Origin of the sequence: Proteus appendicitidis, from assembly GCF_030271835.1 — a bacterium.
GTDB classification, from domain to species: Bacteria; Pseudomonadota; Gammaproteobacteria; order Enterobacterales; family Enterobacteriaceae; genus Proteus; species Proteus appendicitidis.
Genome location: NZ_CP127389.1, coordinates 1,038,089 through 1,087,500, shown reverse-complemented (window position 1 = coordinate 1,087,500; position 49,412 = coordinate 1,038,089). Strand labels below are relative to the sequence as shown.

The following is a 49,412-nucleotide window of genomic DNA, read 5'->3' as shown; positions in this document are numbered from 1 at the left end:
TTTGGTCCGTAGACGTCATGCGGTATTAGCTACCGTTTCCAGTAGTTATCCCCCTCTATCGGGCAGATCCCCATACATTACTCACCCGTCCGCCGCTCGTCAGCAAGAAAGCAAGCTTTCTCCTGTTACCGCTCGACTTGCATGTGTTAGGCCTGCCGCCAGCGTTCAATCTGAGCCATGATCAAACTCTTCAATTAAAAGTGTTTGATGCTCAAAGAAATCGAAAACTTAGCTATTCATAAATGAATTTACTTTTGTTGTTCACTCTTCAAGACTTGATACATCTAATATTTTAGAAGATATCGTCTCTGCGAGTGCCCACACAGATTGTCTGATAATTTGTTAAAGAGCAGTGCAACTTTTGCTGCCGTTTCCGGTCTTCTGCGTTGTTGCGAGGAGGCGTATATTACGTTATTCCTCTGAAGAGTCAAGAATTTTTTTCAAACTTTTTTTCTTTTCTCTTCGTTCTCTCGGCTAACTCACTTAGCGTGGTTTGCCGTGACAACGAGGGCGCATTATAGGGAGTTTTCTGAATGTGACAAGTATTATTTTAAAAAAAACTTCCAACAGCGCACTTAATAATCAAACCAGCTTTTTCGGTGTAAATAATAGACCATTTCTGTATAAAAAAGTTTCAAATACAAAAAACGTTATTTGTTGATCCTCTTAATTCAGCCCAACTAAAACACAAACCATAAAAAAAGAGGCTTATATAAGCCTCTTTTTCAGTTTCACAACATCTCTTCTTTATCATAATAAATAGAGACGATGCTCTATTACTGTTTTGCAATTATCTTATTGTCATCTAAATCTAAGATAATCTCTTTGCCCGGTAATAATTTGCCAGACAAGATGTCTTGAGCTAATGGATTTTCAACCTCTTGCTGAATAGCCCGTTTTAATGGACGAGCGCCATAAACTGGGTCGAATCCGTCTTCACTCAATTTCTCTAATGCAGCTCCAGTGATAGTAACGTGATAACCACGCTCTTCTAAACGCTGGTATAAACGACGCAATTGAATTTGTGCAATCGCTGCAATGTTTTCTTTACCTAATGGGTGGAATACCACAACTTCATCAATACGGTTGATAAACTCTGGTCTGAAATGATGGCCAACAACGTCCATCACAATATTTTTCATTTCAGGATAATCAATTGTCCCGAAACGTTCTTGAATTAAATCAGACCCTAAGTTCGACGTCATAATCACAACGGTATTACGAAAATCGACTGTTCTACCTTGCCCATCGGTTAAACGACCATCATCCAATACTTGTAATAAGATATTGAATACGTCTGGGTGCGCTTTTTCAACTTCATCTAATAAAATGACTGAATAAGGACGACGGCGAACTGCTTCTGTTAAATATCCACCTTCTTCGTAACCAACATATCCTGGAGGTGCGCCCACTAAACGAGAAACGGAGTGTTTTTCCATAAACTCGGACATATCGATACGAACCATTGCATCATCACTATCAAACAAGAAGTTTGCTAATGCTTTACACAACTCAGTCTTACCCACCCCTGTAGGTCCTAAGAATAAGAACGAACCAATTGGGCGATTAGGATCAGATAATCCAGCACGGCTACGACGGATAGCATTAGATACTGCACTCACAGCCTCAGCCTGACCAATAACACGTCTATGTAGCTCTTGTTCCATTCTTAGCAGTTTTTCACGTTCCCCTTCTAGCATTCTAGATACAGGAATACCTGTCCAACGCGCTAAGATTTCAGCAATTTCAGCATCAGTAACTTTATTACGTAACAGCTTCATATGCTTATCTTCAGCTTTATTAGCTTCAGCAAGCTGTTTTTCTAACGTCGGTATTTGTCCATATTGGATCTCTGACATTTTCGCCAAATCACCACTACGGCGAGCTTGCTCTAATGCGATACGAGCCTGCTCTAATTCAGATTTAATATGTTGAGTGCCAGTAAGCTCTGCTTTTTCTGCTTTCCACTCTTCTTCTAAAGCAGAATACTCTTTTTCTTTTTCAGCAAGTTCTTCATTTAGCATCTCTAAACGTTTTTTACTTGCATCATCAGACTCTTTTTGCAGTGCTTGTTGTTCAAGTTTAAGCTGAATAATACGTCTATCAAGTCTATCTAATGCTTCAGGTTTTGAATCCATCTGCATACGTAGGCTTGCACCCGCTTCATCAATTAAATCAATTGCTTTATCTGGCAACATACGGTCAGAAATATAGCGATGAGATAAAGTTGCCGCGGCAACAATCGCAGGATCTGTAATTTGAACATGATGATGAAGTTCATAACGTTCTTTCAGACCACGTAAAATAGCGATAGTGTCTTCAACAGTTGGCTCCGCTACATACACTTTTTGGAAACGACGCTCTAATGCCGCATCTTTTTCAATATATTGACGATATTCGTCAAGTGTTGTTGCACCCACACAATGTAATTCACCACGAGCTAATGCAGGCTTTAACATATTTCCCGCATCCATAGCACCGTCAGCTTTACCTGCGCCAACCATCGTATGTAATTCATCAATAAACAGAATGACACTACCTTCCTGCTTAGATAAATCATTTAAAACAGCTTTTAAACGTTCTTCAAATTCACCACGATATTTAGCACCAGCTAATAACGAGCCCATATCTAAAGAAAGCACACGCTTATTCTTTAAACCTTCAGGGACTTCACCATTAACAATACGTTGAGCCAAACCTTCAACAATAGCCGTTTTACCTACACCCGGTTCACCAATCAGCACTGGGTTGTTTTTAGTACGACGTTGTAGAACTTGAATGGTTCTTCTTATTTCTTCATCACGACCAATAACAGGATCGAGTTTGCCTTGTTCTGCTCTTTCCGTTAAATCCACAGTATATTTTTTCAATGCCTGACGTTGGTCTTCTGCATTTTGATCGTTCACTGTTTCTCCACCACGTATTTTTTCAATCGCTATCTCAAGACTTGCTTTATTCGCTCCGGCTGCTTTTAGCATGTCAGCAACCTGACCACCTGTTTCCATAGCAGCTAAAAGAAATAGCTCTGACGAAATAAATTCGTCACCTTTTTTCTGTGCTAATTTATCGCACAAATTAAGGTGCTTAATTAAATCATTTGAGGGATGAACCTCTCCACCAGCACCTTCGACTTTAGGTAATCGAGACAAAGCATCGCTAATTCGCTCATTAAATTGGGATGCATTAACACCTACAGATGTTAATAAAGGGCGAATTGAGCCACCTTGTTGATTAAATAACGCACTCAGCAAATGTATGGGTTCTATAAATTGATTATCGTTCCCAAGTGCCAATGACTGGGCGTCTGCGAGAGCTTGCTGGAATTTGTTGGTTAATTTATCCAGACGCATAACACCTCCAAGTAAAATTTAAAGCAAAATTCGTAACTGGAGAATAGATGAGGTCATTTTGACAATATTCAAGCTCAAAATAAAAAATTTTGAGCAAAAATATTCATCAATATTTGAGATAAGCGAGAAAAACGTTGAGAGGAAGTTTATTTAATCCAGATTAATGATGCCATTCGCCCTGTTACGCGCTCTCGTCTATAAGAAAAGAAGCGCGATGGATCAGTTACAGTACAAAAATCACCACCATAAATCTGAGTTATTCCACTTTCCTGTAAGATTATTCTCGCTAACATATAAATATTAGCTAAATATTTACCATTATGGGGAATAAATGCAGATTCAAAGGCAATATTTTTTTCTATAAACGCCAAACGGACTTCTGCACCCACCTCAAAAGCGGTTGGACCAATTGCAGGCCCTAACCATGCCATAATTTGATCTTTAGGTGCTTTAAACTGTGCAAGTGTATTTTGTAATACACCATGGCAAAGCCCTCGCCATCCACCATGCGCTGCGCCAACTTCTGTTCCATCAACAGTTGTAAAAAGGACAGGCAAGCAATCTGCCGTCATAATTGCGCAAACTTTTTTCACGGTAGAGGTGTAAAGGGCATCACCTTGTATTTCATTATTTTTCTCAGTATTTAGCGTAACAACATGAGTGCCATGAACTTGTTCAAGCCATAGTGGCATTTCGGGCAGTAGAGCTTGCTGACAAAGTCTGCGTCTATTTTCTTCGACATCAGACAATTTATCACCAACATGAGTACCTAAATTGAAGCTGTCATAAGGCGGTAGACTAATTCCCCCTTCTCTCAAGGTACTGCAAGACCCAATATTTTCAGGTTGTGGCCAATCTGGAAAAATCAATGAAGTCATTTACCAATCCATTTCATCTTTAAACTGTTCAACGTCAGCTTTTAGCACATCGATAAGCTTAACCATATCATCAGGTAATGGTGCATGCCATTCCATTTCAATGCCTGTTATTGGATGATAAAGACGTAGCATCGTTGCGTGTAGCGCTTGTCTATCAAATAAACGTAACGTTTCACGTAATTCATCTGAAGCCCCTTTTAAAGGACGAGGTCTTCCTGCATAAAGCTGATCGCCAATTAAAGCATGGTGAATATGAGCCATATGAACACGAATTTGGTGAGTACGACCAGTTTCTAAACGTAAACGCAAACGTGTATGAGCACGAAAATGCTCCATAACACGATAATGTGTTACTGCTGGTTTACCCATTGGATGCACAGCCATATGTGTACGTTTAGTTGGATGTCGAGAAATAGGTTCATTCACTAATCCTCCCGCAGTCATTCTTCCTGTTGCAACCGCTTCATACTCACGCGTGATTTCACGACGTTGTAAAGCTTCGACTAAATGCGTTTGAGCAGGAACTGTTTTTGCAACAACCATTAAACCTGTTGTATCTTTATCCAATCGATGGACAATACCTGCACGAGGTACATTAGCAATTTCTGGATAGCGATAAAGTAATGCGTTTAATACGGTGCCATCAGGATTACCCGCACCAGGATGTACAACAAGATCTCTTGGCTTATTGATAACTAAAATATCATCATCTTCATAGACGATATTTAACGGAATATTCTGAGGCTCCCAGCGCACATCTTCTTCAATTAAGGCATCGACTTCAATTTTTTCACCGCCAAGCATTTTTTCTTTTGGCTTATTGATGATTTTATCGTTAACCTGCACTCTATTGTCTAAGATCCACTCTTTTATACGAGATCTTGAATAATCAGGGAACATTTCGGCCAAAGCCTGATCTAAGCGTTGACCCAGCTGTGAATCTGCGACTGTAGCATTAAGTCGTATTTGTTGAGACATAAATAATTTTCTATTAATTAAGTTAGTGTTTTGACGGCACAGCCGTTTCATTTAAAATGAGTTATAGTGTAACCGATTTCAGGGGAGCTTCACGGAGAGACTCCCCAAACCTATTCAGAGGATAATCAATACGTGATGAGACGCATTAAATACCTGGTGGCAGCGGCCACTGTAAGCCTGTTACTTGCTGGCTGTTCGAGTTCAGACAAAGACGCTACTGCTGATATGTCGCCTTCTGAGCTTTACTCAACCAGTCAGGAAAAATTGCTAGATGGCAATTATGGAGCGGCTATCAAACAATTAGAGTCTCTCGATAATCGCTATCCTTTTGGCCCTTACTCGCAACAAGTTCAACTCGATCTGATTTATGCTTATTATAAATCAGCGGAACTACCAATGGCGATTTCTGCAATCGACCGTTTTATCCGATTAAACCCAACCCATCCTAATATCGACTATGTTCTTTATATGCGTGGCTTAACAGCTCAAGCATTAGATGATAGTGCATTACAAGGATTCTTTGGTATTGATCGTTCAGACCGTGATCCTCAACATGCAATCGTGGCATTTAAAGATTTTAGTCAATTAGTTCGTTACTATCCAGACAGCCTTTATGTCGCTGATGCAACCAAACGCCTAGTCTTTCTTAAAAACCGTTTAGCGAAGTATGAGCTTTCTGTTGCGAAATTCTATACTAAACGAGGGGCTTATGTCGCGGTTATTAATAGAGTAGAGCAAATGATGCGCGATTATCCTGACACACAAGCTACTCGTGACGCACTTGTTTATATGGAAAACGCTTATAAAGAATTAGGTCTGACACAAGAAGCAGAAAAAGTAGCTTCTCTGATTGCAGCTAATCCAGCCTAACGAAAACATCACCATCAAAAACAGCAGCTTATCGCTGCTGTTTTTTTATTCTTTTCTAGCTAAATTGTCTTTACTTTTCATCAGCCCAACCTTCCTAATATGACTGAATAAATGCAACTTAACAAGCGGTCTTTTTCAGCTATTTATCATTTGTCACGTTTCTATTACTAGTTACACATACATCTAACAAAAAGTGATTTTGATCATGTTTTAAATTGTGTATCAAGATATTCTGAAGTTATCGAAGACGGAGTAATAAAGAGGTAACTATATGATTATAAATATTACTAGCAAACAAATGGAAATTACCCCAGCACTACGTGAACACATTGAAAGCCGTCTAACTAAACTCAATAAATGGCAGGTGAATTTAATCAATCCTCATATTATTCTTACGAAAGATCCGAAAGGCTTTAGTGTTGATGCCAGCATTCATACGCCAAATGGGCAATTGGTCGCTAATGCGCAACATACCGATATGTATGTAGCAATTAATGACCTACTCGCAAAACTTGAGCGTCAATTAAACAAAGTTCAGCATAAAAACGAATCTCGTCGGGCTGATAACAGCCTGAAAGAAGAGAATTTACTTGTCGATGAAATGTAAATAGTAAAGCAAGATTAAAAATTAGAATAAATCACTGACTCAAAACGCCTCTGCGCATCCTCGTGATGCGCTTTTTATTGTATTTTTCTTGACTCCATTCACATCATCATGTTTGATAGCAATACATCAAATAATTTACCAATCAATATAATGAAAAAACATTCACATTTGCCTTTCTTCTTTTTCTTTTTACTCTTTCATTAAGAGGCTTTGTCATTTTAGAAAGAAAAGTAAGAACGACAATAGCCTCCAAAATTGGAGGCTTTTTTATTTATGATGGCATGACATAACGGTATAGGGCTTAAACATGGAAAAACTCGATTTATCAGCAATCAGAGATAAGATCACAATGTTAGATTCAGAATTACTAACATTGTTAGCAAACAGACGCCAATTATCTGCTGATGTTGCTCAATTTAAATTGAATACACATCGCCCTATTAGAGATAAAAATCGTGAGCGTGAATTACTTGATTTATTAATTGAGAAAGGAAAAAACGTTGGACTAGATGGTTTTTATATTAGCCGTATTTTTCAAATGATCATCGAAGACTCTGTCTTAACGCAACAAGCCATTCTACAACAACATCTTAATGCAACGCCTAATGAATCAGCCAGAATTGCTTATTTAGGACCTAAAGGCTCTTATTCACATATTGCTGCTCGTCAATATGCTGCCCGCCATTTTGATAGCTTCGTTGATTGCACTTGCCAGAAATTTGACGACATTTTTACACTTGTTGATACTGGTCAAGCTGATTACGGTTTGCTACCCATTGAAAATACCAGTTCGGGGGCAATTAATGATGTTTACGATTTACTACAAACAACATCAATCTCTATTGTTGGAGAAATTCGCATCCCTATTAATCATGCGCTTTTAACAAGTGTTGATAGCAGCCCAGAAGAGTTACAAACTATTTATAGTCATCCTCAACCCTTCCAACAATGTAGCCATTATTTAAATCAGTATCCAAACTGGAAAATTAAATATTGTGAAAGTACAGCGGCTGCAATGGAAAAAGTGGCTCTTGCACAATCACCATTTGTTGCGGCAATTGGTAGTGAAGCCGGTGGCTCTCTTTATGGTTTAAAACCTCTAGCTAATAATTTAGCAAACCAACAAATAAACGTAACACGCTTTATTGTTATTGCACGAAAAGCTATTGATGTTTCAGAGCAAGTGCCCGCTAAAACAACTTTCTTAATGGCAACGGGGCAACAAGCGGGTGCATTAGTCGATGCATTAATGATTTTAAAAAAATACGACATTATTATGACGAAACTCGAATCTCGTCCTATTAATGGTACACCTTGGGAAGAGATGTTTTATATTGATGTTCAAGCCAATTTACGTGATATCAATATGCAAAAAGCCTTACACGATTTATCACAAACAACACGTTCATTAAAAATACTAGGCTGTTACCCTTCAGAAAATGTTGTTCCTGTTGAAGTGAAATAACCTAGCTCCCAAAAAAGCCAAATAGCATATAGCTATCTGGCTTTTCTTTTTGGTTCTTATTTTAAGATTAATTATAAGAAACCATACATCGCAGCGAATACCCAACCAAAGATACAGGAAACAGTTACACCAATTAATCCCGGTAGAATAAAGCTGTGATTTATAACAAAACGCCCAATTCGAGTTGTGCCAGAACGGTCAAATTGAATTGCCGCTAAGTCACTAGGATAAGTTGGCAGAATATAATAACCATAACAAGCAGGTGCCGATGCAATAATATAAGCAGGATCAACACCAATACCCAATGCTAAAGGAACAATTGCGGCTAAAGCGGCTGCTTGAGAGTTAACAAACTTAGATACCAATAATAAGACAACGGCATAAGCCCAAGGGTATTCTCGTACTAATTGCCCCAGTGCTGCTTCTATTTCTTTCATATGTGCAGAGAACATTGTCTCTGCCATCCAAGCAATACCATATACGGCAACAATTGCTATCATCCCTGAACGAAATACTTCATTTTTAGAAATAAGAGAAGGGTTGGTTTTACAGATAATAATAATTGATGCGCCAGCTAATAACATAAACATCTGAATAACGAGCACCATAGATAATGGTTTACCATTAAATACAGGGCGTATTTCAGAGAAAGCACCTAATATTGCCACAACAGCAATTGCACCTAAGAAAATCCACATTGCTACCCAATTTTTCATAGGGAGCTTTTTATCTAGAAGTGTTGCTGTATCACCATAAACATAATCATGGTTTTCAGGAACTGAAACAAATTCTTGGAAACGTTGGTCTTTATCTAAATCTTTTCCTCTAAACCAGCTAAAAATACCAATAGCTAAAATACCGATAAAAGTAGACGGAATAGTAATTGCTAATAAATCTAAAAACTCTAGATGTTTGCCATTAAAAGTCACATCACCGAGCATTGCGACTAATGTAACAACGGCAACGGATACAGGACTGGCAATAATCCCCATTTGGGAGCCAATTGTACTTGCTGCCATTGGTCTTTCTGGGCGAATATTATTTTTAATCGACACATCATAGATAATTGGCAATATGGTATAAACGACGTGTCCAGTACCACATAATATTGTAAGAGTACAAGTTACGAGTGGTGCAACAATAGAAATATATTTTGGATTTTTACGTAATAATTTTTCTGCTATTTGCAACATAACATCTAATCCACCAGATGCTTGTAATGTTGCTGATGCAGAAACAACGGCAATAATAACTAACATAACATCAACAGGTGGTTTTCCCGGAGGGAGATTAAAAATAAAAACTAAAATAACCAGACCTACACCACCTAATAGACCTAATGCAATTCCTCCCTTCCTAGCCCCATAAAATAGACATACTAATATAATGGCGAGTTGTATTAAAAAATCCATAAATTACCCCTTGAAAAACACGTCGGAATATAAATAATACAATTTAATTTTTAGCACTTATTGCAAAAAAAAGAGTTTATAAAATATAATTTACGATAATTGTTATAGGCATTTTTTTGATCATTGTTATAATTTTAATAATACCTTTTAATTTCATTCAGTTTTAAGATCTCATCAACAAATAACTTTTAATAAAAAGACAATATTGAACATTAATTATTATTAAATTAAACTCAGCGATAACAATTAAATAACAACAAATACAAGATGTATTACTCTATTAATAAAAACAGATATTTATCTCCTTGTTTTTAAATGTATATTTATATTTATCTACTTTTATTTTCTGAATAAAAACAGGTGATTCTTATCTATTATTAAATTTTCAAATGGCGGGAAAAGAATATGAATACTTTTATCATATTGATTTTAAGTCTATTTTTTACCAATAACGTAGATGAAATTAAATTAAAAGAGGGTTATCACACTTACTCACTAACGTCTCAAACGGATTTGAAACGTTGCACAGTAAGTCCATGTCCAGATCCTAAAGACTATTAACTTTTAAGCATTTTGTTTTAAAAGGAGTGATTATGAATAAATTATATATTTTAATATGTTTATTTTTATTCGCTAGTTATACGAGTGCTTATTTTGATGATAAAGCAGAAAAAAATATAACATCGAAAATTGAATATTCTCAAAATAATAGCAATATCTCTGCTTTTAGTCGTTGTGTTTGGCCACCTTGTGATGATGACTGGTGATAAGCTAAACATGAAATAATTAATAAAATAAAAAGGCCGAACAATTTATTTTATTGCTCGACCTTTTATATAACAAATAATTTAACTAGATTCGGCTATCGTTAGCCTTTTGTAATAATACACCACTCTCTTTCATAAATTGAGTAGCATAATCGCCAAACCAATCACTCACGTTATTAAATGAACGAACAAACTCACTCTTTGCATTTATATCTAATAAATCGATAGCTTGTCCCAGAGAATGATGATATCTACGAATGAGTTCAATATTCTCTTGTGATGATAAAATAATGTCAGCATAAAGTTGAGGATCTTGAGCAAACAGTCGTCCTATCATTGCCAATTCTAAGCGATAAATAGGAGATGACAGTCGCAGTAAACTGGCTAAGTCCACTTTTTCTTTTGCTAAATGCTGACCGTAAGCGAAGGTAGTAAAATGTCGAAGTGCTTGAATAAAACTCATGTTTTTATCATGCTCTTCTGGCGTAATCGCCTCAATTCTAGCGCCCCATACCATTAATTGCTCTAGCAACCATTCAAATTCTTGATGGTTTCGTCCTTCACAATAAGCCACAACCTGTTTTGCCAAACTAGGCACATCAGGGCCAAACATTGGATGAAGACCTAAAACAGGTCCACTATGTGCCTTTAACATCGCCTCTAAAGGGGCTTTTTTGATAGAGGCTAAATCGACTAATAAGCAATCTTTAGGCAATGGGGGTAATTGTTCAATAACCTCAACGGTTAAATGGATAGGCACACTAATTATGACCATTCCTGCATTATCAAAAATAGCAGGTGATTTAGTTTGCCATTCATCAGCTTCTAAGCTTTCAACTTGATAGCCAGAGAGAGTAAATAAACGAGAAAATAGTTTACCCATTTTCCCATTTCCTCCCACAATAACGATTTTACCAAGTTGAGGGTTAAGCGTTTTAAATCCCTTGTCATTCTCTTTAGTATAGGATTCTCGCATTACTCGGCGTAACACATCTTCAATCAAATCTGGGGAAATCCCCATCATTTGTGCATCATTACGACGAGAAGCAAGCATGGAGGCTTCTCTATCAGGTGCATAAATCGGTAAGCCATGACGGTTTTTAACTTCTCCCACTTCAGCTACCAGCTGCATTCTTTTTGCGAGTAAAGAAAGCAGTGATTTATCTACCTGATCAATTTGCTCACGCAAACCTTGTAATTCTTCAGCCATCTATGCTTGCCTCTTTTTTCTTTATGATTAACTAACTTTTTTTAACTGAGCTTCACGCTGAACTAAAATCGGGGAAAGTTGAGCATGTAAATTTCTTAACACTGACTCCGTTGTTTCCCAACTAATACACGCATCTGTTACCGAGACACCGTATTTCATTTCACTACGAGATTGCTCTGACGATTGATTGCCTTCATTAATATGACTTTCTAACATAATGCCAGTGATAGATTCATTACCTTTAGTGATTTGCTCAATCACAGAATCCACCACTTCCGTTTGACGACGGAAATCTTTATTAGAATTACCATGGCTGCAATCAATCATTAATGATGGTTTTAATCCTGCTTTTACCATTTGAGCTTCACATTGAGCAACATCTTCTTCATGGTAGTTCGGTGTTTTACCACCACGTAAAATGACATGGCCATCAGGATTACCTTGTGTTTGCAATAAACAAACCTGCCCTGATTGGTTAATTCCCATAAACCGATGTGGCATAGAAGCCGCTTTCATCGCGTTAATCGCAGTATCTAAATTACCATCTGTTCCGTTTTTAAATCCAACTGGCATTGAAAGCCCTGATGCCATTTCACGGTGAGTTTGAGATTCGGTTGTTCTAGCTCCAATTGCAGACCAACTGAATAAATCACCTAAGTATTGTGGATTGTTAGGATCTAACGCTTCCGTTGCCAGAGGCAAACCTAATTGCACAAGTTCAGTCAATAGCTTACGGGCAATATGTAATCCTTTTTCCATCTCAAAGCTACCATCCATAAATGGATCGCTAATTAAACCTTTCCAACCAACAGTTGTACGAGGTTTTTCAAAGTAGACACGCATCACAATATACAGACTATCACTTAATTCAGACGCTAAGACTTTCAGGCGTTTTGCGTAATCTAACGCAACATCGACATCATGAATGGAACAAGGTCCACATACCACGAGTAAGCGAGGATCACGACGTTGGACAATTTCAGAAATTGTTTGACGTGATTTAGCAATGGCATGCAGATCATTGCGACTCAATGGGTATTTTTGTTTTAACTCTTCTGGAGTAATTAAAACCAGCTCTTCGCTGATATTCACATTATTGAGTGCGTCTTTTTGCATGATCATAATCTTTACCTTTTTATATCTGTCATTGTGATTTTTGTGTGTCTGAAAGATAAGATAACATGCAATGTAAAGAAATCAATCCATATTTTTAATATTTTTGACATATATGTAATCATAACTTTACAGTTAATAATTTTATTATAGATAAACAATAAATAACAACTAGTTATAAAAAATAAAGGAAGCAGAAATAATGTGATGGAGATTGAATTAAAACATTAATTCGTAAAAATATATTTACAGTTTATCTTTTAATGAATCTCGACATATGAAGAATAGATAAGATAGGAATATAGAAGTAAAAGAGATAAAAAACGAATAAACAATATTTTCAACAAGGGGAGATATAAAAAAAGGTCAGCAAATGCTGACCTTTTAACAATAACTTTCGGATGTGCGAAAGCGTATTATTTAGCGTTAAGACGCTCTTTGATACGAGCAGCCTTACCTGAACGCTCACGCAGGTAGTACAGTTTAGCTTGACGAACCGCACCACGACGTTTCACAGTGATGCTATCTACGACTGGAGAGTGAGTTTGGAATACACGCTCAACACCTTCGCCATTAGAAATTTTACGAACAGTGAATGCAGAGTGCAGACCGCGGTTACGAATAGCGATAACCACGCCCTCGAATGCCTGCAGACGTTTTTTAGAACCTTCAACAACCCATACTTTAACTTCTAAAGTGTCACCAGGACGGAATGAAGGAACATCTTGCTTCATCTGTTCTTGTTCGATTTGTTTAATAATATTGCTCATAATAACTCTCTTACCCTAGGTAAACTGATATTAATGACATCTTGTGTCAGACTTACTCTGCTGTTCCTGACAGATGTTCCCGTTGGAACTCTGTTAACAGCACTCTTTGCTCGTCAGTCAGAGCTAGGCTTTCCAGAAGCTCAGGTCTTCTTAGCCAGGTTCGACCCAGTGATTGTTTCATGCGCCAGCGATTAATATGAGCATGATTGCCTGACAGTAAAACTGCCGGAACTTCCATGCCATCTAAAACCTCTGGGCGAGTATAGTGAGGATGATCCAGTAAACCTTCAGCAAAAGAATCTTCTTTCGCAGAGGCTGCGTGTCCGAGAACACCCGGTACAAAGCGCGCTACTGCATCTATCATTATCATGGCAGGTAATTCCCCACCACTTAATACGTAATCACCCACAGACCACTCTTCATCGATTTCAGTCTGAATGACACGCTCGTCTATACCTTCATACCGACCACAAACCAGAATTAACTTCTCATTTGTTGCCAGTTCACAAACTCCTTGTTGATCGAGTTTGCGTCCCTGAGGTGATAAGTAAATCACCTTTGCTCCATCACCTGCCGCAGCTTTTGCTTGATGAATGGCTTCCCTTAAAGGTTGAACCATCATCAACATACCGGGACCACCGCCATAAGGACGATCATCAACGGTATTGTGTCTGTCGTATGTAAAATCTCGGGGATTCCAACATTCTACATTGAGCAGACCATGCTTCACTGCCCGACCAGTCACCCCGTACTCGGTTATAGAGCGGAACATTTCTGGAAATAGGCTAATTACCCCAATCCACATTTTTGTGTCCCACTATTGAGAACCGTTAACCGGATAATCTAAAAACCAGGATCCCAATCAACGATAATTTTTTTCGCTGAGAGATCGACTTTCTTGATAACCTGCCCATCAAGAAACGGAACTAACCGTTCCCCGATACCGAACGCATCTTTCAGATTCGCTTTAATCACCATGACATCATTTGAGCCAGTTTCCATCATGTCTGTAACGACACCCAGATCATAGCCTTTATCCGTTTCTACATGGCAACCCATCAGATCTTTCCAGTAATATTCACCTTCAAGTTCTGGAAGTTGCGAAGCATTCACGACAATTTCAAAATTAGTCAGGAAATTGGCCGCATCTCTGTCATCAATACCTTTTAGCTTGACGATAATATCTTGGTTGTGATGTTTCCAACTTTCAATTTCAATGGTTTCCCACTGTCCATGACGCTGAATAAACCACGGTTGATATTCAAAAATGTTTTCGGCGTGTTCGGTGGAGGAAAAAACTCTGAGCCAACCACGGATCCCGTAAGGTGAGCCCAACTTACCCATAACAATAGGTTCTACAGGCTCTTTTAAGGTTTTTTGTTCGCTCATTGTTACCACCGCGACAGATTAAGCGCTTTTCTTCGCTGATTTGATCAGGCCAGCAACACGTTCTGAAACTGTTGCGCCTTGAGCAACCCAGTGTTCAACACGGTCTACGTCTAAACGTAATTCTTCTGCATTACCGGTTGCCAGTGGGTTATAAAAACCTACACGTTCAATGAAACGACCATCACGCGCATTGCGGCTATCGGTTACTACTACTTGGTAAAACGGACGCTTTTTTGCGCCGCCACGAGCTAAACGAATTGTTACCATAACATCCTCATTAGTTAATAAAACAACCAGACGCCATCGAGGAACGGAGTCCGGTTGTCATATAAAAAGCCCGAAAAGTTTACTCACTTTGGCGAAAAAAGCAATCCAAAGCACGTTTTTTTTCAGGCTTTTTGATTTTATCGGCCTGGAAATCCAGGTGGCATCATACCTTTCATGCTACGCATCATCTTAGCCATGCCACCTTTTTTCATCTTTTTCATCATACGTTGCATATCATCAAACTGTTTTAATAAACGGTTGACGTCTTGCACTTGTGTTCCTGAACCCGCTGCAATACGGCGTTTTCTAGAACCTTTGATGATTTCTGGTTTTTGACGTTCTTTTTTAGTCATGGAATTAATAATCGCTTCCATTTTCACTAAAATTGAATCATCCATTTGTGATTTTACTGCATCTGGCACCTGAGACATACCCGGCATTTTGCTTAACATACTCGCCATGCCGCCCATGTTCTTCATCTGCTTTAATTGATCTAAGAAATCATTTAGATCAAAGCCATCACCTTTTTTAAGTTTTGTTGCCAGCTTTTCAGCTTGCGCTCTATCAACTTTGCTTTCAATGTCTTCAATTAAAGACAGAACATCACCCATGCCTAAAATACGAGAGGCAATACGATCTGGGTGGAAAGGTTCTAAGGCTTCTGTTTTTTCCCCAACACCGAGGAATTTAATTGGCTTACCGGTGATATGGCGAATGGATAATGCCGCACCACCACGCGCATCACCATCAACTTTGGTTAATACAACCCCCGTTAATGGCAATGCTTCATTAAATGCTTTTGCTGTATTTGCCGCATCTTGACCCGTCATGGCGTCAACAACAAACAGGGTTTCAACGGGATTAATGGCTTTATGGAGAAGTTGGATCTCTTCCATCATCCCTTCATCTACGTGTAAACGACCTGCTGTATCCACCAGCAATACATCATAGAATTGAAGTTGCGCATGTTTTAATGCATTACTTGCAATAGTGACTGGATTTTCTTGAACTGTCGAAGGGAAGAAATCAATGCCAACCGTTTCGGCTAACGTTTCAAGCTGTTTAATCGCTGCTGGGCGATAAACGTCAGCAGAAACAACAAGAACTTTTTTCTTCTTTTTCTCTTTTAAGAATTTACCTAATTTTGCGACACTGGTTGTTTTACCGGCACCTTGTAAACCTGCCATTAACACAACAGCTGGCGGTTGTGCTGATAGATCAAGGTCGGTATTCACTTCCCCCATCGCATTGACGAGTTCATTTTGAACAATCTTCACAAACTCCTGACCCGGAGTCAGGCTTTTGTTAACTTCATGCCCTACTGCGCTCTCTTTGACGCGCGCAATAAAATCACGAACCACAGGTAAAGCAACGTCAGCTTCTAATAAAGCCATACGCACTTCACGCAGTGTCTCTTTAATGTTTTCTTCGGTCAGTCTTCCTCGACCGCTTATATTGCGCAATGTGCGCGATAGTCTGTCACTTAAATTCTCAAACATTATCTTAGCTCAGTGTTAAAGTTGGGCTTATCGGTCATGTATGCCACCGATTATATCACGATGACTCGCGGATCTCTGCATAGAGATTTAAGCTTAATGACTTCAATAGTTGGAGCCGTATGCTCCTAGCGCTATACTAGGAAGTTATTCAAACAATATATGTAAGCGAAACTATGCCCGTTATATCAATCTCTATCGTCGCTGTCTGCGCTTATTTACTCAGTCTGGTGCTGTTTTTGCCCGGTCTGTTACGAAAAGAGCAGAATGGATACCGCGGATTAGCTCTACTATTTGCGGTAATTGCACTTATTGCACATGCCATTTCATTAAAATTTTTAATTTTCCGCCCCCACAGCGGACAGAATCTTTCACTCACCAATCTAGGTGCGATTGTGAGCCTGATGGTCTGCGTTATCATGACGATTGTGGCTTCTCGTGGCCGTGCATGGTTCTTACTGCCTATCGTTTATTGTTTCGCAATAGTCAATCTTATTATTGCCGCGCTGATGCCGGGTGAATTTGTTACACATCTTGAAAGCAGCACATCGCTCTTTATTCATATTGGGCTGGCTTTATTAAGCTATGCCACACTGTTAATTGCCGCTTTATATGCATTACAAGTTAGTTGGCTCGACTATCAACTAAAAAATAAGAAGCTAAAATTCTCACCACAAATGCCACCATTAATGTCAATTGAGCGTAAAATGTTTCATATCACACAAGTGGGTGTGGTATTGCTGACACTGACCTTATGTACAGGGTTGGTTTATATGGATAATATTTTTGGTAAAGAAAATATTCACAAATCTATTTTCTCTATCATAGCTTGGTTTGTTTACGTCATTTTATTATGGGGACATTACCGAGAAGGATGGAGAGGAAAGAAAGTCATTATCTTTAATTTAATTGGCGCTATTATTTTAACATTAGCTTTTTTTGGTAATCGTTTATTACAAGAGTTAGTGCTTAATTAATTTTCTATTTTAGGGTAGCAAAAGGATCTCAATTTTGGAGCATGTGTCAACATCTACGCTCATTATCATACTTATATGTATGATTATTGCCTCGGCTTATTTCTCAGGTACTGAAACGAGTATGATGACGATTAATCGTTATCGTCTTCGCCACGCATCGAAGCAAGGAAATAAAGCGGCAAAACGTGTAGAAAAATTACTGCAACGTCCTGATAGGCTTATCAGTTTAGTATTAATTGGTAATAATTTGATTAATATTGTGGCATCTGCCTTAGCAACCATCGTCGGTATGCGTTTGTATGGTAACGCGGGTGTCGCTATTGCGACAGGTGTATTGACCTTTATTATTCTAATTTTTGCTGAAGTACTCCCAAAATCTATTGCTGCACTTTATCCTGAGCGTATCGCTTATCCAAGTAGCATTCTTTTACTACCTTTGCAAATACTGATGCTCCCTGTTGTCTGGTTTTTTAATAAAATAACCCTCATATTGATGCGTGTTTTTGGTATAAAATCGCCGGTAATACAAGGGAATGCGGTCTCAAAAGAAGAATTAAGAACTATCGTTAATGAATCTAAATCAAAGCTTTCGCAAAGAAATCAGAATATGTTGCTGTCGATTTTAGATTTAGAAAAAGTGACGATTGGCGATATTATGGTGCCAAGAAATGAGATTTTTGGTATCGATGTCAATGATGAATGGAAATCTATCGTAAGACAATTAACGCATTCTCCACACGGTCGCATAGTGCTTTATCGTGATACTCTCGACGATGCAATTGGTATGTTGCGAGTACGAGAAGCTTACCGCTTAATGACAGAGAAAAAAGAATTCACCAAGCAAATTCTGATGAAAGCTGCTGATAAAATCTACTTTATTCCAGAAAGCACCCCATTAAACCTACAACTCGTCAACTTCCAACGGAATAATGAAAAAGCGGGTGTTGTAGTTGATGAATATGGTGAAATTCAAGGTTTAGTGACCGTTGAAGATATTCTTGAAGAGATTGTTGGTGACTTTACTACCTCGATGTCCCCATCTTTAGCTGAAGAAGTTATTCCTCAAAAAGACGGTTCATTATTAGTCGATGGCACAACAAATATTCGAGATATCAATAAAGCTTTTGGTTGGCATTTACCTGAAGATGAGGCTCGAACAATCAACGGTGTCATTATTGAAGAGTTGGGAGACTTACCTGTTGTAGGTCATAAAATAAAAGTGAGTGACTACGAATTTGAAATACTTGAAGTTCAGGATAATGTTATTAAAAAGGCGTTAATTCGCCACCTTTCAATCCCACATCATTAGTGAATACAAAATAAGCGCCTTCTAAGGCGTTTATTTTTTGCTGTTTATCCTAGTTCAAATCGTAATTTGCTATTACGAAAATCAAACTCTCTGGCGGGTTTCATATAGAAAGGTTCTACCGCTTGCTCTTGTATTAATTTTGCAGGCTTTAATTGTTGATAATCAGAATAGAAACCATGATTTTTAACCCACATAACTAAGTTTAATGCGGGCTGATAAGAATAATCAGCACCATATTCTTCACGCCGACAAATAAAACACGCAGTTTCTCCTTTATTTAAAGTAAGAGAAAGTGACTTGCGTGGAAAATTAGTAATAAGCGCCTCCTCACCGTTTATGGCTTCAATATTAAAATGGTGAGGCGCTAAGCTACGAATATTTTCATATTTTAACTGTGAATTATCGCCGCTATAACTGTTTGTTTTAATTTCATCTTGTTGAAAATACCAACGATATTGCTCTTCTTCTTTTTCTTTATAAAGATAATCACCACTTATTTTCATTATGGTGTTGGTTTGTGGCTTGGTGATTTTGGCAAATAATTCAGTATTGAGTTCAGACGATAGCAATAATAAATCAGGCTTGATAATAAGCTCTGGTTCGCACTGAGTGCGTTTAACATACTTTTTGTGGACTCGTTCCAAGTAACGATGTTCAAGTGCTTTAGAACGTCCTTGATAGAAAAAGGCATCTTTAGGAAATTGGGTACGTAATGTGCCTTTACCTACAAAATAAAATTCTCGAACAAAAAACTCTAACACTAATTTAGGTGATGAGAATTTGCGATTTTCCATAACAGAAGTGTACTCCGTGTATTAAGCATAAATTTAATCCATTACTGTGCTAACAATATAAGAAGATAAGAAAATAAAACAATGGAGTAGAGAAAAGAAAAATAATAAAGGAGATAAGAATAAAAAAGAGACAATAAATCAGGATGCGAATTTCCTGATCTATTATCCCCTAATGTTACAAATTAGCTGTAGTCTAAATATAGCTTAGATATGCAGCTCTTTTAAAGTCTCTTCAGGCAGGGCTAATTCATCGTTATGATTAATGCCAATGCTATGAGATAAAATATCTCGTGCGATATCTTGTGCTTCTGTCAGTGAATGCATTTCATAGGTACCACATTGGTACACATTCAGCTCAGGGATATGATTTTGATCTTTTACTTTCAAAACATCTTCCATTGCCGCTTTCCATGCATTAGCAACACGTTGCTCTTCAGGTTGCCCAATTAAGCTCATGTAGAAGCCTGTACGGCATCCCATTGGGGAAATATCAATTATCTCAACACCATGACCATTAAGATGGTTACGCATAAATCCAGCAAACAGATGCTCTAGAGTATGGATCCCTTTCTCAGGCATGGCTTTTTTATTTGGCACAGTAAAACGTAAATCGAATACCGTGATGGTATCACCTGATGGCGTTTTCATTGTTTTAGCAACGCGTACAGCAGGGGCTGACATACGTGTATGGTCAACAGTAAAGCTATCCAATAAAGGCATAAAAAACCTCCTAAGAAAAATTTAAATATTTTTAAGAAAAAATGAAACTTTCTGCAAGTAGCTCGGTCTTAGTAATGAATACGCGCAAATTGTTATCATCCCTATTTCTCTATAGAATTTTTTAGCCACACAAATCTTAGTGTGGCTTTTTTCTATCTAAGTTTAGGAAGCCACGTTATCGGTGTTTGTCCCCGCATGGATCTTCAAATACTCATCAAAAGAAATGGTATCACTCTTTTCTAACTCTTCTTGACGTTTTATGGATGAAATTCTCTCATGTTCAAAAGCTTCATCGGTTAACGTTTCATAAGGTGTTTTAATTAATTCTTGGTAATATTCTTCCGCCAAAGACAAGCCGAAACCACCAATACCTTGCGTTTTAATTTTGTCTAATAGTCTGCCAGAGAAGGTTAATTCAGGATTATCGAACATTTCCTCTAACTTAACGCAAACTTCCATATATTTAGTGCCTGAACAGCAATCAAGAACATTAGCAACACGTTCTAAATCAGCAAATAAGGCTTTACCAACTTGCGCTAGTGGCTCTTTTCTTTCGCCACAACCCATTCCAATAACTTGACCTGGCTTACGCCCTTCTAGAATAACGTTATTCCAATTTGAACGACAGCACGCTAATTCAGAGGCACTCATTTCTGGAGCATCCGCTAATACACACCAGATCAGGAATAAATCAAGGAAGCGAATTTGAGTTTCATCAACACCAATTGGCGTAAATGGATTGATATCAAGTGAACGAACTTCAATATATTCAATACCACCACGTAATAACGCATCAGAAGGTGATTCATCCCCTTTAACCACACGTTTAGGACGAATAGGTGCATAAAGTTCATTTTCAATCTGCAACACATTGGTGTTTAACTGAATATACTTACCGTCTTTCTTAACGCCTAATTTAGCAAACTCTTCAGAAGGCTTATGAATCGCTTTTTTCAGCCCTTTGACATAAGTTTCAAGATGATTAAAGGTGATATCTAAATCGCTTTGAGATTTATTGGTATACCCTAAATCACTTAAACGCAATGAAGTTGCATAAGGTAAATATTTCGCCCCTTTAGCTGTGCTTTCAAAGGGGAGGTTTGTTTCTCTTCCTTTTAAGAAAGATCCACAAATTGCCGGTGATGCACCAAAGAAGAATGGAATGATCCAGCCAAAGCGATAATAGTTACGAATAAGACGTAAGTAACCGTCAGAAATCGCCTCTTTCCCACTCTCTTCATCTTTTACATTTGCCCATGCTTGCCAAAATTCGATAGGCAATGAAAAGTTGTAATGCACACCTGAAATGGTTTGCATTAACGCACCATAACGATTTTTAAGCCCTTCACGATAGAGTGTTTTAAAACGCCCAACATTAGATGTGCCAAATTGAGCCAGCGTAATCTTATCTTCCGCTTCAATAAAGCAAGGCATACTCATAGGCCACATACGTTCATTATCTAAGTGACGTGCTGTATAGCGATGTAAATCACCTAAAAAATGCAAGGTATGTGCAATGTTGTCATCAACAGGTGTAATAAACTCTAATAGAGACTCAGCAAAGTCCGTTGTGATCCATTTATGAGTTAATGATTTACCTAATGAGATAGGATGCTCTGTTGATGCTAAATTGCCTTCTGGCGTAACTCTTAAAGTTTCACGCTCTATACCACGGTGGATGCCACATAAAACTTTAGGGTGTGCTTCCAACCAAGAAAGCGCTTTTGATACGTCCGGGATCAAAGGTGACCTCCCGCGTTGATTGATGTTAGTAAATAGATAGGAGTTACTTTATCGCAAAGTCACTAAATTGTCGCTGATTAGATGATGTTAGCATTGTTAGTTGGTGCTAAAAAAAGACGTTATATGATGAAAAATAATAGAATGGTAGAAAGCAAAAAGCCCCGCAATAAGCGAGGCTTTTAAGATGGTGCATCCTGGAGGATTCGAACCTCCGACCGCTCGGTTCGTAGCCGAGTACTCTATCCAGCTGAGCTAAGGATGCGGGTCTGACGTTTTTGCTAGAAATAATTAAATAAACGAAAAACATCTAATAAAAGATGGTGCATCCTGGAGGATTCGAACCTCCGACCGCTCGGTTCGTAGCCGAGTACTCTATCCAGCTGAGCTAAGGATGCATCGTAGTTACTTTTTCTAGCTGCTCATATTGCAATTGGCAATCTGAGTAATGAGATGGTGCATCCTGGAGGATTCGAACCTCCGACCGCTCGGTTCGTAGCCGAGTACTCTATCCAGCTGAGCTAAGGATGCGCCGTTTTAATACTTTACGCTTTTAATGCAAATTATTCACCATTTGCACCAAAATAAAAACCCCATACATTAATCATGGGGTTGGAATATGGTGCATCCTGGAGGATTCGAACCTCCGACCGCTCGGTTCGTAGCCGAGTACTCTATCCAGCTGAGCTAAGGATGCAAATCTAAATGGCGGTGAGAGAGGGATTCGAACCCTCGATGCAGCTTTTGACCGCATACTCCCTTAGCAGGGGAGCGCCTTCAGCCTCTCGGCCATCTCACCATATTTAGAACCACTCGAAGAAGTTCTTACTGAACATCTCGTCTCTGTGTGGCGCACATATTACTTTCTCAGCCTAAGAAGTCAAACAATTTTTCTCAACTTTTTACGAATATACGTTTGTTTGAACACTTCACAAACAAACTGATGCGTTTATCATCAAGATTGGCTAAAAAAGTTCTAAACACAATGATATCGCTGATGAAAAATCATTCAAGTATTTTATTCTTTTAGCAAATAAATTCATTCACTCATCAAATAATTGTGAAGCGAATGATTAGAGGTAAAAAGACTTTCAATTCTGTCAATCAGAATAAACGGATAGTGCAATAATAAATACAGTTCAAGGAGAACGAAGATAGGAACAAAGAAGGGAGTCAAAAGTCTTATAAAGAGAAAAGCGCCCAAACCCGGCAAAAGTGTGGACGCTTACGAATGAATTGTGACTGACTAAAAAATGGGAATTGATTTAGTAGTTATCAGTAGGCTGAGTTTTCTCGGCCTGAATTCGTTGATAGATCTCTTCACGATGGACTGATACTTCTTTGGGTGCGTTTACGCCAATCCGTACCTGATTACCTTTAACCCCTAAAACGGTTACGGTCACATCATCGCCTATCATAAGCGTTTCACCAACTCGACGAGTTAGAATAAGCATTCTTTGCTCCTTGAAAATTTACAAGAGTCGGGTCTCTAGAATTTCCCGGCCATTATCCATCATACATTGTCAATTCGTATAATCATTATTTATCACAAGTGACTCATACTTCATAACAAAATATAAATTTAGTGATTGATTATTTAACGGATTATCAATATCTCTATAAGGCGTTATCCCTATACAACAGGGATAGCGCCTTTTTTCAGGTTGCTATCGCTTACAGATGCGATTCAACCCACTCGTCAACACTTGCCAAAGCTGCAGGTAAGGCTTCAACGTCAGTACCACCAGCTTGAGCCATATCAGGGCGACCGCCACCTTTACCGCCAATTTGCTGTGCTACAAAACTAATTAGCTCCCCTGCTTTAACTTTAGCAGTTAAATCTTTAGTGACCCCAACAATTAAGCTCACTTTACCATCAGAAATAGTAGAAAGCACAATAATTGCAGAACCTAATTGATTTTTTAAATCATCAACCATTGTTCTTAACATTTTTGGCTCCACACCATTAAGCTCACGAACTAAAAGTTTGATACCTTTCACGTTTTTAGCTTGGCTACCTAAAGAAGAACTCTCTTGGGCAGCTTGCTGATCTTTTAGTTGTTGAAGTTCTTTTTCTAATAAACGATGTTTTTCTTGGACGGTTTTGATTCTTTCGACCAAGTTTGTACCATCACTTTTTAGAATTTGTGCAACAAGAGAGATAAGGTCTGATTGTTCATGAATACTCTCAATTGCTGCAATACCCGTAATCGCCTCAATACGACGAATACCAGCTGCAGTGCCTGACTCACTGACAATGCGGAATAAACCAATGTCACCCGTTCTAGAAGCGTGAGTACCACCGCAAAGCTCAGTAGAGAAGTCACCCATTGTTAAAACACGAACTCGTTCATCGTATTTTTCACCAAAGAGTGCCATCGCACCTTTTTCTTTCGCATCTTCAAGATCCATTAACTCAGTAACAACAGGTGAGTTAAGACGGATTTGCGCATTTACAATATCTTCAATTTCTCGTAATTGTTCTGGTTTAACAGCTTCAAAATGAGAAAAGTCAAAACGCAGATATTTATCGTTAACTAAAGAACCTTTTTGCGTGACATGCATGCCCAGAACTTGGCGCAATGCAGCGTGCAATAAGTGCGTCGCAGAGTGATTTAAACGAATAGCGTCACGACGAGCAGTATCGATAGCGGCATTGATTTTATGGTTAACAATAAATGACCCTACGTTAACTTTACCAATATGACCAATCGCTTTACCGTATTTTTGCGTATCTGTGACTTCAAACAGGCTATCTTTACCTGTTAGCACACCTTTATCACCAACTTGACCACCAGATTCTGCATAAAATGCGGTTTTATTTAAGAAGATAATACCTTCTTCGCCCGCTTTTAATTCAGTGACCGATTGTCCGTTATGGAAAATAGCGGTAATTGTGCCCTGCTGTTCATCTTGCTCATAACCAGAGAATTCACTGCGGCTATCTACTTTGATTAGACTATTATAGTCAGTACCGAAACCGCTGGATTCACGAGCGCGTTTACGTTGCTCTTCCATCGCGGCTTCAAAACCTTTTTCATCAACTTTGATATTTCTTTCACGACAAACATCGGCAGTTAAATCAAGAGGGAAACCATAAGTATCATAAAGACGGAAAGCGGTTTCACCCGGAAGAACGTCATCTGTTAATTGAGCAAGCTCTTCATCTAATAATTGCAGACCACGTTCTAACGTGCGAGCAAACTGCTCTTCTTCTGTTTTTAATACGTTTTCAACCATAGTCTGTTGACGTTTTAACTCGTCACCAGCTTCTGCCATTACTTCAATTAATGGTGCAACCAATTTATAGAAGAAGGTATTTTTTGCGCCAAGCATATAACCATGACGTACTGCACGACGAATAATACGACGCAGAACATAGCCACGTCCTTCATTAGAAGGAATAACGCCATCGCAAATAAGGAATGAACAAGAACGAATATGGTCGGCAATAACGCGTAATGATTTATTACTTAAATCAGATGCATTGGTGACTTTCGCAACTGATTCAATTAATGAACGGAATAAATCGATATCGTAGTTAGAGTTTACATGTTGTAAAACAGCGGTAATACGCTCTAATCCCATTCCGGTATCAACCGATGGTTTTGGCAATGGGTCCATTGTGCCATCTGATTGACGGTTAAATTGCATGAAAACGATGTTCCAGATCTCAATATAGCGATCACCGTCTTCTTCTGGTGAGCCTGGAGGTCCGCCCCAAATATGGTCACCGTGATCATAAAATATTTCAGTACAAGGTCCACAAGGACCTGTATCACCCATTTGCCAGAAGTTATCTGATGCAAATGGTGCGCCTTTGTTATCACCAATGCGGATTATTCTTTCTGCTGGAATACCAATTTCTTTATTCCAAATATCATAAGCTTCATCATCTGTGGCATATACCGTTACCCAAAGTCTTTCTTTAGGTAAGTTGAACCACTCTTTGCCTGTTAATAATTCCCAAGCAAAATTGATTGCATCATGTTTGAAATAGTCACCAAAACTGAAATTACCTAGCATTTCAAAAAAGGTATGGTGACGAGCGGTATAACCCACATTTTCTAAATCGTTATGTTTACCACCAGCACGCACACAGCGTTGCGCGGTTGTCGCTCGGGAATAAGGTCTATTATCCAATCCAAGAAATACATCTTTGAATTGGTTCATCCCTGCGTTTGTAAACAGCAATGTTGGATCGTTATTTGGAACCAAAGAACTGCTAGGTACTATTTGATGTCCTTTAGTATGAAAAAAGTCGAGAAACGCCTGACGGATCTCAGCGGTGCTTTTGCTCATAATTATCCCGAAATCAAGCTGGAAAAACAGAAATTAGAAATCTAGTTAGAGGAGGTTTATTGTTACCTCTACTTAGCCAACGAATACATAAGTAGGGATAAGATAGAATTTCTTCTGTCAGAAGTAAAACCCCCGATAAACTTATTCGTGTTGACATTGTAAATCGTCTAGTTTTTTTCTGAAAGTGGGATTGTTATCTGAGAATGGGACTTTTCTCTCTTTAAGAGCAATTATCTTGGGAAATGTTAGCAACTTAAAGTATTTTCATTTTGTAATTATTAAAAAGTATTTGCTATTACTGTTTTTTTGTGGAGTTACTCTTTATACGTTTATTTTCTCTGGATAATCTCTTTTTCTTATTGCAATTAGTAATAAACACATAGATGTTATTACTTAAATAAAATATTAATAGCGCGATAACTTACTAAAATAAAAGCATTTATCCGTATAAAATTCATCTTGCATCTCAACAAACCTTTAAATGCAATTTAAATTAGATCCAAATATATTGAAGATATTTATCTTTATATGTCAATTATTTATTATCTGGTGCAACCAGATTATCGTAATGATTCTTATTTAGATTATTTATTAACAAGGATATATCACCAAAATTTCACTATATAAAACTTCATACAACTATAGAAAATAGGTTAGTAAAAAATATCGTTATATTAAGTAAAGTAGTGTTAAAGGCTATTTTTTAGAAAAAGAAAACAAAATAAGACTAATTTTAGCTCTCTTTTGAATAAAAAATACGACATATAGCAAAAAGGAAGCCATTTTATAGCTTCCTTTTCTAAGTGAGTTAAATCACATTAATTGACTAGTGATTTACAACTACGATAAACGTAATATGTTTTAATACACATTCAATTTAGTCATTTAGACATTGGCAGAAAAATTATTCTTCTGTCTCTTCAATGTCTGCAGCATTATCACTATCGTTAGTAAAATCGGCTGCACTAGTAAATTCGCCCGCATGATTTAATAACATTTCACGTAGTTTAGTGTTTAGCTCATCATACATTTCAGGGTGTTCTTTCAGGTAAGTTGTTGCATTGGCTTTACCTTGACCAATTTTCTCACCATTGTAGCTGTACCATGCGCCAGCTTTCTCTACCAATTTATGTTTAACACCTAAATCAATTAGTTCACCAAAGGTATTAATACCTTCGCCATACATAATTTGGAATTCAGCTTGTTTAAATGGTGCTGCAATCTTGTTTTTCACCACTTTAACGCGAGTTTCACTACCAACAACTTCATCACCGTTTTTAACAGAACCGATACGACGAATATCTAAACGAACAGATGCGTAGAATTTAAGTGCATTACCACCTGTTGTTGTTTCTGGGTTACCAAACATAACACCGATTTTCATACGAATTTGGTTGATGAAAATAAGCAATGTGTTGGAGTTTTTCAGGTTACCCGCTAATTTACGCATAGCTTGGCTCATCATACGAGCGGCTAAGCCAACGTGTGAATCACCAATTTCACCTTCAATTTCTGCTTTTGGTGTTAAGGCAGCAACGGAGTCAACAACGATAACATCAACAGCACCAGAACGAGATAATGCATCACAAATCTCTAAGGCTTGTTCACCTGTATCAGGCTGAGAACACAGCAGATTATCAATATCTACGCCTAGTTTTTTAGCGTAGATAGGATCTAAAGCGTGCTCAGCATCGATAAATGCACAAATTTTGCCTTCACGTTGAGCCGCTGCGATAACTTGTAGTGTTAACGTTGTTTTACCTGAAGATTCTGGGCCATAGATTTCAACAATACGACCGCGTGGTAAACCACCAGCACCTAAAGCAACGTCTAATGATAAAGAACCTGTAGAGATGGTTTCAACGTTCATGGAACGATCTTCGCCCAGACGCATGATAGACCCTTTACCAAATTGCTTTTCAATTTGACCAAGTGCTGCGGCCAATGCTTTTTGTTTGTTTTCATCAATAGCCATGTTATCTCCCTCTGGGCAGTGAAGCATAAAGATGGGTCACTACCATTAAAACGTATATGATTTTGCTTGTTGAAACTCATTATACTGTATAATCATACAGTATCAAGTTAATTATTAATAATTTCTTTAAGAATTGATTTTAAAGAAAAAATAACAGATTCAGCTCTTACTTGCTCTCGTGAACCACTGAATATACAGTGTTTTGCCATCGTTTGAATACCTGTGGGTTTTCTCATTGCAAAGCCAAACCAAACTAAACCAACAGGTTTTTCTTCGCTACCACCACCAGGACCAGCAATACCGCTAACAGACACTGCAAAATCTGCATTGGCGGCTATCAGTGCGCCTTTAGCCATTTGAAGAACAACTTCCTCACTCACCGCGCCGTATTTAAGCAAAGTTTGTTCATCAACACCTATCATTTCATGCTTTGCTTCATTGCTATATGTTACAAAGCCACGGTGATAATATTCAGAACTTCCGGCAATATCAGTAATAACTTTCGCAATCCATCCACCAGTGCAAGATTCAGCGGTTGTTATCGTGCTCTTCTTTTCAAGTAACGCTTTACCCACCTCAATACTTAGGTGGGTCATTTCATCGTAATTTATCATTAAGGTTCATCTAACCTCTATTCTAAATCTCACTGTTTAAGATTTCTTTCTAGTGCAATCCCATAACCATAGGCCACCAATTGCGAGGGCAAAAATAGCACCAAACCCAATTCCGATAGCAACGACAGAGACACCAATGCTTGTCACCAGTGAGAACAATCCAAGCATTAATAGCATTGCCGTATTTTCACCTAAGTTTTGTACAGCAATAGCATTACCGGCACCAACACTGTGCTTTCCTTTGTCTTGTAATAGCGCATTCAATGGCACGACAAAGAAACCGCCAAAAATACCGATAATGATAAGAATTAGATAAGATGGAATAATTGAGGTTTGCAATGAGAAGTAAATAACACCAAGACCAATTAAAATACCGGCAGGCATACAGCGGCGTACTGTTTTCAGTGTTACAAATTTAGCAGCAAGCCCCGCACCGACCACAATACCAATGGCAACCATCGCATTTAATATAGTCGGTGTCGTATTATCAGTCATATCTAAAGCAATAGGTACCCACTGAACAAGTAAAAAACGCAATGTAACCCCTGCGCCCCAAAACATGCTGGTTCCCACTAAAGAAAAGCGGCTTTCTTTATCAGCCCATAAGGTACGCGTTGCCTCAAGAAACTGTGTGAACATTTTTTTAATGTTCCAACCTCGCCCGATTTGAGCCGCTGATAATTTGGGTATACTAAAGTTAACAAATACCGCTAAAGCATACATTGCAGCGCAAACACCTAATGCAAGCACAATGCTCCAATCTGAGAGCAAACCACCAATCACTGAACCTAATAAAATAGCAGCAATCGTTGATGCTTCCATTAAACCATTAGCTTTTACTAAGCGTTCGCCATCGGTGAGTTCGCCTAAAATGCCATATTTAGCAGGAGAATAAACAGCAGCACCAATTCCCACTAAGGCATAACCAAGGAAAGGATCAGAGCCGACACAGATAAGAAATGCGCCTACAAATTTTAAAAGGTTACCACTGAGCATAACCCTACCCTTAGGGTTACGATCAGCAAACTGCCCGACAAAAGGCGCTAAAAGAATAAAAGCCAGCACAAAGACCATTTGTAAAACAGGTTGGCTCCACTCTGGATAAAGTGCCGATTTAAACTGAGCAAGGATCGCAAACAATAATGCATTGTCAGCAAAAGCAGAAAGAAATTGCGATATCAATACCGCTTTCATTCCTCTACTCATTAAAGGAGGCTGGCTAATATTCTCTGACATTAGTTATTTTCCTGTTCAGCAAGTTTTTTTAATGAGACAAAATCCGTTTTCCCACTTCCTAAAACAGGAATTTCTTTGATAAAACGAATATCCTTTGGTACAGCAATTTCAGCAACACCTTCCGATTTTGCTAATGCTGACAGCGTGCTACGATCTAATTGCTTATCGGTTGTGAACAGAACTAATGATTCGCCTCTACGTTTATCACTTATTGTCACAACTGCGTGCTCACCTTTAGATGCTTTACGTGCAAGTTGCTCAACACCTTCAAGAGAAACCATTTCACCCGCAATTTTTGCAAAACGTTTTACGCGCCCTTTAATAGTACAAAAACCTTCGCTATCAATAGCAACAATATCACCAGTGTCGTACCAACCTTCTTCGTCAATACCTTCAGCATTGGTTGCAACAGGAATTTCCAGTTTTTCAGGTGATTCTACTCGTAAGTATCCCATCATTACGTTAGGGCCACGAAGTTGTAGTCTACCGCCTTCGGTAATACCATTCATTGGAATTAAACGCCCTTCCATACCGGGTAATAAACGCCCTACTGTATGCGTTTTGGCACTCATAGGCACGTTGATTGACACAACTGGTGCGCATTCTGTTACGCCATAACCTTCTAAAATACGAATACCGAATTTCTCTTGCCATAAAACACGAGTTGATTCAGAGAGCTTTTCAGCCCCAGCAACCACATATCTCACTCTGGCAAAATCATAAGGATGGGCAAATTTTCCGTAGTTTCCTAAAAAGGTTGATGTACCAAATAACACTGTACAGTTTTGGTCATAGACTAATTCAGGTACGACTCGATAGTGTAATGGGCTTGGATAAAGAAAAACGCGCGCCCCCAGACAAATTGGCGTTAGCAAGCAAGCTGTTAAACCAAAGGCATGGAATAATGGCAATGCTGACATAAATTTGTCTTTCGGTGAAAAATCAGCAATAGCGCGAATTTGCTCAACGTTAGCCAATAAACTTGAATGGCTGTGAACCACACCTTTAGGCGTTCCTTCAGAGCCTGATGTAAATAGAATAACGGCTGCATCATGAGCATCTTGCGGTAACATCGCTTTTTTAGGCGTAATAAGATGTTTGAAGATCCAGCGTTTATCTTCACTGGTGACAGTATCTTTTAGATCCTCAAGATAAATCCAATTAGCTTCTGGGGTTTGCTCAGGAATATGTAATAAATTCCCTTTTTCTAAAAACTGGCGTGATGTAAAGATAGTTTTGATTGATGCAGCTTTCATCGCATTTTGTACACCTAAACTACCTGCTGTGTAGTTAAGCATTGCCACAACACGTTGACGCATTGTTGCACCTAATAGTGCAGCCGCAGTTACTGTTGTATTTGGAAGCAGTAAACCTATACGCTCTTTCGGTTCAGTGTAGCGCTCAATCAATCGACTGATCCCTAACGTTTTTTTCAGTAAACCTTGATAGGAATCTTCTTTTAGGTTGATATCAGAAATTAGCGGACTAAATCGACCATATTGAGACATTGCCTGTAAAAATGCTTCATACAGCGTGATATTAAGACGTGTTTGCATGATGGCTTCCATCATGATGTCACGCATGGCTTCACCTGCTAATCGGCGACGCTCAGAAGATTTTTCAGCTTTTGGCATCGGTAAATCAACAGCAGGAAGCACCTTGATAGTGATTTTAGGAAAGAATTGAGACTTTACGCGTAAGCTTTTACGTACTCGCGAAAAATAGCTGAATTCAGCGCCTTCAATTCTAACAGGAACAACTTTAGCACCTGATTTGGCGGCAATAAAAGCAGCGCCCTCATAAATTTTCATCAAACCATTTGTTACTGTGATCCTTCCTTCAGGGAAAATCACAACCGGACGCCCCTTATCCACTTCTTTAACTAACTGACGCACTGCCATTGGGTTAGCGGGATCTAAAGGTACGATATCGGCATAACGACCTAACCATTTTGTCGTTTTTGCAGAAGCAACAGAGGTATAAACAGCAAATACAGGATTAATAGGTAGGAATAAACGTAATAATATACCGTCAATAAAAGAAGTGTGATTTGGCGTAATTATACATTTTTCATATTGTGAAAACTGATTAACAAGTCCTTCAATTCTTATTCTAAATAAGAATTTAAATAGTGTTTTAAAAAACGCTATCAACATCATATCCATATCTCATTTTGCTATAATTAGCCTTACTATAAATAGGATGTGACGAAAATAAAATAGATGTTCCCTGTTTTATCCTTTATATCAGACGATTGCTTAATTATTTCGTGAGTTTTGCGAGGATTGCCTCAATAATCTCATTTATCGGTAATCCCGCATCGACAATGATATCAGCACACTGCAAATATAAAGGTTCACGTTTAGTCAAAACGTCATTCATTTCTGAAACTAACGTTTTACCTGTCAAACTCGGTCTTTGTGCGTCATTTGGATCTTGGGATAAACGCTCAACTAAAGTTTCAAGAGATGCCTGTAAATAAATAATAACACCTGAAGATTTCATATAAGCACGATTTTGATCTGCTAAAATCATCCCACCACCTGTTGAGATAACTTGGTTAGGCTGGCTAACTTGGACTAATGCATCTGATTCAGTTTGACGAAAAAAATCCCAACCTTTCTCTTGAACCATCGAAGATATAGTTTGTTGATATTTTTGGGTTATCCAATCATCCGTATCAATAAATCTATAATTTAAAGTGAGGGAAAGTGCTTTACCTACTGTTGTTTTTCCTGCACCTCTAGGTCCGATAAGGTAAATTGTACTATCCATAAAATGCACTATCTCCATAGTGTGTTCCCTTTTAGGGGTGTAATTAAAAATTTACATGCTGTAAAGTATGAAATATCATACCTGATGTAACAAAAAAATAAAGCCACACTTTAGAAAAGTATGGCTTATTTAATCATCTTAACACTTAGCTACGAATTGTATTATCACCGTAACCAATCCATTTATAGGTCGTTAGGGCATCTAATCCCATTGGCCCTCTGGCATGTAATTTCTGTGTACTAACAGCAACCTCGGCACCTAAACCGAATTGTCCACCATCAGTAAAACGTGTACTTGCATTAACATACACAGCAGCAGAATCAACTTGGCGAACAAAGCGATCAGCATTAGCGATAGATTGCGTTAAAATAGCATCAGAGTGCGCAGTACCATAACGGCGAATATGGCTAATAGCCTCAGTTAACCCACTCACTACTTCTACGTTTAAATCAAGTGATAGCCATTCATCGCAATAATCTGCATCTTTCACATCAACAACAGTCGCTCCGCCTTTTTTCAGCCCTGCCAATGCCTTCTCACTTGCATGCAAAGTCACCTTTTGAGCCGCCATAGCATCACTTAGCTGTGGTAAAAATAGATCTGCAATATTTTCGTGTACTAAGAGCGTTTCTAAAGAGTTACACGCGCTTGGACGTTGTACTTTCGCATTTACGATAACCGTTAATGCTTTTTCTAAATCCGCACTTTCATCCACAAAAGTATGACAAACACCGATGCCACCAGTAATAACGGGAATAGTTGATTGTTCACGGCAAAGTTTATGTAATCCTGCGCCACCTCGTGGAATAAGCATATCAATATACTCATCCATTTTTAGCATTTTAGCGACTAATTCACGATCAGGCTTATCAATCGCCTGAATAGCGCCAGCAGGAATACCACATTTTTCTAATGCTTGTTGAATAACAGCAACAACCGCTTGGTTAGTATGATGGGTCTCTTTTCCACCACGAAGAATAGCAGCATTACCCGTTTTCAAACATAAAGAAGCGACATCAATTGTGACATTAGGACGAGCTTCATAAATAACACCCACAACACCCAACGGCACACGACGACGCTCTAAACGTAAACCACTATCTAGCATACGCCCATCAATAACTTGACCCACAGGATCTTCTAAACGGCACACTTGTCGTACATCATCTGCAATTGCTTTTAAACGTGCAGAATTAAGTAATAAACGATCAAGCATAGCGGCATTGATGTTAGCTTCGCGAGCGGCTTGCATATCTTTTTCATTTGCTGCAAGAATTGAAGCTTCTTGTTGTTCTAATAAATCAGCCATCACTAATAATGCCTGATTTTTTTGCTCTGTTGATAGTTGAGCTAAATGCCAAGATGCCTCTCTTGCCGATTTACCCATTTGTTCTAACATCAGAAGGCTCCTTAGCTAACAATCATATCATCACGATGCACAGCAACACTGCCATACTCGTAACCTAAAATTTGACTAATTTCTTGTGAATGGTGTCCTGCGATTAGACGCAGTGCATCACTGTTATAGTGTGCAACACCATGAGCAAGATCTTTACCTTGTAAACTTTGAATGCGGATAACACATCCACGCGAGAAATCGCCTTTAATTTCTTTGATACCTTTTGGTAAAAGGGAGCTACCTTTTTCTTTAATTGCGTTTTCAGCCCCTTCATCAACCACAATCACACCAGCAATTGGCGCACCAAAGATCCACCGCTTACGCGCTTCTAATGGGCTTTGTAAGCCATGGAATAACGTTCCAACAGGTTCATTATTGATAACTTTTGCGATAACTTCAGGTTGTACGCCTGCGGCGATAACAACATCAATACCCGCGCGGCCTGCAACGGTTGCTGCTTGCAGTTTTGTTGCCATACCACCCGTACCTAAACCTGATACGCTATCACCTGCCATTTGGCGTAACTCATCATTGATATCAAAAACTTCTGGGATCAATTTAGCATCTGGGTTACTGCGAGGATCAGCCGTATAAAGCCCTTCAATATCCGTCAGTAATAACAGTTTATCTGCACCGCCTAAAATAGCCGCTAATGCTGATAAATTATCGTTATCACCCACTTTAATTTCCGCGGTAGCAACAGCATCATTTTCATTGATAACCGGGATAATATGGTTATCTAACAGTGCATGTAATGTATCACGCGCATTTAGGAAACGTTCTCTATCTTCAATATCGGCACGCGTTAATAGCATTTGACCAATATGAATACCATAAATGGCAAATAACTGTTTCCATACTTGAATTAAAGCGCTTTGCCCCACAGCAGCAAGCAACTGTTTAGAAGCAATAGTTGCGGGCAAATCAGGATAATTCAAATATTCACGCCCTGCGGCAATTGCACCTGAAGTGACAATGATAATCCGATGCCCTTTTTCGTGTTGTTTGGCACATTGGCGAACCAGTTCCACAATATGAGACTGATCCAGACGTCGTGAACCACCAGTAAGTACACTTGTCCCTAATTTAACAACCAGCGTTTGGCTGCTACTCATAACATTTACCATTCTTGTTGATTATTTAAAAAGATGATACACAGTTTTATCAGGAGAGAAGCGTTATGCCAACTGACATAACGCAAAATCTATGAAAAGTTGCCCTAACACAAAATTAGGGCTGAATGGGAAGAGGAAATTTGTTCATTTTTTCATCTGGAATGAGTTTCATATCTAATTCACTCACTGCAAGTTGAAGAAATTCATGAAAACGAATAAGTGTTTCATTGATTGACTCAACAACATCATTCTTACTTATGTTCTGATGAAGCCAATCACCATTTTTATCGAATAGCCCAATTTGATAATGATAAATGAGCTGCTCATTATTGCGTTCTAATTCCATCCACCAGCCCCAAAACTCTCGTTTTTCCGGCGCGACTTTTTTATTTACACAAACAGCTAAGCAGTCAAAAAAGAACTGGCTCTCTTGGCATTGTTGCTCTCGGATATATGGGCCGATTTGAGCAAAACGCTTTAATAACTTACCTCGGGTAGGGTTCAAAGATGAAGTCATAAATTCAGTCTCCTTAGAAACCCTACTGTTATATAATCTAATATAATTAGCAAGTTATTGTTCAAAATTAATTATATTAATTTATCATAGATCCAATCTGCACTTTTTTGTAACGCTAGCTCTAAGCCTTCGTAAAGCGGCTTGTCATTAATAGCAAGAATGTCACCATCCATGGAGGAGCGTGCAATTAATTGCGAATCCTCTTTAGGGCTTATTTCATCACCTTTCCAATAAACCCCCATCATAGGAACAGGCATACGTCGCCCAATCAAGCCTTGGTTTTTCAGAGAATAACTGCTCAATAATAACCGAAGGTTATTCTCATCAATATTCCATAACCCTAAGCGACTTGCTAACACATCAAGATACATCACAGGAATTTTTTTCTGCAATTCAGCTTGGGTAAAGAAAGTGTGGATCAACGGACCTAAGGCAACAACGCCTTTAATCAATTTTGGGTAGATATAAGCTAAACGTACGGCAATATTACCGCCAAAGCGAAAGCCCATTACACCAATACGAGTATGATCAATCCAAGGTACTTCAGAAAGTTGTTTTAGAACTTCACCTTGTAATTGGCATGTATCTTCCGTTAGTTTTTGTTTTACTGAATAACCAATTGCGGGCATATCCAGTGTTAGCATTGCAATACCTTTAGGGGAAAGATAGTTACGGAAGAAACTGACATAATCGCTTTGTAAGCCGTCTAATCCGCCACAAAATAACACGGTAGGATAAGGACCTCTACAATCTTTGGGTAAATGTAGAAACCCTGTTGTCGTCCCTTTTCCCTCTAATTTAAATGTCAGTTTTTTAACTTCAAAAGAGGAGAATTTCGTCGCATTCTCAAAAGCTTTCATCGACAAAATAACGGCTTGATCCGCTAAAAAATCACCATTAATAAAAGGATATGCAGCAATACTATAGAGATGTGCGGCTTGTAACCAACAATCGGCGGCGGCATCACCAGACTCTTCACGTAATGCTTTTTGTTGCCAGATCATAGCTTGATGTGACCACTCAAATGACCAACCTCCTTTACGATACCCTACAACGGTATCAATAAATTTATCGTCACTACGAGGAGCATCCTGCACAGCAATTCGACTTAACACCTCTTCTATTTCAATAGGAGAAATTCCACGCCAAATCCAAAGTAAACGTTGAATAGTCCGATACCAATTTTGCTGGCTGGTACCATTAAGCACGGTATAGGTATTAATATTTGATTTTGGATGGGTGTACTGAATTAGCGTTGAGGTTTCAGCGTGTTTTGCTCGTGGCTTAAATAAAGCTTCAGAAAGATTCGTATTGTTTGCCATATCACTCTTCAAATCAGTGGATATCGTATAAAGGGGCTAAAAAGTCTGGCTTTATCATAGCATGAAATCGACTGGAACAATGTGTATCACGACAAGCAATCGCACGAAGACATCATAAAGAAGAAGAGAAAAAAGCTTAAAAACAAAAATCCCCGCCTAAGCGAGGATCTCAATTAAAACAGCAAAGTGAATGCTATCAACTTATTTTTGATCGCAAACTGGTGGAATAAAGGCAACACCCATATCCCAAGGCTGTTCAATCCATGTATTTTGCGGAATATCAACCACAAAATCATCCACTAAAGGACGCCCTTCTGGTTTTGCAAAAATAGTAACAAAATGCGCTTTTGGATACATCTCACGGATAACTTTAGCAGTACCACCAGTATCGACTAAATCATCAACAACGATAAAGCCTTCACCATCACCTTCTGCTTTTTTTAAGATTTTGAGGTCACGCTGATGATCGTGGTCATAGCTAGAAATACAGACTGTATCCACATGACGGATACCTAATTCACGAGCAAGTAATGCAGCAGGGACTAATCCCCCACGGCTGACAGCAATAATGCCTGTCCACTGTTCGACTGGTAATAAACGTTGCGCCAATTGACGGGCATGTATTTGCAACATATCCCACGTTACAACATATTTTTCGCTCATAATATTGTGATCCTAGCTACTTAAATTTCGAGAGAAGCTTTTTTGCGGAAAAAAAGGTTGCGCGAGATTATAGTGATTTGAGCGCCTAAAAACCAGAGAAAACGTGAAAACAGATGAGATTAGCCTTATTTTTTTCTGTAATACCTATTTATGATTAAAAAATGAACCATATAAAAAATGAATACAAAATGGAGATCTAATTTCTTAGATAGAGATGTGAATAGAATGACGCATTCATCAGAAGAAAGTGATATTCTCAACTATATTGGCGTATAACGCTCAGAATAATAAAGCTAACCCTTAAAAAAGCGGTAGGCTATCAATAACACAGATGCTGTTAGAGGAGATCCATCGTGTCTGAACTATCTACTCTATCCCCACAACCACTATGGGATATTTTTGCAAAAATTTGTTCGATTCCACATCCATCACATCATGAAGAAGCCTTAGCTACCCACATTCTTTCTTGGGCAAGTGAAAAAGGACTTTTTGCAGAGCGCGATGCCGTTGGCAATATTTTAATTCGTAAACCAGCAACCAAAGGCATGGAAGATCGTAAAACGGTTGTTTTACAAGCACACTTAGATATGGTGCCGCAAAAAAACAATGATACCGTTCACGACTTCACTAAAGATCCGATTCAACCTTACATTGATGGCGAATGGATCAAAGCGAAAGGCACCACATTAGGTGCAGATAATGGTGTTGGTATGGCATCTGCGTTGGCTGTTTTAGCTGACGATACTGTTAAACACGGACCATTAGAAGTGCTGTTAACCATGACTGAAGAAACAGGTATGGACGGTGCCTTTGGTTTACAACCGGGTTGGTTACAAGCTGATATTCTGATCAACACAGACTCAGAAGAAGAAGGTGAAATCTACATGGGCTGTGCGGGTGGTATTGATGTTAAAACCACAGTAAGCCTTTCTTACGATGCAATCCCAGCAGGGCACGTTGTTAAACAACTGGTTCTAAAAGGATTAAATGGGGGTCACTCTGGTGGTGATATCCATTTAGGTTTAGGTAACGCAAATAAATTATTAGCGCGTTTCTTAGCAGATCATGCCGAAGAATTATCACTGAAATTAATTGATTTCCACGGTGGTACACTGCGTAATGCGATCCCTCGTGAAGCAAACATTGTTTTTGCAATTCCAGCGGATAAAGCAAACCAACTAGATACTGTAAAAGCGAAATTTGAAGCGCTGTTAAAAACTGAATTAGCTATTGCTGAAAAAAATCTGAAAGTTGAATTAACTGATACAACAACAGATAAAAAAGTTTTCACAACAGATTGCCAAGAACGCTTAATCAACCTACTCAATGCAATGCCAAATGGTGTTATTCGTATGAGTGATGACGTTGAAGGTGTTGTTGAAACTTCATTAAACGTCGGTGTTGTTAGCATTGTTGACGATAAAGTAGAGATCCTGTGCTTAATTCGTTCTCTGATTGATAGTGGTAAAACCTATGTTGTTAGCATGCTAACAGCATTAGCAAAACTCGCTAAAGCAGATATCGAAACCAAAGGCGGCTATCCTGGTTGGAAACCAGATGCAGACTCTCCTGTTATGCATTTAGTTCGTGACACTTACCAACAACTATTTGATAAAGTGCCAAACATCATGGTTATCCACGCAGGTCTTGAGTGTGGTCTGTTCAAAAAACCTTACCCAGATATGGATATGGTTTCTATTGGACCAACAATCCGTGGCGCTCACTCACCAGACGAACGCGTTCACATTAAGAGCGTCGGTCAATACTGGCAATTATTAACTGCGATTTTAAAAGCAATCCCTGCTAAATAATCTCGCTTTAGCGTTAATAATGAAACCCGCTTAATTGGCGGGTTTTTTGTTTCTAAACCATCACAAAAAATAATTTATCCCACCCAATCACACCTTATTTACCTTAAAGATCATAATTTATTCCTTATATAGCCAATTTCATAATTACTTATTTCATTACGGAATAAGAAAACAAATCTTAATAAATTAAATATATAGAATGCTAATCATTATCATTAGTATTAATGTTTTCGGAGTGATATTTTCATGGCTTCCGCATTTAAAGTTAAATAATAAAAAACTAAAGGGTTCTACTGTGTCTAATAAAAACTGCGTTGCTAGTGTCTTTCTCGCTTTACCGTTAAGTTTACTCTCTGTTCAAATTCACGCGGCAGTCAATAAAAATGTACCTGAAAAGATAATTGTTACCGCATCTCCATCACAAGATCCTCAAGCACCGATTTCCGGTTTTGTCGCAACAAAAACATTATCAACAAATAAAACATCGACTGAAATTGAAAAAACACCGCAATCTATTAGCGTGATCACCCGTGATCAAATGGATGCTCAAGATGTCAGTTCAGTTTCTCAGGCGTTACGTTATACACCCGGCGTTTTCACAGAATATCGTGGAAGTTCTAATCGTAATGATGAAGTTTTTATTCGTGGTTACAGCTATGCACCACGTTTTCTTGACGGCCTAAGCTACGGAATGGGAGCATCATCATCAACGGGTGCAATTGATCCATGGCTATTAGAACGCGTTGAAGTTGTTAGAGGACCTGCATCTGTTCTTTATGGTCAAGTAAACCCAGGTGGCATTGTCGCAATGACAAGTAAAAGACCCACTGCATCCCCTATTCGTCATATTCAAGTACGTGCAGGCAACGATAAATTAGCAGAAACCGCTTTTGATTTTTCAGGGGCATTAAGTGATGATAATCGTGTACTTTATCGTCTAAACGGTATTGCAAAAACCCAACACACACAAATAAAAAACTATAAAGAAGAGCGTTTTGCACTTGCTCCTGCGATTACGTTCTTACCTAATGAACAAACTCGCTTAACGCTATTAAGCTTTATTCAGCAAGAGCCTGAAGCGGGATATCGTAATTTTTTACCTGCCTATGGTACGGTTAAAAGCACTCCCGCTGGTACAATTCCCTTTGATTTTGATGTCAATAATCCCGATTACCATAAATCATGGCGTCAACAATATGGTATAGGTTATGAATTCGAACACGAGTTTAATGACTCATTAAAAATTGTACAACATGCTCGATATAGCCATATTAATCAAAAATATAAATACCTTGTATTTGGATCTTTAAGAAAAGATAACCCTTATGTTCTTGAGCGCAGAGCGCAACAAGAGCAGCGAGAAACAGATACTTTAGGAATAGACACTCGTTTACAAGCCGACTTTACTACTGCAAAACTGAATCATACTGTGATTGCAGGTATTGATTATCAGTGGAGTAAAGATCAAGATAACTTACTCCGTGCAATGGGTCCTGAGTACGATCTTGATTGGCGTGATCCTAATTATCACTACCCAATTGATATGAGCTTACAAAAACCCGCAACCGATCAGTTACAAAAACGTGATCAAGTCGGGTTGTATCTACAAGATCAGATCCAATGGAAAAATTGGATCTTACTTGCAGGCTTACGCCAAGATTGGGCTCAAGTTCGGACTCATGATTTCTTAGCTAAAAGCTATGATCAACAAGATGATCATAAATTAACGGGTCGCGCAGGGCTTCTATATGCTTTTGATAATGGTATTTCTCCTTATATTAGCTATAGCACCTCTTTTGAGCCTAATTTACAAACTCGTCGCGCACCAGGTACAGCACCATTTGATCCGAGTGAAGGTCGTCAATTAGAAGCGGGGATCAAATACCTCACACCAAATGAACAAACATTGGCAACACTCTCTGTTTATCAATTACAACAACGCAATGTAACCAACTACAATGCTGAAAAAGCATATTTCGAACCTGTGGGTGAAATTAGAAGTCGTGGTGTTGAAGCGCAAATTAATAGCCAATTAACTGAAAATATTTCATTTATCAGCAGTTATGCTTATACCGATACTGAAGTAAGAAAAACCATTATTGAGGGAACACAAGGAAAAGAGCTTCCTCGCGTTCCTAAGCATATGGCATCACTTTGGGGTCAATATGATGAAACATCTGGGTTATTTAATGGGGCTAAAGCTGGCGTTGGTGTGAGATATGTGGGTGTATCTCAAGGTGATACTAAAAATACAATTAGTGTACCGGCTGTGACTCTTTACGATGCGATGATTGGTTATTCATTAGGTGAGCTATCACCTTCTTTAAAAGGTGCTGAAATTCAACTTAATATGAATAATATTGCAAATAAACACTATGTTGCATCTTGTGCTGGTGATAGTGCATGCTTTTATGGGATTGGCAGAACAATGACAGCAACAATGAATTATCGCTGGTAATACCATATAAATTAACCGTATAGATTATCTACATAAATTAACTGCGTTAACCATAGCCTGTCTGTTGATCGGCTATGGTTTTTTAATTCTTACAGTGCTAAAAGAAGTTGTCGCTCTATTTGTGGATCTTGTAAGGTGACATGAAATCCAATTAGTCGTACACCTCGACCATTTCTGCGTTCATGCCATGCTTGGTAGGCAATATTTATTAAATCGGCTTTTTCTAAAATAGGATGAGTATGCTCTTGTGTCGTTAATTGAAAATCATCAAATTTTAGTTTAACGCCTTGCCTTGCTATCCTTAAATCAGGCTTCACTTTTGTCAGTCGCCTTTCTAATTCGCTATATAACCCGTCAAGTAATGATAAGCAATCATCCCAAGAATTAATATCTGAGGCAAAAGTACGCTCAACTCCGACTGATTTTCTAAGTCTGTCAGGATTAATGTCACGCTCATCAATGCCATGACTGCGTTCCCATAAATTTTGACCAAATTTCCCAAGCACTTTTACTAAAGAAATAACATCAGTACGGCGAATATCTGCACATGTTTCTAAGCCCATTTCTTGTAAGCGAGCAAATGTCACCTTACCTACCCCTGGTATTTTATTAAGCGGTAATTTTAAAATAAAATCATCGACTTGCTCAGGTGTAATAACAAATTGCCCATTTGGTTTGTTGATATCAGAAGCAATTTTTGCAAGAAATTTAATCGGTGCAATCCCTGCGGATGCCGTGAGATTTAACTCATCAAAAATTTGTTGGCGAATTTCTTGAGCGATTAAGGTTGCTGAGCCATGACAATGCTGACTATCAGATACATCAAGATAAGCTTCATCGAGTGAAAGAGGTTCAATAAGGTGAGTATAACGAGAAAAAATTTGGCGGATCTTTGCTGATATCTCTTTATAGAGGGGCATTCTGCCGGGTAAAACTTTTAAGTGAGGGCATAACTTCAACGCCGTTGCTGTTGACATAGCACTACGGACACCAAAACGACGGGCAGGATAATTCGCGGTGCAGATAACACCTCGGCTAGAAGCATTGCCTCCTACCGCAATTGGGATCTCTTTTAGTGCTGGATTATCTCGCATTTCAATCGCAGCATAAAAACAATCCATATCAACATGAATAATTTTACGCATACAATCACCTCACTTTATTTACTGTTTAAATATACAGTAAATAAATATTAACTACAATTTTTATTCCTTCTCATCTCCCTCTATTGAGGTGTATTTCTCATAAAAATCTGAATTAGTCTGTTTATTTATAGAATTGTCACAAAGTGGTGATAGATTGTTTTTGCTCTCTGATTAATTACATTAATTTTAAATATTGTTTTGTAACTACATATAAAACAAGGAAATGTTTTTCATGATCAAATTATTCATCGCTATTTCTCTCTTTTTTTATTCTGTAATTCTTATGGCATCTCCTAAAATTATCGCACATCGAGGTGGCACCGCTGATGCCCCTGAAAATACTGAAATTGCTATAAAAACAGCCCTTGCTAATCAAGCTGATGCAATTTGGATCACTATTCAATTATCGAAAGATAATATTCCTGTCCTTTATCGCCCTAGCGATTTAAAAAGCTTAACGAATGGGCAAGGTAGTGTGTCTGACTTTACTGCACAGCAGCTTAAACAATGGGATGCGGGCTATAAATTTGGTGAAGCACAACAATTTCCTTATCGAAATAAAGGTGTCACCATTCCAACATTGGATGAAATCTTAACTCAATTCCCCACAACACAGTTTTATCTTGATTTAAAATCACCTGATGCTGATCCAGCAATCCAAGGTGAAGCATTAACTACCGTACTTCGTAATCATAATGCACTGGATAGAACCCGCGTTTATTCTACAAATACCGCATTTCTTGACGCCTTACCAACTGATGTACAACGTTTTGAAAGTCGTGATATCACTCGTGATATTTTAGCCAACATCACAATGAGCCATGTTTGCCTACTACCTGAAAATTTAGATATTACTCGTTGGTATGGGCTGGAGCTTCACCGCAAAGTAGAAGTTGTTGAGAAATACACATTAGGTGAAGCACGCTCAGCATCGGTTCTGAGTTGGGATAAAGATGCCATGTCTTGTTTTCGTGCTGGTGGCAATGCTCATATTGTTCTTTTTGGGATCAATACAGAGAAAGATTATATTCAAGCCACAGAATTAGGCGCTGATGCAGTTATGGTCGATTCACCCGCAAAGATGAAAGCATTTAGAAAAGAGTAAGCGCCTTCGCTTTTAGCTTCGTTTTTTTAGAAACAAATAAAAAAGAGTGATGTAAACAGATACACCACTCTTTTTTTATTTTTATCTCTTACTTAAAGAATTCTATTTTTATTAAGTAATTCTTCTCTTGCGACATCTTTTGCCATACGTTTTTTACGTGCATCACAAGGTTCGGGGCAATCACACTCTTTTTCTATGCCCATAGCGCCTAAACCGCCACAGCTACCTTGAAGGCTTTTACGTTTTACAATATAGCCTAACGCCATACCAAAAAAGGCAATCAAGAATAAGATGAAGGCAAATAGAAATATTTTTAACATAACCTTCTCTCCTTAAATTCTACTTTTTCAAGAATGGGATGAATGCTTTACTATAACGCTCTTCAAACCCATTTTCAGTTTTCACTATCATAAAGACAGGAATATTTAGCTCATTTGCTACTGCTAACCCTTTTTCAGGTCCTAAAACGTTCAATCCTGTCGAAAGACCATCTGCACTCATGCAAGTTGGCACAATCACAGTAATAGAAACAAGGTTATGTTTAATAGGATGACCTGTGGTTGGATCAATAGTATGAGAAAAACGAACCCCATTTTCTTCAAAATAGTTACGATAATCACCAGAAGTGGCTATTGAGTTATCACCCGGTTCAATAATTAGCTGAACACTCTGTTTTGTGCCATCACTCGCCGGTTTTTCAATCGCTATACGCCAAAGCTTGTCATTACCATTCATGCCTTGGGTTCTCACTTCACCACCAATATCAACCATATAGTTAGTAATATTCTGTGAAATTAAATATTCAGCCACAGCGTCAACGCCATAGCCTTTAGCTATTGAAGAGAGATCGACATAAAGTTCAGGGATCTTCTTAATTAATGAATTACCTTCAACAGCAAGGTAATCAATTCCAATCCATTGTTTACGTTTTTCTAATTCATCTTCAGAAGGCTGATGCGTAAATCGACCTTCTGGGCCAAATCCCCATAAATTAACTAACGGCCCAACAGTCACATCTAAAGCACCATCAGTTATTTTATTAATACGGATAGCTTCACTGACTACTTTAGCTGTCGCGGGTGAAACAGGGAATGGAGTATTAATTTCACGACTTTGATTGAAACGGCTGAGTTCAGAATGAGGACGATATGTTGACATTTGATCGTTAACTTCTTCAAGAATACGATCAATCTCTGTTTGTAAGACGTTTTGTGGAGGTGAATTACTGTCAGGAACATATTTAATCGAGTAATAAGTTCCCATGGTTTCACCTTCTAATACCTGTTGCTTTTCACCACATGCAGATAATAGAACTAATGCAGACAGCATCACTACCCAATTGATCATCTTTCTTTTTAACATAACTCTCTCTTCTGATCATGAGCGCCCACATAAGTGGGCGCTTGTCATTTCATTCATTTATGCTTTATTGGAAGTTAGGATTTAGGATCAACCCCCAAAGTCATCCAGCATAATGTTTTCATCTTCAACGCCTAAATCTTTGAGCATTTTAATCACTGCTGCGTTCATCACTGGCGGTCCACACATATAGAATTCACAATCTTCTGGTGCTGGGTGATTTTTGAGGTAGTTCTCAAACAACACATTGTGAATAAATCCAGTATAGCCAGTCCAATTATCTTCAGGCAGTGCATCTGAAAGCGCAACATTCCATGTGAAGTTTTCGTTTTCTTTTGCAAGCATATCGAAATCTTCTGTGTAGAACATTTCACGAACAGAACGCGCACCATACCAGAAGCTGATTTTACGTTTAGAATGTAAGCGCTTTAATTGGTCGAAGATATGTGAACGCATTGGCGCCATACCCGCACCACCACCAATAAAGATCATCTCAGCATCGGTTTTCTTAGCAAAGAATTCACCAAATGGCCCTGAAATTGTCACCTTATCACCCGGTTTTAATGACCAAATATACGATGACATAATTCCTGGTGGCACATCAGGATTACGTGGCGGAGGTGTTGCAATACGCACGTTTAACATGATGATGCCATGCTCTTCAGGGTAGTTCGCCATTGAATAAGCACGTACAGTAGTTTCTTTAACCTCAGAAACATAACGGAACAAATTAAATTTATCCCAATCTTCACGATACTCTTCTGGTACATCAAAATCTTCATAACGTACCGTATGAGGAGGACATTCAATTTGAATAAACCCACCAGCACGGAAAGGTACAACCTCACCTTCAGGAATTTTTAACACTAATTCTTTAATAAAAGTGGCTTTATTATCATTTGAGATAACTTCACATTCCCACTTTTTAACACCAAAGATTTCTTCTGGTAATTCTAATTTCAGGTTGTTTTTTACGTTTACCTGACACGCTAAACGACAACCTTCTTTAGCTTCACGTTTGTTAATATGTGAAAGTTCTGTCGGTAAAATATCACCGCCACCTTCCAGCACTTTAACGCGGCACTGACCACAAGAGCCACCGCCACCACAAGCTGAAGAAATAAAAATACCTTCGTTTGATAATACGTTAAGTAATTTATCACCTGCTGGTGCATCAAAACTTTTTTCTGGGTCTCCATTGACCTCAACTGAAATATCCCCTGTATTGACCAGTTTTGATTTTGCAAACAAAATCAACGCTGTTAATACCAATACAATCAGGGTAAACATCACGACACCTAGAATAATTATATCCATGAGTTCTTCTCACCCTTTATAGCTGAACACCAGAGAAGGACATGAAACCTAATGCCATCAACCCTGTGGTGACAAAAGTAACGCCTAACCCTTTCATACCTGCCGGTACATCCGCGTACTTCATTTTCTCACGGATAGAAGCCAGTAATACGATGGCTAACATCCAACCAATCCCAGAGCCGAAACCATAAACAATCGATTCACTAAAGTTATAGTCACGTTGTGCCATAAATGACACACCACCGAAAATGGCGCAGTTAACGGTAATAAGTGGCAAGAAGATCCCTAGTGCGTTATACAGCGAAGGGAAATAGCGGTCTAAAATCATTTCTAGGATTTGTACCAGTGCCGCAATCACACCAATGAAAGTGATAAAGTTTAAGAAACTTAAATCAACACCTTCCATTAATGCATTATCACGTAACACATAGTTGTAAACCAAGTTATTCAACGGTACAGAAAGACCTAGAACAACGGTAACAGCGATACCTAATCCAAACGCTGTTTTTACGTTTTTAGAAACGGCGAGGAATGTACACATCCCTAAGAAGAATGCGAGCGCCATATTCTCAATAAAAACAGCACGAACAAACAGGCTTATATAATGTTCCATGGCGATTAGTCCTCTTCAACCTGTGCAGGTTTTAATGTACGTAATCCCCAAATTAGCAAACCAATAATAAAGAACGCACTTGGTGCTAACAGGAATAAACCGTTTGGCTGATACCAACCACCATTTTGGATAGACTCCATCACTGTAATGCCGAATAATTTACCAGAACCAAAAAGTTCACGTAAAAAACCAACAAGGATCAAGATAACGCCATATCCTAAGCCGTTACCAATACCATCCATAAAGCTTTCAATAGGAGGTGCTTTCATCGCATAAGCTTCAGCACGCCCCATTACAATACAGTTAGTAATAATAAGACCAACGAAAACAGAAAGTTGCTTAGAAATTTCATACGCATAAGCTTGCAGTATTTGGTCAACAACGATAACTAATGAAGCAATAATCGCCATTTGAACAATAATACGAACGCTACTTGGTATGTAATTACGAATAAGTGAAATAAAGAAGCTTGAGAATGCAGTAACCAGAGTTACCGCAATTGTCATCACCAATGCGGTTTCAAGTTTTGTTGTTACCGCCAATGCAGAACACACACCTAATACCTGTAAGGCAATCGGGTTGTTATCTAACAATGGCCCAAGTAAAACTCGTTTAATTTCTTTTGTATCAGCCATTGATCTCTCCTTCACGCACTTTTTTCAGGAATGGGCCGAAACCTTTTTCGCCTAACCAGAAGTCGAACATATGCTGGATACCATTTGAGGTCAGCGTCGCACCAGAAAGCCCATCAATACCATAAGGGTTGCCAGCTGCTGCGCCACTACGCACAATCTTAATAGCAGGTACGCCTTCTTCATTAATTAAGCGCTTACCTTTCCATTGTGCTTTCCATTGTGGGTTATCAACTTCACCACCTAAGCCCGGTGTTTCACCATGAGCATAATAGGTAATACCTTTAGAAGTCACACCATCAATATCAACCGCAATAAATGCATACATCACAGACCATAAGCCAGAACCATAAACAGGTAGAACGACTTCAGTCGTTTTGCCTTGTTCATCAAGAACAAAATATACTTCTGCGGTATTTGAACGTCGGCGAATTTTTGCAAGATCTTCTTCTGGAGATAATGCAATGGAAGTATCATCACTACGTAATGCCGCGTTTAAATCAAAATTGCCTTTACTATCAGTCAGTTCACCTGTCTGGAAATTAACAATTTTGGCTTTAATGCGAGTGTCATACACTTTCAGTACATCTGCCGCACTCATTTTAGGTACGAGCAGACCCGCAACATCAAGAATATTACGTTGTTTATCAAGAAGTTTTTGCTCTTCTTGTTTAGACTTCAGTCCAACGGCTGCTCCTGCTACTACCACGGAACACACAAGACATAGAATAAATACAACGAGGAACGTTCTTGCGACGCTATCTTTGTTTTTCTCTTTAGCCACGAGCTTGTCTCCGCTTAATATTCGCCTGAACAACCACGTAATCAAACAGTGGTGCAAATAAGTTTGCGAATAAGATTGCCAGCATCATACCTTCTGGGTAAGCCGGATTGACGACACGAATAAGCACAGCCATTACGCCAATCAAAATACCGTAAGCC

The 49,412-nt window shown here is 38.6% G+C and carries 43 protein-coding genes, 5 tRNA genes, 1 rRNA gene and 1 other annotated feature (2 of these 50 running past the window's edge); of the genes, 9 read left to right on the top strand and 40 right to left on the bottom strand.

Going from position 1 to position 49,412, the window contains the following annotated elements; translation table 11 throughout:
• The 4 genes from QQS39_RS05000 to rluD all read right to left on the bottom strand — a co-directional run.
• Positions 1-197, bottom strand: a 16S ribosomal RNA gene (locus QQS39_RS05000); it reaches 1,346 nt to the left of the window's first position.
• 579 nt (positions 198-776) lie between these two features.
• Positions 777-3,350: an ATP-dependent chaperone ClpB gene (gene clpB / locus QQS39_RS04995; RefSeq protein ID WP_151434518.1), complete on the bottom strand. Its 2,574-nt coding sequence runs from the start codon at positions 3,348-3,350 to the stop codon at positions 777-779.
• Positions 3,351-3,496: 146 nt separating this feature from the next.
• Positions 3,497-4,228, bottom strand: coding sequence for a purine nucleoside phosphorylase YfiH (yfiH, locus tag QQS39_RS04990; RefSeq protein WP_285805496.1), 732 nt, complete (start codon positions 4,226-4,228; stop codon positions 3,497-3,499).
• Positions 4,229-5,206 (bottom strand): 23S rRNA pseudouridine(1911/1915/1917) synthase RluD, encoded by a 978-nt coding sequence (rluD, locus tag QQS39_RS04985; protein WP_109396304.1) that lies wholly within the window; start codon positions 5,204-5,206, stop codon positions 4,229-4,231.
• 135 nt (positions 5,207-5,341) lie between these two features.
• Between rluD and bamD the strand changes: the two genes are divergently transcribed.
• The 3 genes from bamD (at position 5,342) to pheA (ending at position 8,148) form a co-directional block, all read left to right on the top strand.
• Positions 5,342-6,076, top strand: a complete 735-nt coding sequence (gene bamD / locus QQS39_RS04980; RefSeq protein ID WP_285805875.1) for an outer membrane protein assembly factor BamD — start codon at positions 5,342-5,344, stop codon at positions 6,074-6,076.
• A gap of 271 nt (positions 6,077-6,347) precedes the next feature.
• Positions 6,348-6,683 carry a ribosome-associated translation inhibitor RaiA gene (gene raiA, locus QQS39_RS04975; RefSeq protein WP_151434516.1) on the top strand — a complete coding sequence of 112 codons (336 nt, stop codon included), beginning with the start codon at positions 6,348-6,350 and terminating at the stop codon, positions 6,681-6,683.
• 155 nt (positions 6,684-6,838) lie between these two features.
• Positions 6,839-6,955 (top strand) — a sequence feature (Phe leader region).
• Between the two features lie 35 nt (positions 6,956-6,990).
• Positions 6,991-8,148 (top strand): bifunctional chorismate mutase/prephenate dehydratase, encoded by a 1,158-nt coding sequence (gene pheA / locus QQS39_RS04970; protein WP_285805495.1) that lies wholly within the window; start codon positions 6,991-6,993, stop codon positions 8,146-8,148.
• A gap of 71 nt (positions 8,149-8,219) precedes the next feature.
• Here the strand turns inward: pheA and QQS39_RS04965 are convergent, their stop codons facing one another.
• Positions 8,220-9,560 (bottom strand): anaerobic C4-dicarboxylate transporter, encoded by a 1,341-nt coding sequence (locus tag QQS39_RS04965; protein WP_151434514.1) that lies wholly within the window; start codon positions 9,558-9,560, stop codon positions 8,220-8,222.
• Positions 9,561-10,153: 593 nt separating this feature from the next.
• Here QQS39_RS04965 and QQS39_RS04960 point away from each other — a divergent pair.
• Entirely contained in the window at positions 10,154-10,327 is a 174-nt protein-coding gene (locus tag QQS39_RS04960; RefSeq protein WP_285805494.1) for a hypothetical protein, read from the top strand.
• 85 nt (positions 10,328-10,412) lie between these two features.
• Here the strand turns inward: QQS39_RS04960 and tyrA are convergent, their stop codons facing one another.
• The 7 genes from tyrA to ffh form a co-directional block, all read right to left on the bottom strand.
• A complete protein-coding gene (gene tyrA, locus QQS39_RS04955) occupies positions 10,413-11,537 on the bottom strand; it encodes a bifunctional chorismate mutase/prephenate dehydrogenase (protein WP_285805493.1) in 1,125 nt (374 codons plus the stop codon).
• Between the two features lie 27 nt (positions 11,538-11,564).
• On the bottom strand, positions 11,565-12,659 hold the full coding sequence (locus tag QQS39_RS04950; RefSeq protein ID WP_285805492.1) for a 3-deoxy-7-phosphoheptulonate synthase: 1,095 nt from the start codon (positions 12,657-12,659) through the stop codon (positions 11,565-11,567).
• Positions 12,660-13,066: 407 nt separating this feature from the next.
• On the bottom strand, positions 13,067-13,420 hold the full coding sequence (gene rplS, locus QQS39_RS04945) for a 50S ribosomal protein L19 (RefSeq protein ID WP_023580978.1): 354 nt from the start codon (positions 13,418-13,420) through the stop codon (positions 13,067-13,069).
• A 52-nt stretch (positions 13,421-13,472) separates the two neighbouring features.
• Positions 13,473-14,225, bottom strand: a complete 753-nt coding sequence (trmD, locus tag QQS39_RS04940; protein ID WP_006534750.1) for a tRNA (guanosine(37)-N1)-methyltransferase TrmD — start codon at positions 14,223-14,225, stop codon at positions 13,473-13,475.
• A 38-nt stretch (positions 14,226-14,263) separates the two neighbouring features.
• Positions 14,264-14,809, bottom strand: a complete 546-nt coding sequence (gene rimM, locus QQS39_RS04935) for a ribosome maturation factor RimM (protein ID WP_006534751.1) — start codon at positions 14,807-14,809, stop codon at positions 14,264-14,266.
• An 18-nt stretch (positions 14,810-14,827) separates the two neighbouring features.
• A complete protein-coding gene (gene rpsP / locus QQS39_RS04930; protein ID WP_004244772.1) occupies positions 14,828-15,076 on the bottom strand; it encodes a 30S ribosomal protein S16 in 249 nt (82 codons plus the stop codon).
• 137 nt (positions 15,077-15,213) lie between these two features.
• Positions 15,214-16,575, bottom strand: a complete 1,362-nt coding sequence (gene ffh, locus QQS39_RS04925; protein WP_023580979.1) for a signal recognition particle protein — start codon at positions 16,573-16,575, stop codon at positions 15,214-15,216.
• 173 nt (positions 16,576-16,748) lie between these two features.
• On the opposite strand from ffh, the gene QQS39_RS04920 reads away from it, so the two are divergent.
• Both QQS39_RS04920 and QQS39_RS04915 read left to right on the top strand, forming a co-directional pair.
• The gene (locus tag QQS39_RS04920) at positions 16,749-17,549 is read left to right on the top strand and encodes a cytochrome C assembly family protein (RefSeq protein ID WP_285805491.1); all 801 of its coding nucleotides are present in this window, start codon (positions 16,749-16,751) and stop codon (positions 17,547-17,549) included.
• Between the two features lie 34 nt (positions 17,550-17,583).
• Positions 17,584-18,858 (top strand): CNNM domain-containing protein, encoded by a 1,275-nt coding sequence (locus QQS39_RS04915; RefSeq protein ID WP_151434509.1) that lies wholly within the window; start codon positions 17,584-17,586, stop codon positions 18,856-18,858.
• A 44-nt stretch (positions 18,859-18,902) separates the two neighbouring features.
• On the opposite strand, the gene QQS39_RS04910 is transcribed toward QQS39_RS04915, so the two are convergent.
• The 20 genes from QQS39_RS04910 to gpt all read right to left on the bottom strand — a co-directional run bounded on the left by QQS39_RS04910 (position 18,903) and on the right by gpt (position 38,030).
• Positions 18,903-19,652, bottom strand: a complete 750-nt coding sequence (locus QQS39_RS04910) for a hypothetical protein (protein ID WP_285805490.1) — start codon at positions 19,650-19,652, stop codon at positions 18,903-18,905.
• A 204-nt stretch (positions 19,653-19,856) separates the two neighbouring features.
• Positions 19,857-20,372, bottom strand: coding sequence for an S-ribosylhomocysteine lyase (luxS, locus tag QQS39_RS04905; protein ID WP_151434507.1), 516 nt, complete (start codon positions 20,370-20,372; stop codon positions 19,857-19,859).
• Between the two features lie 162 nt (positions 20,373-20,534).
• Positions 20,535-22,115 carry a glutamate--cysteine ligase gene (gene gshA, locus QQS39_RS04900; RefSeq protein WP_151434506.1) on the bottom strand — a complete coding sequence of 527 codons (1,581 nt, stop codon included), beginning with the start codon at positions 22,113-22,115 and terminating at the stop codon, positions 20,535-20,537.
• Between the two features lie 185 nt (positions 22,116-22,300).
• Positions 22,301-22,377: transfer RNA gene (locus QQS39_RS04895), tRNA-Arg, on the bottom strand.
• Between the two features lie 56 nt (positions 22,378-22,433).
• Positions 22,434-22,510: transfer RNA gene (locus tag QQS39_RS04890), tRNA-Arg, on the bottom strand.
• A 56-nt stretch (positions 22,511-22,566) separates the two neighbouring features.
• A tRNA-Arg gene (locus QQS39_RS04885) sits at positions 22,567-22,643 on the bottom strand.
• 89 nt (positions 22,644-22,732) lie between these two features.
• Positions 22,733-22,809 (bottom strand) — tRNA-Arg (locus QQS39_RS04880).
• 9 nt (positions 22,810-22,818) lie between these two features.
• Positions 22,819-22,911: transfer RNA gene (locus QQS39_RS04875), tRNA-Ser, on the bottom strand.
• A 466-nt stretch (positions 22,912-23,377) separates the two neighbouring features.
• Positions 23,378-23,566: a carbon storage regulator CsrA gene (gene csrA, locus QQS39_RS04870; RefSeq protein WP_004244778.1), complete on the bottom strand. Its 189-nt coding sequence runs from the start codon at positions 23,564-23,566 to the stop codon at positions 23,378-23,380.
• Positions 23,567-23,786: 220 nt separating this feature from the next.
• A complete protein-coding gene (alaS, locus tag QQS39_RS04865; RefSeq protein WP_285805489.1) occupies positions 23,787-26,414 on the bottom strand; it encodes an alanine--tRNA ligase in 2,628 nt (875 codons plus the stop codon).
• 904 nt (positions 26,415-27,318) lie between these two features.
• Positions 27,319-28,389, bottom strand: a complete 1,071-nt coding sequence (gene recA / locus QQS39_RS04860) for a recombinase RecA (protein ID WP_099075159.1) — start codon at positions 28,387-28,389, stop codon at positions 27,319-27,321.
• A 107-nt stretch (positions 28,390-28,496) separates the two neighbouring features.
• The gene (pncC, locus tag QQS39_RS04855) at positions 28,497-29,003 is read right to left on the bottom strand and encodes a nicotinamide-nucleotide amidase (protein WP_151434504.1); all 507 of its coding nucleotides are present in this window, start codon (positions 29,001-29,003) and stop codon (positions 28,497-28,499) included.
• A gap of 36 nt (positions 29,004-29,039) precedes the next feature.
• Positions 29,040-30,239, bottom strand: a complete 1,200-nt coding sequence (gene lplT / locus QQS39_RS04850; RefSeq protein WP_285805488.1) for a lysophospholipid transporter LplT — start codon at positions 30,237-30,239, stop codon at positions 29,040-29,042.
• Complete coding sequence (gene aas, locus QQS39_RS04845; protein ID WP_285805487.1) at positions 30,239-32,398, bottom strand: bifunctional acyl-ACP--phospholipid O-acyltransferase/long-chain-fatty-acid--ACP ligase; 2,160 nt, start codon at positions 32,396-32,398, stop codon at positions 30,239-30,241. The genes lplT and aas overlap by 1 nt, the downstream gene beginning before the upstream one ends.
• 103 nt (positions 32,399-32,501) lie before the next feature.
• A complete protein-coding gene (gene aroL, locus QQS39_RS04840) occupies positions 32,502-33,014 on the bottom strand; it encodes a shikimate kinase AroL (protein ID WP_285805486.1) in 513 nt (170 codons plus the stop codon).
• Between the two features lie 145 nt (positions 33,015-33,159).
• Positions 33,160-34,413, bottom strand: a complete 1,254-nt coding sequence (locus tag QQS39_RS04835) for a glutamate-5-semialdehyde dehydrogenase (RefSeq protein ID WP_196736064.1) — start codon at positions 34,411-34,413, stop codon at positions 33,160-33,162.
• Positions 34,414-34,424: 11 nt separating this feature from the next.
• Entirely contained in the window at positions 34,425-35,528 is a 1,104-nt protein-coding gene (gene proB / locus QQS39_RS04830; RefSeq protein ID WP_109373927.1) for a glutamate 5-kinase, read from the bottom strand.
• Between the two features lie 115 nt (positions 35,529-35,643).
• On the bottom strand, positions 35,644-36,045 hold the full coding sequence (crl, locus tag QQS39_RS04825) for a sigma factor-binding protein Crl (RefSeq protein ID WP_151434499.1): 402 nt from the start codon (positions 36,043-36,045) through the stop codon (positions 35,644-35,646).
• 71 nt (positions 36,046-36,116) lie between these two features.
• The gene (gene frsA, locus QQS39_RS04820) at positions 36,117-37,367 is read right to left on the bottom strand and encodes an esterase FrsA (RefSeq protein ID WP_151434498.1); all 1,251 of its coding nucleotides are present in this window, start codon (positions 37,365-37,367) and stop codon (positions 36,117-36,119) included.
• A 201-nt stretch (positions 37,368-37,568) separates the two neighbouring features.
• Positions 37,569-38,030 carry a xanthine phosphoribosyltransferase gene (gene gpt, locus QQS39_RS04815; RefSeq protein ID WP_006534780.1) on the bottom strand — a complete coding sequence of 154 codons (462 nt, stop codon included), beginning with the start codon at positions 38,028-38,030 and terminating at the stop codon, positions 37,569-37,571.
• A 353-nt stretch (positions 38,031-38,383) separates the two neighbouring features.
• Here gpt and pepD point away from each other — a divergent pair, with 353 nt between their 5' ends.
• Together pepD and QQS39_RS04805 are read left to right on the top strand one after the other, a co-directional pair.
• Complete coding sequence (gene pepD, locus QQS39_RS04810; RefSeq protein WP_151434497.1) at positions 38,384-39,841, top strand: beta-Ala-His dipeptidase; 1,458 nt, start codon at positions 38,384-38,386, stop codon at positions 39,839-39,841.
• 295 nt (positions 39,842-40,136) lie between these two features.
• On the top strand, positions 40,137-42,299 hold the full coding sequence (locus QQS39_RS04805; RefSeq protein ID WP_285805485.1) for a TonB-dependent siderophore receptor: 2,163 nt from the start codon (positions 40,137-40,139) through the stop codon (positions 42,297-42,299).
• A gap of 89 nt (positions 42,300-42,388) precedes the next feature.
• Here QQS39_RS04805 and dinB read toward each other — a convergent pair whose 3' ends face one another.
• The gene (gene dinB / locus QQS39_RS04800) at positions 42,389-43,444 is read right to left on the bottom strand and encodes a DNA polymerase IV (RefSeq protein WP_285805484.1); all 1,056 of its coding nucleotides are present in this window, start codon (positions 43,442-43,444) and stop codon (positions 42,389-42,391) included.
• Positions 43,445-43,676: 232 nt separating this feature from the next.
• Between dinB and QQS39_RS04795 the strand changes: the two genes are divergently transcribed.
• The gene (locus QQS39_RS04795; RefSeq protein WP_285805483.1) at positions 43,677-44,549 is read left to right on the top strand and encodes a glycerophosphodiester phosphodiesterase family protein; all 873 of its coding nucleotides are present in this window, start codon (positions 43,677-43,679) and stop codon (positions 44,547-44,549) included.
• A gap of 92 nt (positions 44,550-44,641) precedes the next feature.
• Here QQS39_RS04795 and nqrM read toward each other — a convergent pair whose 3' ends face one another.
• The 7 genes from nqrM to QQS39_RS04760 all read right to left on the bottom strand — a co-directional run.
• Positions 44,642-44,869 (bottom strand): (Na+)-NQR maturation NqrM, encoded by a 228-nt coding sequence (nqrM, locus tag QQS39_RS04790; RefSeq protein ID WP_151434493.1) that lies wholly within the window; start codon positions 44,867-44,869, stop codon positions 44,642-44,644.
• 19 nt (positions 44,870-44,888) lie between these two features.
• Entirely contained in the window at positions 44,889-45,911 is a 1,023-nt protein-coding gene (locus tag QQS39_RS04785; protein WP_285805482.1) for an FAD:protein FMN transferase, read from the bottom strand.
• A gap of 87 nt (positions 45,912-45,998) precedes the next feature.
• The gene (gene nqrF, locus QQS39_RS04780) at positions 45,999-47,225 is read right to left on the bottom strand and encodes an NADH:ubiquinone reductase (Na(+)-transporting) subunit F (protein WP_151434491.1); all 1,227 of its coding nucleotides are present in this window, start codon (positions 47,223-47,225) and stop codon (positions 45,999-46,001) included.
• Positions 47,226-47,241: 16 nt separating this feature from the next.
• Positions 47,242-47,838 (bottom strand): NADH:ubiquinone reductase (Na(+)-transporting) subunit E, encoded by a 597-nt coding sequence (gene nqrE / locus QQS39_RS04775; RefSeq protein ID WP_151434490.1) that lies wholly within the window; start codon positions 47,836-47,838, stop codon positions 47,242-47,244.
• Positions 47,839-47,843: 5 nt separating this feature from the next.
• On the bottom strand, positions 47,844-48,473 hold the full coding sequence (locus QQS39_RS04770; protein WP_151434489.1) for an NADH:ubiquinone reductase (Na(+)-transporting) subunit D: 630 nt from the start codon (positions 48,471-48,473) through the stop codon (positions 47,844-47,846).
• Positions 48,466-49,254, bottom strand: coding sequence for a Na(+)-translocating NADH-quinone reductase subunit C (locus QQS39_RS04765; protein ID WP_285805481.1), 789 nt, complete (start codon positions 49,252-49,254; stop codon positions 48,466-48,468). The genes QQS39_RS04770 and QQS39_RS04765 overlap by 8 nt, the downstream gene beginning before the upstream one ends.
• On the bottom strand, positions 49,247-49,412 hold the end of the coding sequence (locus QQS39_RS04760; RefSeq protein WP_151434487.1) for an NADH:ubiquinone reductase (Na(+)-transporting) subunit B. 1,073 nt of this gene lie beyond the right edge of the window; only the last 166 of its 1,239 coding nucleotides appear in the window; the start codon falls outside the window, past its right edge; its stop codon occupies positions 49,247-49,249. The genes QQS39_RS04765 and QQS39_RS04760 overlap by 8 nt, the downstream gene beginning before the upstream one ends.

Excerpts from the sequence above, each read along its gene's own strand:
- clpB (WP_151434518.1), bottom strand. The coding sequence starts at position 3,350 with ATGCGTCTGGATAAATTAACCAACAAATTCCAGCAAGCTCTCGCAGAC.
- yfiH (WP_285805496.1), bottom strand. The coding sequence starts at position 4,228 with ATGACTTCATTGATTTTTCCAGATTGGCCACAACCTGAAAATATTGGG.
- rluD (WP_109396304.1), bottom strand. The coding sequence starts at position 5,206 with ATGTCTCAACAAATACGACTTAATGCTACAGTCGCAGATTCACAGCTG.
- bamD (WP_285805875.1), top strand. The coding sequence starts at position 5,342 with ATGAGACGCATTAAATACCTGGTGGCAGCGGCCACTGTAAGCCTGTTA.
- raiA (WP_151434516.1), top strand. The coding sequence starts at position 6,348 with ATGATTATAAATATTACTAGCAAACAAATGGAAATTACCCCAGCACTA.
- pheA (WP_285805495.1), top strand. The coding sequence starts at position 6,991 with ATGGAAAAACTCGATTTATCAGCAATCAGAGATAAGATCACAATGTTA.
- QQS39_RS04965 (WP_151434514.1), bottom strand. The coding sequence starts at position 9,560 with ATGGATTTTTTAATACAACTCGCCATTATATTAGTATGTCTATTTTAT.
- QQS39_RS04960 (WP_285805494.1), top strand. The coding sequence starts at position 10,154 with ATGAATAAATTATATATTTTAATATGTTTATTTTTATTCGCTAGTTAT.
- tyrA (WP_285805493.1), bottom strand. The coding sequence starts at position 11,537 with ATGGCTGAAGAATTACAAGGTTTGCGTGAGCAAATTGATCAGGTAGAT.
- QQS39_RS04950 (WP_285805492.1), bottom strand. The coding sequence starts at position 12,659 with ATGATCATGCAAAAAGACGCACTCAATAATGTGAATATCAGCGAAGAG.
- rplS (WP_023580978.1), bottom strand. The coding sequence starts at position 13,420 with ATGAGCAATATTATTAAACAAATCGAACAAGAACAGATGAAGCAAGAT.
- trmD (WP_006534750.1), bottom strand. The coding sequence starts at position 14,225 with ATGTGGATTGGGGTAATTAGCCTATTTCCAGAAATGTTCCGCTCTATA.
- rimM (WP_006534751.1), bottom strand. The coding sequence starts at position 14,809 with ATGAGCGAACAAAAAACCTTAAAAGAGCCTGTAGAACCTATTGTTATG.
- rpsP (WP_004244772.1), bottom strand. The coding sequence starts at position 15,076 with ATGGTAACAATTCGTTTAGCTCGTGGCGGCGCAAAAAAGCGTCCGTTT.
- ffh (WP_023580979.1), bottom strand. The coding sequence starts at position 16,575 with ATGTTTGAGAATTTAAGTGACAGACTATCGCGCACATTGCGCAATATA.
- QQS39_RS04920 (WP_285805491.1), top strand. The coding sequence starts at position 16,749 with ATGCCCGTTATATCAATCTCTATCGTCGCTGTCTGCGCTTATTTACTC.
- QQS39_RS04910 (WP_285805490.1), bottom strand. The coding sequence starts at position 19,652 with ATGGAAAATCGCAAATTCTCATCACCTAAATTAGTGTTAGAGTTTTTT.
- luxS (WP_151434507.1), bottom strand. The coding sequence starts at position 20,372 with ATGCCTTTATTGGATAGCTTTACTGTTGACCATACACGTATGTCAGCC.
- csrA (WP_004244778.1), bottom strand. The coding sequence starts at position 23,566 with ATGCTTATTCTAACTCGTCGAGTTGGTGAAACGCTTATGATAGGCGAT.
- alaS (WP_285805489.1), bottom strand. The coding sequence starts at position 26,414 with ATGAGCAAAAGCACCGCTGAGATCCGTCAGGCGTTTCTCGACTTTTTT.
- recA (WP_099075159.1), bottom strand. The coding sequence starts at position 28,389 with ATGGCTATTGATGAAAACAAACAAAAAGCATTGGCCGCAGCACTTGGT.
- pncC (WP_151434504.1), bottom strand. The coding sequence starts at position 29,003 with ATGATAAATTACGATGAAATGACCCACCTAAGTATTGAGGTGGGTAAA.
- lplT (WP_285805488.1), bottom strand. The coding sequence starts at position 30,239 with ATGTCAGAGAATATTAGCCAGCCTCCTTTAATGAGTAGAGGAATGAAA.
- aas (WP_285805487.1), bottom strand. The coding sequence starts at position 32,398 with ATGATGTTGATAGCGTTTTTTAAAACACTATTTAAATTCTTATTTAGA.
- aroL (WP_285805486.1), bottom strand. The coding sequence starts at position 33,014 with ATGGATAGTACAATTTACCTTATCGGACCTAGAGGTGCAGGAAAAACA.
- QQS39_RS04835 (WP_196736064.1), bottom strand. The coding sequence starts at position 34,413 with ATGTTAGAACAAATGGGTAAATCGGCAAGAGAGGCATCTTGGCATTTA.
- proB (WP_109373927.1), bottom strand. The coding sequence starts at position 35,528 with ATGAGTAGCAGCCAAACGCTGGTTGTTAAATTAGGGACAAGTGTACTT.
- crl (WP_151434499.1), bottom strand. The coding sequence starts at position 36,045 with ATGACTTCATCTTTGAACCCTACCCGAGGTAAGTTATTAAAGCGTTTT.
- frsA (WP_151434498.1), bottom strand. The coding sequence starts at position 37,367 with ATGGCAAACAATACGAATCTTTCTGAAGCTTTATTTAAGCCACGAGCA.
- gpt (WP_006534780.1), bottom strand. The coding sequence starts at position 38,030 with ATGAGCGAAAAATATGTTGTAACGTGGGATATGTTGCAAATACATGCC.
- dinB (WP_285805484.1), bottom strand. The coding sequence starts at position 43,444 with ATGCGTAAAATTATTCATGTTGATATGGATTGTTTTTATGCTGCGATT.
- QQS39_RS04795 (WP_285805483.1), top strand. The coding sequence starts at position 43,677 with ATGATCAAATTATTCATCGCTATTTCTCTCTTTTTTTATTCTGTAATT.
- nqrM (WP_151434493.1), bottom strand. The coding sequence starts at position 44,869 with ATGTTAAAAATATTTCTATTTGCCTTCATCTTATTCTTGATTGCCTTT.
- QQS39_RS04785 (WP_285805482.1), bottom strand. The coding sequence starts at position 45,911 with ATGTTAAAAAGAAAGATGATCAATTGGGTAGTGATGCTGTCTGCATTA.
- nqrF (WP_151434491.1), bottom strand. The coding sequence starts at position 47,225 with ATGGATATAATTATTCTAGGTGTCGTGATGTTTACCCTGATTGTATTG.
- nqrE (WP_151434490.1), bottom strand. The coding sequence starts at position 47,838 with ATGGAACATTATATAAGCCTGTTTGTTCGTGCTGTTTTTATTGAGAAT.
- QQS39_RS04770 (WP_151434489.1), bottom strand. The coding sequence starts at position 48,473 with ATGGCTGATACAAAAGAAATTAAACGAGTTTTACTTGGGCCATTGTTA.